The sequence below is a fragment of the Actinomadura alba genome (assembly GCF_014323705.1).
GTDB lineage: Bacteria > Actinomycetota > Actinomycetes > Streptosporangiales > Streptosporangiaceae > Actinomadura_C > Actinomadura_C alba.
Map to the genome: position 1 here is coordinate 112,767 of NZ_JABVEC010000010.1, position 57,671 is coordinate 170,437.

At 67.9% G+C, this 57,671-nt stretch carries 49 protein-coding genes, 1 tRNA gene and 1 pseudogene (1 of these 51 only partly in view); 24 read left to right on the forward strand and 27 right to left on the reverse strand.

Features of this window, described 5'->3' with window-relative positions; translation table 11 throughout:
- Positions 1 to 48: 48 nt before the first annotated feature.
- Complete coding sequence (locus HKK74_RS40855; protein ID WP_187243901.1) at positions 49 to 744, reverse strand: C39 family peptidase; 696 nt, start codon at positions 742 to 744, stop codon at positions 49 to 51.
- A gap of 242 nt (positions 745 to 986) precedes the next feature.
- Positions 987 to 1,700 (reverse strand): TetR/AcrR family transcriptional regulator, encoded by a 714-nt coding sequence (locus tag HKK74_RS15430; RefSeq protein WP_187243902.1) that lies wholly within the window; start codon positions 1,698 to 1,700, stop codon positions 987 to 989.
- A 104-nt stretch (positions 1,701 to 1,804) separates the two neighbouring features.
- Here HKK74_RS15430 and HKK74_RS15435 point away from each other — a divergent pair, with 104 nt between their 5' ends.
- Positions 1,805 to 3,301, forward strand: coding sequence for an MFS transporter (locus HKK74_RS15435; protein WP_187243903.1), 1,497 nt, complete (start codon positions 1,805 to 1,807; stop codon positions 3,299 to 3,301).
- Between the two features lie 153 nt (positions 3,302 to 3,454).
- Here the strand turns inward: HKK74_RS15435 and HKK74_RS15440 are convergent, their stop codons facing one another.
- The 3 genes from HKK74_RS15440 to HKK74_RS15450 all read right to left on the reverse strand — a co-directional run bounded on the left by HKK74_RS15440 (position 3,455) and on the right by HKK74_RS15450 (position 5,991).
- Positions 3,455 to 4,996 carry a penicillin-binding transpeptidase domain-containing protein gene (locus HKK74_RS15440; RefSeq protein WP_187243904.1) on the reverse strand — a complete coding sequence of 514 codons (1,542 nt, stop codon included), beginning with the start codon at positions 4,994 to 4,996 and terminating at the stop codon, positions 3,455 to 3,457.
- 282 nt (positions 4,997 to 5,278) lie between these two features.
- Positions 5,279 to 5,602, reverse strand: coding sequence for a type II toxin-antitoxin system RelB family anti-toxin (gene relB, locus HKK74_RS15445; RefSeq protein ID WP_187243905.1), 324 nt, complete (start codon positions 5,600 to 5,602; stop codon positions 5,279 to 5,281).
- Entirely contained in the window at positions 5,599 to 5,991 is a 393-nt protein-coding gene (locus tag HKK74_RS15450) for a type II toxin-antitoxin system RelE/ParE family toxin (RefSeq protein ID WP_187243906.1), read from the reverse strand. Before HKK74_RS15450 ends, relB (HKK74_RS15445) begins: the two co-directional genes overlap by 4 nt.
- A gap of 520 nt (positions 5,992 to 6,511) precedes the next feature.
- Here HKK74_RS15450 and HKK74_RS15455 point away from each other — a divergent pair.
- The gene (locus tag HKK74_RS15455; RefSeq protein ID WP_187243907.1) at positions 6,512 to 7,117 is read left to right on the forward strand and encodes an RNA polymerase sigma factor; all 606 of its coding nucleotides are present in this window, start codon (positions 6,512 to 6,514) and stop codon (positions 7,115 to 7,117) included.
- Entirely contained in the window at positions 7,114 to 8,292 is a 1,179-nt protein-coding gene (locus HKK74_RS15460; RefSeq protein WP_187243908.1) for a CU044_5270 family protein, read from the forward strand. Before HKK74_RS15455 ends, HKK74_RS15460 begins: the two co-directional genes overlap by 4 nt.
- 119 nt (positions 8,293 to 8,411) lie before the next feature.
- Here HKK74_RS15460 and HKK74_RS15465 read toward each other — a convergent pair whose 3' ends face one another.
- Positions 8,412 to 8,675: a hypothetical protein gene (locus tag HKK74_RS15465; RefSeq protein ID WP_187243909.1), complete on the reverse strand. Its 264-nt coding sequence runs from the start codon at positions 8,673 to 8,675 to the stop codon at positions 8,412 to 8,414.
- Positions 8,676 to 8,959: 284 nt separating this feature from the next.
- Here HKK74_RS15465 and HKK74_RS15470 point away from each other — a divergent pair, with 284 nt between their 5' ends.
- Positions 8,960 to 11,107: a (Fe-S)-binding protein gene (locus HKK74_RS15470; protein WP_187243910.1), complete on the forward strand. Its 2,148-nt coding sequence runs from the start codon at positions 8,960 to 8,962 to the stop codon at positions 11,105 to 11,107.
- 84 nt (positions 11,108 to 11,191) lie between these two features.
- Here HKK74_RS15470 and HKK74_RS15475 read toward each other — a convergent pair whose 3' ends face one another.
- The 5 genes and pseudogenes from HKK74_RS15475 to dcd all read right to left on the reverse strand — a co-directional run bounded on the left by HKK74_RS15475 (position 11,192) and on the right by dcd (position 15,874).
- Positions 11,192 to 12,112 carry a glycine betaine ABC transporter substrate-binding protein gene (locus HKK74_RS15475; protein WP_312881502.1) on the reverse strand — a complete coding sequence of 307 codons (921 nt, stop codon included), beginning with the start codon at positions 12,110 to 12,112 and terminating at the stop codon, positions 11,192 to 11,194.
- 62 nt (positions 12,113 to 12,174) lie between these two features.
- A pseudogene (locus HKK74_RS15480) lies at positions 12,175 to 12,897 on the reverse strand (ABC transporter permease); the annotation flags it as partial.
- A 127-nt stretch (positions 12,898 to 13,024) separates the two neighbouring features.
- Positions 13,025 to 14,293 carry a quaternary amine ABC transporter ATP-binding protein gene (locus tag HKK74_RS15485; RefSeq protein WP_187243912.1) on the reverse strand — a complete coding sequence of 423 codons (1,269 nt, stop codon included), beginning with the start codon at positions 14,291 to 14,293 and terminating at the stop codon, positions 13,025 to 13,027.
- 300 nt (positions 14,294 to 14,593) lie between these two features.
- Positions 14,594 to 15,280, reverse strand: coding sequence for a hypothetical protein (locus HKK74_RS15490; protein WP_187243913.1), 687 nt, complete (start codon positions 15,278 to 15,280; stop codon positions 14,594 to 14,596).
- Positions 15,281 to 15,295: 15 nt separating this feature from the next.
- Positions 15,296 to 15,874, reverse strand: coding sequence for a dCTP deaminase (dcd, locus tag HKK74_RS15495; RefSeq protein WP_187243914.1), 579 nt, complete (start codon positions 15,872 to 15,874; stop codon positions 15,296 to 15,298).
- A 111-nt stretch (positions 15,875 to 15,985) separates the two neighbouring features.
- Between dcd and HKK74_RS15500 the strand changes: the two genes are divergently transcribed.
- The 4 genes from HKK74_RS15500 (at position 15,986) to HKK74_RS15515 (ending at position 18,244) form a co-directional block, all read left to right on the forward strand.
- A tRNA-Gly gene (locus tag HKK74_RS15500) sits at positions 15,986 to 16,056 on the forward strand.
- A gap of 204 nt (positions 16,057 to 16,260) precedes the next feature.
- The gene (locus HKK74_RS15505) at positions 16,261 to 16,623 is read left to right on the forward strand and encodes a type II toxin-antitoxin system RelE/ParE family toxin (RefSeq protein WP_187243915.1); all 363 of its coding nucleotides are present in this window, start codon (positions 16,261 to 16,263) and stop codon (positions 16,621 to 16,623) included.
- Positions 16,624 to 16,625: 2 nt separating this feature from the next.
- Positions 16,626 to 16,919: a type II toxin-antitoxin system RelB family anti-toxin gene (gene relB, locus HKK74_RS15510; protein ID WP_187243916.1), complete on the forward strand. Its 294-nt coding sequence runs from the start codon at positions 16,626 to 16,628 to the stop codon at positions 16,917 to 16,919.
- 293 nt (positions 16,920 to 17,212) lie between these two features.
- Positions 17,213 to 18,244, forward strand: coding sequence for an AAA family ATPase (locus HKK74_RS15515; RefSeq protein WP_246491618.1), 1,032 nt, complete (start codon positions 17,213 to 17,215; stop codon positions 18,242 to 18,244).
- Between the two features lie 5 nt (positions 18,245 to 18,249).
- Here HKK74_RS15515 and HKK74_RS15520 read toward each other — a convergent pair whose 3' ends face one another.
- The 4 genes from HKK74_RS15520 to HKK74_RS15530 form a co-directional block, all read right to left on the reverse strand.
- Positions 18,250 to 19,710: a DUF2357 domain-containing protein gene (locus tag HKK74_RS15520; protein ID WP_187243918.1), complete on the reverse strand. Its 1,461-nt coding sequence runs from the start codon at positions 19,708 to 19,710 to the stop codon at positions 18,250 to 18,252.
- A gap of 179 nt (positions 19,711 to 19,889) precedes the next feature.
- Positions 19,890 to 20,675: a DDE-type integrase/transposase/recombinase gene (locus tag HKK74_RS15525; RefSeq protein ID WP_222722291.1), complete on the reverse strand. Its 786-nt coding sequence runs from the start codon at positions 20,673 to 20,675 to the stop codon at positions 19,890 to 19,892.
- A 162-nt stretch (positions 20,676 to 20,837) separates the two neighbouring features.
- Positions 20,838 to 20,993: a transposase gene (locus HKK74_RS42125; RefSeq protein WP_425544368.1), complete on the reverse strand. Its 156-nt coding sequence runs from the start codon at positions 20,991 to 20,993 to the stop codon at positions 20,838 to 20,840.
- Positions 20,994 to 21,967: 974 nt separating this feature from the next.
- Entirely contained in the window at positions 21,968 to 23,230 is a 1,263-nt protein-coding gene (locus tag HKK74_RS15530) for an IS110 family RNA-guided transposase (protein ID WP_222722292.1), read from the reverse strand.
- Between the two features lie 1,238 nt (positions 23,231 to 24,468).
- On the opposite strand from HKK74_RS15530, the gene HKK74_RS15535 reads away from it, so the two are divergent.
- A complete protein-coding gene (locus HKK74_RS15535) occupies positions 24,469 to 25,155 on the forward strand; it encodes a DUF8175 domain-containg protein (protein ID WP_187243919.1) in 687 nt (228 codons plus the stop codon).
- 451 nt (positions 25,156 to 25,606) lie between these two features.
- On the opposite strand, the gene HKK74_RS15540 is transcribed toward HKK74_RS15535, so the two are convergent.
- A complete protein-coding gene (locus HKK74_RS15540; protein ID WP_222722293.1) occupies positions 25,607 to 26,041 on the reverse strand; it encodes a hypothetical protein in 435 nt (144 codons plus the stop codon).
- A 381-nt stretch (positions 26,042 to 26,422) separates the two neighbouring features.
- Here HKK74_RS15540 and HKK74_RS15545 point away from each other — a divergent pair, with 381 nt between their 5' ends.
- The 3 genes from HKK74_RS15545 to HKK74_RS15555 all read left to right on the forward strand — a co-directional run bounded on the left by HKK74_RS15545 (position 26,423) and on the right by HKK74_RS15555 (position 28,782).
- A complete protein-coding gene (locus HKK74_RS15545; RefSeq protein ID WP_187243921.1) occupies positions 26,423 to 26,857 on the forward strand; it encodes a DUF6228 family protein in 435 nt (144 codons plus the stop codon).
- A 768-nt stretch (positions 26,858 to 27,625) separates the two neighbouring features.
- On the forward strand, positions 27,626 to 28,051 hold the full coding sequence (locus HKK74_RS15550; RefSeq protein WP_187243922.1) for a hypothetical protein: 426 nt from the start codon (positions 27,626 to 27,628) through the stop codon (positions 28,049 to 28,051).
- A gap of 89 nt (positions 28,052 to 28,140) precedes the next feature.
- Positions 28,141 to 28,782: a class I SAM-dependent methyltransferase gene (locus HKK74_RS15555; protein WP_187243923.1), complete on the forward strand. Its 642-nt coding sequence runs from the start codon at positions 28,141 to 28,143 to the stop codon at positions 28,780 to 28,782.
- A 115-nt stretch (positions 28,783 to 28,897) separates the two neighbouring features.
- On the opposite strand, the gene HKK74_RS15560 is transcribed toward HKK74_RS15555, so the two are convergent.
- Both HKK74_RS15560 and HKK74_RS15565 read right to left on the reverse strand, forming a co-directional pair.
- Positions 28,898 to 30,016 (reverse strand): IS630 family transposase, encoded by a 1,119-nt coding sequence (locus HKK74_RS15560; protein WP_187244008.1) that lies wholly within the window; start codon positions 30,014 to 30,016, stop codon positions 28,898 to 28,900.
- Positions 30,017 to 30,367: 351 nt separating this feature from the next.
- The gene (locus HKK74_RS15565) at positions 30,368 to 31,018 is read right to left on the reverse strand and encodes a hypothetical protein (RefSeq protein ID WP_187243924.1); all 651 of its coding nucleotides are present in this window, start codon (positions 31,016 to 31,018) and stop codon (positions 30,368 to 30,370) included.
- Positions 31,019 to 31,978: 960 nt separating this feature from the next.
- Between HKK74_RS15565 and HKK74_RS15570 the strand changes: the two genes are divergently transcribed.
- Positions 31,979 to 32,344: a redoxin domain-containing protein gene (locus tag HKK74_RS15570; protein ID WP_312881504.1), complete on the forward strand. Its 366-nt coding sequence runs from the start codon at positions 31,979 to 31,981 to the stop codon at positions 32,342 to 32,344.
- Between the two features lie 271 nt (positions 32,345 to 32,615).
- Here the strand turns inward: HKK74_RS15570 and HKK74_RS15575 are convergent, their stop codons facing one another.
- The 4 genes from HKK74_RS15575 to HKK74_RS15590 all read right to left on the reverse strand — a co-directional run bounded on the left by HKK74_RS15575 (position 32,616) and on the right by HKK74_RS15590 (position 40,822).
- The gene (locus HKK74_RS15575) at positions 32,616 to 33,200 is read right to left on the reverse strand and encodes a hypothetical protein (RefSeq protein WP_187243925.1); all 585 of its coding nucleotides are present in this window, start codon (positions 33,198 to 33,200) and stop codon (positions 32,616 to 32,618) included.
- On the reverse strand, positions 33,197 to 39,043 hold the full coding sequence (locus HKK74_RS15580; protein ID WP_222722294.1) for a ThuA domain-containing protein: 5,847 nt from the start codon (positions 39,041 to 39,043) through the stop codon (positions 33,197 to 33,199). The genes HKK74_RS15575 and HKK74_RS15580 overlap by 4 nt, the downstream gene beginning before the upstream one ends.
- Before the next feature lie 148 nt (positions 39,044 to 39,191).
- Positions 39,192 to 39,485, reverse strand: a complete 294-nt coding sequence (locus tag HKK74_RS15585; RefSeq protein ID WP_187243926.1) for a hypothetical protein — start codon at positions 39,483 to 39,485, stop codon at positions 39,192 to 39,194.
- Between the two features lie 56 nt (positions 39,486 to 39,541).
- Positions 39,542 to 40,822, reverse strand: coding sequence for an ROK family transcriptional regulator (locus tag HKK74_RS15590; RefSeq protein ID WP_246491600.1), 1,281 nt, complete (start codon positions 40,820 to 40,822; stop codon positions 39,542 to 39,544).
- Between the two features lie 236 nt (positions 40,823 to 41,058).
- Here HKK74_RS15590 and HKK74_RS15595 point away from each other — a divergent pair, with 236 nt between their 5' ends.
- The 5 genes from HKK74_RS15595 to HKK74_RS15615 all read left to right on the forward strand — a co-directional run bounded on the left by HKK74_RS15595 (position 41,059) and on the right by HKK74_RS15615 (position 45,708).
- A complete protein-coding gene (locus HKK74_RS15595) occupies positions 41,059 to 42,375 on the forward strand; it encodes an ROK family transcriptional regulator (protein ID WP_187243927.1) in 1,317 nt (438 codons plus the stop codon).
- Between the two features lie 52 nt (positions 42,376 to 42,427).
- Positions 42,428 to 42,973: a DUF3159 domain-containing protein gene (locus HKK74_RS15600; protein ID WP_222722295.1), complete on the forward strand. Its 546-nt coding sequence runs from the start codon at positions 42,428 to 42,430 to the stop codon at positions 42,971 to 42,973.
- An 830-nt stretch (positions 42,974 to 43,803) separates the two neighbouring features.
- Positions 43,804 to 44,427, forward strand: a complete 624-nt coding sequence (locus HKK74_RS15605; RefSeq protein ID WP_187243929.1) for a hypothetical protein — start codon at positions 43,804 to 43,806, stop codon at positions 44,425 to 44,427.
- 598 nt (positions 44,428 to 45,025) lie between these two features.
- Complete coding sequence (locus HKK74_RS15610; RefSeq protein ID WP_187243930.1) at positions 45,026 to 45,322, forward strand: ArsR/SmtB family transcription factor; 297 nt, start codon at positions 45,026 to 45,028, stop codon at positions 45,320 to 45,322.
- A complete protein-coding gene (locus HKK74_RS15615; RefSeq protein ID WP_187244011.1) occupies positions 45,322 to 45,708 on the forward strand; it encodes a VOC family protein in 387 nt (128 codons plus the stop codon). The genes HKK74_RS15610 and HKK74_RS15615 overlap by 1 nt, the downstream gene beginning before the upstream one ends.
- A gap of 1,103 nt (positions 45,709 to 46,811) precedes the next feature.
- Here the strand turns inward: HKK74_RS15615 and HKK74_RS15620 are convergent.
- Positions 46,812 to 47,972 carry a Fic family protein gene (locus tag HKK74_RS15620; RefSeq protein WP_187243931.1) on the reverse strand — a complete coding sequence of 387 codons (1,161 nt, stop codon included), beginning with the start codon at positions 47,970 to 47,972 and terminating at the stop codon, positions 46,812 to 46,814.
- A gap of 335 nt (positions 47,973 to 48,307) precedes the next feature.
- Here HKK74_RS15620 and HKK74_RS15625 point away from each other — a divergent pair, with 335 nt between their 5' ends.
- Positions 48,308 to 48,775, forward strand: a complete 468-nt coding sequence (locus HKK74_RS15625; RefSeq protein WP_187243932.1) for a hypothetical protein — start codon at positions 48,308 to 48,310, stop codon at positions 48,773 to 48,775.
- 132 nt (positions 48,776 to 48,907) lie between these two features.
- Here HKK74_RS15625 and HKK74_RS15630 read toward each other — a convergent pair whose 3' ends face one another.
- Positions 48,908 to 49,672 (reverse strand): tetratricopeptide repeat protein, encoded by a 765-nt coding sequence (locus tag HKK74_RS15630; protein WP_187243933.1) that lies wholly within the window; start codon positions 49,670 to 49,672, stop codon positions 48,908 to 48,910.
- 50 nt (positions 49,673 to 49,722) lie between these two features.
- On the opposite strand from HKK74_RS15630, the gene HKK74_RS15635 reads away from it, so the two are divergent.
- The 3 genes from HKK74_RS15635 to HKK74_RS15645 all read left to right on the forward strand — a co-directional run bounded on the left by HKK74_RS15635 (position 49,723) and on the right by HKK74_RS15645 (position 53,194).
- Complete coding sequence (locus tag HKK74_RS15635; RefSeq protein WP_376771532.1) at positions 49,723 to 50,181, forward strand: helix-turn-helix transcriptional regulator; 459 nt, start codon at positions 49,723 to 49,725, stop codon at positions 50,179 to 50,181.
- A 5-nt stretch (positions 50,182 to 50,186) separates the two neighbouring features.
- Positions 50,187 to 50,597, forward strand: coding sequence for a VOC family protein (locus HKK74_RS15640; protein ID WP_222722297.1), 411 nt, complete (start codon positions 50,187 to 50,189; stop codon positions 50,595 to 50,597).
- Positions 50,598 to 50,803: 206 nt separating this feature from the next.
- On the forward strand, positions 50,804 to 53,194 hold the full coding sequence (locus HKK74_RS15645; protein WP_187243936.1) for an ATP-binding cassette domain-containing protein: 2,391 nt from the start codon (positions 50,804 to 50,806) through the stop codon (positions 53,192 to 53,194).
- A gap of 140 nt (positions 53,195 to 53,334) precedes the next feature.
- On the opposite strand, the gene HKK74_RS15650 is transcribed toward HKK74_RS15645, so the two are convergent.
- Positions 53,335 to 54,276 carry an aldo/keto reductase gene (locus HKK74_RS15650; RefSeq protein ID WP_312881506.1) on the reverse strand — a complete coding sequence of 314 codons (942 nt, stop codon included), beginning with the start codon at positions 54,274 to 54,276 and terminating at the stop codon, positions 53,335 to 53,337.
- A gap of 46 nt (positions 54,277 to 54,322) precedes the next feature.
- On the opposite strand from HKK74_RS15650, the gene pdxR reads away from it, so the two are divergent.
- Positions 54,323 to 55,759 carry a MocR-like pyridoxine biosynthesis transcription factor PdxR gene (gene pdxR, locus HKK74_RS15655; RefSeq protein WP_222722298.1) on the forward strand — a complete coding sequence of 479 codons (1,437 nt, stop codon included), beginning with the start codon at positions 54,323 to 54,325 and terminating at the stop codon, positions 55,757 to 55,759.
- A gap of 28 nt (positions 55,760 to 55,787) precedes the next feature.
- Here the strand turns inward: pdxR and HKK74_RS15660 are convergent, their stop codons facing one another.
- The gene (locus tag HKK74_RS15660) at positions 55,788 to 56,684 is read right to left on the reverse strand and encodes a sulfotransferase family protein (RefSeq protein WP_187243939.1); all 897 of its coding nucleotides are present in this window, start codon (positions 56,682 to 56,684) and stop codon (positions 55,788 to 55,790) included.
- 166 nt (positions 56,685 to 56,850) lie between these two features.
- On the opposite strand from HKK74_RS15660, the gene HKK74_RS15665 reads away from it, so the two are divergent.
- A complete protein-coding gene (locus HKK74_RS15665) occupies positions 56,851 to 57,393 on the forward strand; it encodes an SMI1/KNR4 family protein (protein WP_187243940.1) in 543 nt (180 codons plus the stop codon).
- Between the two features lie 116 nt (positions 57,394 to 57,509).
- Here the strand turns inward: HKK74_RS15665 and HKK74_RS15670 are convergent, their stop codons facing one another.
- Positions 57,510 to 57,671, reverse strand: partial view of an HIT family protein gene (locus HKK74_RS15670; RefSeq protein ID WP_187243941.1) — the end only. Its footprint extends 312 nt past the window's final position; only the last 162 of its 474 coding nucleotides appear in the window; its start codon lies beyond the right edge, outside the window — the gene reads right to left on this strand; its stop codon occupies positions 57,510 to 57,512.

The following is a 57,671-nucleotide window of genomic DNA, read 5'->3' on the forward strand; positions in this document are numbered from 1 at the left end:
GGCGCGGGTACGGGGCGGCTGCCGTGCGGGGCCGCGCGAGCGGTGCGATCAGGCGCGGGTGATGTAGTGGAGGCTGCCGTCGTACTGGAGCGTGTTCGCGAGAGCCTTGGCGGACAGGGTGTGGGTCCCCCCGGTCGGCTTCCACGGGTCGAAGACGGTGATGGTGCGCTTCGTCTTGTCGTACCCGTAGACGACCATGATGTGGCCGATCCTGGTGCCGCTGATCTTGCCTCTGTTCCAGGGCAGCTTCTCCACCCACACGTCGATGTTCGGTGCCCGGCGCAGGACCCCGACGTCATAGGCGACGTGCTTCATCAGGGCGTTGGGGCGACCGGTGAGGCCGGAGACGATGGTGTACTTGTAGCCGAGCGGCTTGACGTAGGAATTGAGCACGGGGATCGCGTCGCGGTCCCAGGTGCCGCTCGTCGTGGTGTTCATCGCCCTGGCCAGCTTGCCCTGCTTCACCGTCACCCCGAAGGTCGACAGGCTCATCGAGGCGGAGGCGGGCATGCAGTAGTAGTCGGTCCGCTGGTACTTCCCTTTGAGCTTGAGCGTGTACGACGACGGTGGGACGGGTGCCGTCGCCCCGCGCGTGGCCGGTGCGGACGCGGGCCGTACGGGTGCCGTGGAGGGGGCAGGGGTGACGCCGGCGGTCGCGGACCGTGGCGTGGCCGCCTGCACGGTGCCGGCGGCCCCGGCCGCCAGGGCGAGGGCCACGGCGGCGCGCGAGGTCCATCTCTTCACTTGGGGTCCTCCGGGGGGGCGTGTCGCGGCCGCCACCGAGAGGAGCCGCATGGGGAGATTTCGCCTATAAAACCCCTAAATAGTGCTGAATGTCCAGATCGGCGGGTCAAGTTGCGCCCGGCAGGAGTCCTGGACGCGATGGGTACGGCTCGTCCGGCGGAACGCCCGCGCACGCTTCGTGGGGTGCGCAGGCGCGGTCGGCGGCGGGTTCAGACGCGCGAGATGAAGCGCATGCCGCCGCCCTAGGCTCGGGGCAGCCGGCTCGCCAGGCCGTCGAGCACCGCGTCGAGGCCGAAGGTGAAGCGCTCCTCCAGAACGTCGCGCTCGTTCTGAGCCCAGATCTCCTGGACGTGCGCCGCCAGGCGGGGGTGGTCGCCGCCGATCCGCTCCAGATAGGGGCCCATCGAGGCCATCCAGTCGACCGCGCCGACGCCCGGCTGGTGACGGTGCCAGCTCGTCTCGCCGGTGGCCGTCCCGATGACGTGGTCGATGACCGCCGAGTGGGCGTACTCCAGTTCGAAGCCGGTGAAGCCGGCGTGCTGGAAAACGCCGAGGACCTCGTCGAGCTGCCGTGCGGCGTTGGGTCCGAGCATGGGCCGGCTGCCGAACAGCGGCAGCGTCCACGGATGCCGCAGGATCATCGCGCGAAGCTCGCGGGCGAAGCCGGTCGCGGCAACCCGCCAGTCGGACGGCGCCGGGTCGGGAACCGTCACCTCTGCCATGACGTGGTCGAGGGCCAGCTCGAGCAGTTCGTCCTTGGTGGCGATGTGCCAGTACAGGGACGTGGCGCCGGAGCCCAGCCGGGTACCGAGCCGCCGCATGCTCAGGCGCTCGAGCCCGTCGGCGTCGAGGAGTTCGACGGCCGCCGTGACGATCTGGCCCTGGCTGAGGGTGGGCTGCTCCTTGCGCGCTCTGGGCGGCCGGGTCCACACCGACGTGGGCTGCCTCGCCGTCATCGGCACCTCCTTCTCGCACACAGTACCGGAACTTGAATGCTGTACGAGGATGCTCGTACAGTGTGCGAGTCAACTCGTACACCGTTCGAGAACAGGAGTCCTCCATGGATCCGGATACGGGTCATCCGCGGCGCTGGGCGATCCTCGCGGTGCTGTGCCTCAGCCTGTTCGTGGTCGTCCTCGACAACACGATCCTCAACGTCGCGGTGCCGTCACTGCTCGGTGACCTCGACGCGACCACCTCGGACGTGCAGTGGATCATCGATTCCTACTCGCTGGTGTTCGCCGGACTGCTCCTGACCGCCGGCAGCTTGGGCGACCGGTTCGGGCGCCGCCGTGGGTTGCTCGTCGGCTTCGCCCTCTTCGGCCTCGGGTCGCTGCTGGCGGCGTTCGCCGAGACCTCCGGCCAGCTCATCGCCATGCGTGCCCTGATGGGCGTCGGCGGCGCGTTCTTGATGCCGGGCACCATGTCGATCCTGGTCAACGTCTTCGCCGAGGGCGAGCGCGCCAAGGCGTTCGCCGTCTGGGGCGCCACCTCGGTGCTCGGCGTCGCCTGCGGCCCGGCGGTCGGCGGCCTGCTGCTGGAGCACTTCTGGTGGGGATCGGTGTTCCTGGTCAACGTCCCGGTCGCCGTCGTCGCCGTCATCGGCATCGTCGCCCTCGTACCGGAGTCGCACGGGCCGCGTCGGCGCCCGGACGTGCCCGGTGCCCTGCTGTCGACGGCGGGCATGTCGGCGCTGGTCTGGGCGATCATCTCCGCGCCCGAACACGGCTGGGGCGACGCCGTCACCCTCGGCGGGCTCGCGGTCGCGCTGCTTGCGCTGACCGGTTTCGCCGTCCGGCAGCACATGGCGGCCGAGCCGATGCTGGACCTGCGGCTGTTGCGGGAGCGCGACTTCAGTGGAGCGGCCATCATGATCACGCTCATGGCCTTCGCGCTCGCGGGCACGTTGTTCGCGCTCACGCAGTATCTGCAGATGGTCCTCGGCTACGGCCCGCTCAAGGCCGGGGCCGCGCTGCTCCCGGTGGCCCTGTCCGCCGCCGTGTGCAACGGGATCGGCGCCTCGCTCGACTCCCGGCTCGGCGGCCGGGCGACGCTCGCCGCCGGATTCGTCGTGATCACTGCCGGCTTCGCGGGCATCGCCCTCGTCGGCCCGGGGGACGGCTACGGGACGCTCGTCATCGGGCTGGTCGTGCTCGGCGCGGGAGCGGGTGTCGGCACGCCGGCGGCGTACAACACCCTCATGGCGGCCGTGCCAACTCGGGAGGCGGGCGTCGGTTCCGCCGTCAGCGATGCGACCCAGGAGGTCGGCAACGCGCTGGGCGTCGCCGTCCTCGGCAGCGTCATGGCCGCCGCCTACGCCGGCGCGCTGCCGGCCGGGACCCCCGCCCCGGCCCGCCGGTCTCTCGGTGCGGCCCTCTCCACCGGAGATCCCGGGCTCGCCGACGCCGCGCGTGACGCCTTCGTCCACGCCATGTCGGCCGCCGCACTGGCCGGTGCGGCGAGCACGCTCGCGGCCGCCGTCCTCGCCGTCGTGGTCGTCCGCCCCCGCCCGGCCGCCCGCGTGCGGTCAGAGGCGAAAGAGCCCGCCTCCCGCTGACCGTACGTTCAGACATGAACACCGAGCGCCGATCGCCAGGGGGAGCAGCCCTGGGTGGACACCCTCCGGGTGGCGGTGCGCCCTTTCCGCACGACGAGGGCGAGTTCGCGGGATGGTGAGGGCGAAGCCGGTGCCGTACAGCCGTCGATTCGCTCACCGGTGGGCGCGCAGGAAGCGGGCGGCGAGCGGCGCGGCGACCGTGGGGCCGGAATCGCCGCCCGCGACGAACACGGCGAACGCCAGATCGCCCCGGTAGCCGATGAACCACGCGTGCGAGGCGCCGCCCCCGATCTCGGCGGAGCCGGTCTTTCCCGCCGTACCGCCGGGCAGCCCCGCCCGCGCGGCCGTGCCCTCGGTGACCACCGCTCGCATCATCGTGCGGAGTGCGGCCGCCCCCGGCACCGGATGGGCCTTCTGGACCGGATCGCCCACTTCGCGGATCAGGGCCGCGTCGACCATGCGCGGTGACCGCCAGGTGCCGTCCGCGACCGCCGCCGCGACGACCGCCATCATGAGCGGACTGGCCTCGACCCGGCCCTGGCCGAAGGCGGCCTCGGCGAGTTCCGCGTCGCCGCCCGGCTGCGGAAAGCCGCCCCTGGCGGCTCCCACACCGGGGGTGATCGGCCCGTTGAACCCGAAACTGTGTGCGGCGGCCGTCATCTTGGCCGCGTGCAGCCGCTCGACGGCCAGCCTCGCGAACGTGGTGTTGCAGGACTGGGCGAATGCGCCGCGCAACGCGGTCCGGCCGAGGGAGCTCCCGTCGTGGTTGCGCACCGTGCGCTGTGCCGTGACGACGGTCGCCGGACAGTCGACGCCGCTGCTCGGAGACATCCCGTCGGACAGCAGGCCGGCGGCGGTGACGACCTTGAACGTGGAGCCGGGCGGGTACCGGCCCAGGAAGGCGTTCCGGCCGCCGAGACGGTCGGCCACGGCGAGGATCTCCCCGGTGGAGGGCCGGATGGCCACGACGGCGGCGGGCGTCGACGCCGCGCCGACCGCGTGCTCGGCCGCCTTCTGCCATCGTGCGTCCACGGTGGTACGGATCTTCTTGCCCGCGCGGCCGCCGAAAACCTTCACCCGCTGTGCCGGCTCGCCGGGGTACTGCAACTCCACCGCCCAGCCGGGATCGTCATCTTCGTCCCCGCCGAACCGCTCGGCGAGTTCGGCGACGTACGGCTCGAGCGTGCCGCCTTCCACCAACGGCTTGCCGGCACGATCGACGAACGCCGTCGCCGGTGCCTTCGCCTCGGTCAGCCGCCACGTCGCGGCGCCACGCAGACCGGGGTACAGCGCGTCCGGCGTCCACAGGACCTTCCACCGGCGGTCGACCACCCCGAGCCGCAGCGTCGACCGGTAGCTCCAAACACCTCGTCCGGACAGGTTCCTCCGCACCTCGTAGCCGAGGTGCGCGCGGTCCTTCCCGTCGGCCACCACCGGTCCGGGCGTGAGGCTGATCGAGGTCACCGACAGGCCTCGGGACAGTGCCCGATGCTGCCCGGCGAAGTCGAGCGGAGGGTCGGCGGCGAGCTTGGCCATCCGGTCGAGCGAACCCAGCCGCCACGCGCGGAAGTAGTCACGGGAGACCTCCTCGGGGCTGCCCTTCACGCCGCGCGACTGCGCGTACCAGAGACCGCCCGCGGCGAGGAGCGCGACGGCCAGCAACCCGGCCAGGATCATCAGTCCACGCGATCGCATGCGCGCTCCTCGGGGTGGGTGCATCGCACCATCGGGTTCCAGACACTGATCGCCGCAGTCGTGACGATCCCACGGCATCCTCCCGGAATCCAGGGTGATCGCCGGATCGTGAAAGCGATCCGGGACTGTGACGAAGTACGGGTGACCGATGGCCGCCTGAGGAGCGCAAGACCGTGGTCCTGGGTGGCCCTCGCCTAAAAGCCCGCGAATCACGTCGACCGTCAGAGCGACCTCGACGAATAGGCCGCACACCAGCGGTATGAGGTGGCGCCGCGCGTGTCGCTATGCGATGCGCAGGCGCTCGTCGCCGAAGTTGGCGATGACCTCCAGCTCACCGCCCAGGACGCCGATGTAGCGGGCGAGCGTGTCCACCTCGGAGCGGGTGACCTTGCCGCGTTCGATCTCGCTGACCCGTGCCTGAGAGATGCCGAGCCGCTCGGCCACCTGCGTCTGGGTCAGCCCCTGCCGTTGGCGGACCTCGGAGAGCCGGTAGGCACGGACCTCGGCGAGGAGCTGCTCCGCTCCTTCCTCAACGCGAACTCGCTGCTCGGGAGGGAGCTCGGCCATCAGCTCGTCGAAGTTGACGTACCTGCCCTTTCCCTTCATGGGAACCTCCGATCAGTCTCGGCGTCGCCGATGTTCTCGAGGTACGCCTGGTAACGGGCTTCGGCCGCGCGGATCGCGGTTCGATACCAGCGATTCCACTGGCCGGACTTGTCGCCGGCGACCAGGAGCACCGCCTGCCGGCGTGGGTCGAAGAGGAACAGAATCCGGATCTCGGTCCGCCCTCGCGAACCTGGTCGTAACTCCTTCAGGTTGTTCAGCGTGCAATTCGCGAGCGTGTCGACGAGGGGTCGACCGAGAGCCGGCCCTTCGACGGTGAGTACCCGAATCGCCTGCAGGACCTGCTCGTACGATCCGGGATCGGTGTCGTTCAGCGTCATCAGCCACTCGTGGACCTCGGGGACCGCGATGACCGTCCAACTGCCCGTCATGGATGTGACACCTCCACGGTACGTGGCAAACCTTGTACAAGGCAAGCCTTGTCCTTGGCTCGCCCGCTATCGATTCTTGGAACATGTGTTCGATTATTTCGTGGACGTGTGACATCTCCGGGGTAAGCCCTCAGCGGCGTGTCTTCGCGGCGAGAGACGTGGGTGCCGGGTGACGCGGCCGAGCCGACCTGGCTGGTCTCTCAGCAACTGGGCATGCGTCCGGCCACGCCGGCGGACGCGGAGGCGTGGCGCCGGGACGGGTCGCCGACGAGCTTCGCAGCGCCGGGCGCCAAGTGCGTCATCAAGCGTTTCTCGTGCGAGATTCCGAGGATGATGGCGCCCAAAGCGACGAAGATGCCCGAGTCGTATTGAGAGCGGGATCGAGCGGGACTGACGACGCGTTGCCGGGCGGGGACGCCGGCCACGACACACGGGCCGGTGTCCCCGCCCTCGGTGCGTGAAGGGTCATCGGCGGTTCGGTTGAGAACAGGTTGACCCGTCCCCCACACAAGGACCTCACATGGACGAGAGCCACGCACCCGATGCCGCGGCGGGACTGCCCGGCGAAGCGGTGATCGTCAAGTCGTGGCATGAGCCTGAAATGTTCGCTGAGATCTTCCACCGGCACTTCGACGAGATTCACCGCTATGTGCACCGACGGCTCGGGTCCGAGGCCGCCGACGAGATCGCCGCGGAGACGTTCCTCGCGGCGTTCCGGCGACGGCAGCGGTTCGATCCGGATCGCGGGGCCGTACGACCCTGGCTGTACGGCATCGCGACCAACCTCATCGGGTCGCACCGGCGTGCGGAGCGGCGCTTCTACAAGGCGCTCGCGCGGGTCCCGGCCGATGACGTCGTCCACGGTCACGACGACCGGGTCGCCGCACAGGTGAGCGCCGGAGGAGTGAGCAAGGAGCTGGCGGCCGCGCTCGCCCGGTTGTCGTCCGGCGACCGGGACGTGCTGCTGCTCGTGGCGCTCGCCGATCTCACCTATGAAGAGGTGGCGTTGGCGCTCGGTGTGAAGTACGGCACCGTCGCGTCACGGCTGAACCGGGCTCGACGGAAACTCCGCGAGGCGCTGGGCGGGGTCAATCCCACACTGATGATCGAGGAGTCACCCGCATGAACGAGATGCAGATGGTCCGTGACCTGCTCACGGAACCGCCGTCCCCGCCGAGCCACGTCTCGGCCGAGGCGCTGCGCAGCCTGCAGGACGGCATCGCCGGCCGCCGGTCGCCGGCCTCGCGCCTGGGACGGTTCCGCCGGCCGGCGTGGGGGCTCGGCCTGGCCGGGGCCGTGACGGCCGCCGCTCTGGTGGCCACCACCGTGGTCACCGGGCCGAGCGACCAGCGGGCCGAAGGGGTCGCCCAGCAGGAGGTCCCCGGCTCGCAGACCCCTGCGGTCAAGCTGGACGCCCGTACGGTCCTGCTCGCCGCGGCGGATCGGTCGGCCGGGCAGCCGGACCAGGCCGGCGCGTACTGGCATTCCGCACAGGTGAGCCGTCACTACCACCGGACCGGTTCCGCCACGGACCGATACACCGTCTACACCGAGACCCGTGACGAGGGCTGGACGCCGAGTACGCCAGGGCGGGACAGATGGGGTCGCCAGAAGGATCTCGGTACTCGGCCGGCGAGCCCCGCCGACGAGGCCACGTGGCGGCGGGCGGGCTCCCCCACGAAGTTCGCCATCGAGGTTCCCGTACCCGCGAAGCACGGCGAGAGGCCGGGTGGCCAAGCGAAGAGATTCGTCGCCATGGCCGAGCCGAGAGGAGGCGGGGAGCTCAGCCACTCCCCGCTGACCGATGGGGACAAGGTGTACTGGCTCGGCCGCAACGTCACGATGAAGGACCTGCGTGGCCTGCCGACCGACCCGGCGCGGCTGAAGGCCTGGCTGCTCCGGTCCTACGCCGGACACGGCACCGAGTCCACGAGCGACAAGATGTCCTCCGACCAGTGGCTGTTCGTGGTGGCCGGTGGGCTGATCATTGACATGCCGGTGACCCCGCAGGTCCGCGCGGCGGCGTTCAGGATGCTGGCGGCGCTGAAGTCGGTCAAGGCCGTGGGCCCGGTCAAGGACTCCCAGGGACGAGCGGGCACTGCCGTCACCATCGTCGAGAGGACTAAGGGCAACGGTGTCCTGGAGCACCGGCTGCTCATCGACGAGGTGGGCGGACGGGCACTGGGCAAGGACATCGTGATCAGGGAGCCGGCCGGCGCGAACGCGAACCTGCCCGCCGGATCGCTGATGACCTCGTCCGTCGTGGTGGCCGACGAGTGGGTCGACTCGCCGCCCCGCTGATCCACTGTGACGAGCGAGACGTTCGCCATCGCCTGGCGGCGGCTCGGATGAAGGAGGCACGGTGACGCCGGCCCGAGGTGGTGGCCGGCGTCGCCGCTTCCGCGCTTTTCAAGGCCGGATCACCGCTCGTCGCAGAAGACCTCGTCGGTCAGGGCCTCGGAGGCGAGGAACTCCGGCATGCCGTTCGGCGTCGTCGGGCCGCTCACGATCGTCAGCTGACGGGTGCCGTCCTCGGAGTGCACCGAGGTCGTCTTGTGCGGCCGCCGTGTCCCCACACCGTGACTCACGGGTGCCGCCGCCGTCACGACGACGACGACGGCGGCTGCAAGCAGCGCCCCGATCAGCGGCCTCGCACGCCGGTCGGCACGGAATGTAGGTCGCACTATGTCCTCCTCGATGACCCTGTGATCGAGGAGGACGCTACGGAGCGCCGTTCGTCCAGTCATCGGACCGGAAGCCGACCCGGCGTCGGTCCCACGGAGGACACCGAGGCAGACTCAGGGATGATCGGTCGCGGAAGGCCCGTACACAGGAGGGTGTTACCGACGGTACTACTCACCATGGCAGCACATAGCTACTACCGAGTAGTATTCGGGGGTCGTATGCGCAGCAGTCTGTCGCGAGCCCTACGCTGACAGCCAACGCCGTACCTCAGGAGGACGGAACAGTGGTTCTCAGGTTGATCATTGGGCTCGCCGGAACGGCGATCGCCTTGGCCTTCGTCGGCCGGCGGGTGTCGTTCCTGTACCGGCTCATCCGCAGCGGTCAGCCCGACCCGGCGCGGGTCGCGTACGTCAAGGAGAACATCGGCGACGACGTCAAGGGCCAGCTCGTCGAGGTCTTCGGGCAGCGCAAGCTGCTCAAGTGGACCGGCCCCGGCCTCGCGCACCTCTTCGTGATGTGGGCGTTCTTCATCCTCGCGACCGTCTATCTCGAGGCGTACGGCGCGCTGATCTTCGGGCTGGACTTCCACATTCCGCTGGTCGGGAAGTGGGATGCGCTCGGCTTCGCACAGGACTTCATCGCCGTCGCGGCGCTGCTCAGCCTGATCGCCTTCGCGGCCATCCGGATCAAGAACTCGCCGAAGAAGCTGGACCGCAAGTCCCGGTTCAAGGGCTCGCACCTCGGCGGCGCCTGGCTCATCCTGTTCATGATCTTCAATGTGATCTGGACGATGTTCCTGTTCCGCGGCTCCGGTGCCGCCACCGGCAACCTCCCGTACGGCGACGGCGCCTTCGCCTCACAGGCCGTCGGCGCCCTGCTGGACGGGCTCGGTCACGACACCAACGAGATCCTGGAGTCGGTCGGGCTGCTGCTGCACATCGGCGTCATGCTGGTGTTCCTGATCATCGTGGTGCACTCCAAGCACCTGCACATCTTCCTGGCCCCGCTCAATGTCATGTTCAAGCGCCGCCCGGACGGTCTCGGCGCCGCGCAGCCGATGATGAGCAAGGGCAAGCTCCTCGACTTCGAGGAGGCCGACCCGGACGAGGACACCTTCGGCCGCGGCAAGATCGAGGACTTCACGTTCAAGGGCTTCCTCGACTTCGCCACCTGCACCGAGTGCGGCCGCTGCCAGTCGCAGTGCCCTGCCTGGAACACCGGCAAGCCGCTGTCGCCCAAGATGCTGATCACCGACCTGCGCGACCACGCCTTCGCCAAGGCCCCGTTCTTCCTGGCCACCGACGCCGAGCGCGAGAACCTGCCCGAGGACGTCCTGGCCGAGGCCGGTCGGCCGCTGGTCGGCGACGAAGAGGCGAACGGCGTCATCCACCCCGACGTGCTGTGGTCCTGCACCAACTGCGGGGCCTGCGTCGAGCAGTGCCCGGTCGACATCGAGCACGTCGATCACATCCTCGACATGCGGCGCTACCAGGTGATGATCGAGTCGAGCTTCCCGTCCGAGGCCGGAGTGATGCTCAAGAACCTGGAGAACAAGGGCAACCCTTGGGGCATGTCCGAGACCAAGCGTCTCGACTGGATCGAGGATCTCGACTTCGAGGTCGAGGTCATCGACGACAAGATCTCCGAAGACACCGAGTGGCTCTTCTGGGTCGGCTGCGCGGGCGCCCTCGAGGACCGCGCCAAGAAGACCACCAAGGCGGTCGCGGAACTGCTGCACATCGCGGGCGTGAAGTTCGGGGTGCTCGGCCCGATGGAGGCCTGCACGGGCGACCCGGCACGCCGACTGGGCATGGAGTTCGTCTTCCAGATGCTCGCCCAGCAGAACGTCGAGACGCTCAATGAGGCGGGCGTCAAGAAGATCGTGGCGACCTGTCCGCACTGCTTCAACACGCTCGCCAACGAGTACCCGCAGCTCGGCGGACAGTACGAGGTCGTCCACCACACCCAGCTGCTGGCCAAGCTGGTCGAAGAGGGCAGGCTCACCCCGGTCACCCCGATCGAGGAGAACATCACCTACCACGACCCCTGCTTCCTGGGCCGGCACAACAAGGTCTACGCGCAGCCGCGCGACATCATGGCCAAGGTGCCGGGCGTCCAGACGAAGGAGATGCACCGCTGCAAGGACCGCGGCTTCTGCTGCGGCGCCGGCGGCGCCCGGATGTGGATGGAAGAGCGGATCGGCAAGCGCATCAACACCGAGCGCGTGGACGAGGCGCTGGAGACCGACCCCGACACCGTCTCGACCGCCTGCCCGTTCTGCCTCGTGATGCTCGGCGACGCGATCAACGAGAAGAAGAACGCCGGGGCGGCCAAGGAGTCGCTCGAGGTCGTCGACGTCTCGCAGCTGCTGATCAGGTCCATCAAGGGCGAGGGCACCGCGCCGGAGAAGGAGTCCGTCGCCGCCGAGTAGTCCCGCGGGACGTGGAAGCCGTACACGAAAGGGCCGCCCGGTCAGCCGGGCGGCCCTTTCCGTGTGATCTTCAGGTCGTACGGGTCAGCCCGTGATGCTCTTGACGAAGTCCGGGTTGGCCTTCAGCCATTCGTCGACGGCCTTGTCCTCCTGGCCCTTGTACTTGTTGATCGCGAGGTCCTCGAGCGAGCCGAGCTGCTTGTCGTCCATCCGGAACTTCTTCAGCCAGCCCGCGACCTCGGCGAAGTCCTTGCCGAAGTCCTTGCGGCCGACGATGTTGATCTGCTCGGCCTGGCCCATGGTCCCCTTCGGGTCCGCGAGGTCCCGGATGGGGTACGAGGCGTAGGCCCAGTGCGGGCGCCACAGGGTGACGACGATCGGCTTCTGGGCGTCCGTGGCCTTCTTCAGCTCGGCCAGCATCGCCGCCGTCGACGACGGCACGACCTTGAACTCCTTGTCGATCCCGTACCCGGGCAGCATCTTGGTCGAGGAGACCCGCTGCAGGCCGGAGCTTGCCTCGATGCCGAAGATCTTCCCCTCGTACTGGCCGCCCTTGCCCTTGAGGTCCTCGAGCGACTTCAGATCCGAGTAGTTCGGCACCGCGATCGTCAGCTTGGCGCTGTCGTACCAGACACCGAGCTTCTCGAGCTTGTCGCCGTAGCGCTTCCAGTAATCCTCGTGCGTGACGGGCAGCCAGGTGTCGAGGAACACGTCGACGTCGCCCTTCGCCATGCCGGCGTAGAGCGGGGCGGTGTCGAGGTTCTTCAGCTCGACCTTGTACCCCCTGTCCTGGAGGATTCGCTTCCACAGGTAGGTGGCCACGAGGTCCTCGTCCCAGCCGGACACCCAGCCGATCGTGATCTCCTTGTTCGCCGACCCCGACCCCGACCCCGACCCGCCCGTGTCGCCACCGCTGTCACCGCCGCACGAGGTGACCGTCGCGGCGAGCGTGAGCGACAGGGCGATTGCCGCTGCTTTCCTGAGGCTGTTCAGCCTGAAACGCACAAGATGTCCTTCCAATCGACTACAGGACACTGAGCGCCCGAAGGCGCCCAGGACGGTGACCGTCAGGCGCGCGCCGACGCCTTCTCGGCACGCGCGACGGCCGATCGGTCACCGAGTGAGGAGGTGATCCGATCAAGGAAGATCGCCAGGATGACGACCGCCAGGCCGCCTTCGAAGCCGGTGGCGATCTCCAGGCGCTGGATGCCGTCGAGGACGACATTGCCCAGGCCTCCGGCACCGACCATGCCGGCGATGACCACCATCGACAGCGCAAGCATGATCACCTGGTTGACGCCGGCCATGACCGTCGGCATGGCGAGCGGGAGCTGGATCCGGGTGAGGATCCGCCGTGGTGGGGAGCCGAACGCCTCACCGGCCTCGACCACCTCGCGGTCGACGCCGCGGATGCCGAGTTCGGTGAGGCGTACGCCCGGGGGAAGCGCGAACACGACGGTCGCGACCACGCCGGGCACAGGCCCGATGCTGAAGAAGAACACGGCCGGGATCAGGTAGACGAACGCCGGCATCGTCTGCATGAGGTCGAGCGCCGGGCGCAGCACGCGGCTCAGCGAGTCACTGCGGGCGGCCGCGATGCCGAGCGGGATGGCGAGTACGACGGAGATGACGCTCGCGACGAGCACCAGGGCCAGCGTCTCCATCGCCGGTTCCCACTGCCGCATGCTGTCGATCAGTGCGAGGCCGAGCAGCGTGAACAGCGCGAAACGCCATCCGCGCAGCCACAGGGCGGCGACGGCGAGCGCGGCGATCAGTCCGAGGGCGGGCGGCCACAGCAACAGGTCGGCCAGGCCGTTCACGGTGCCCTCGACCGCGGAGCCGATCGCGTCGAACAGCCAGGAGAGATTGTCCGTCAGCCAGTTGACGAGGTTCTCGAACCACGTCCCGACATTGATCCTAGGCATCGACACCGGTGGCCTCCTCTCGCCGCTGCTGTCCGTCGGCGGGTGCTCCGCCCTCGCCGGGCGGTTCCGGTTCGCGGGCGTGGCCGTTGATGGCGCCCAGGGCCGCCAGCAGGGTGACGCGAGGGATCACGCCGAGCAGAGTGCCGGATTCGTCGGTCACGGGGACGGGCAGCGGGCTCTCAGCGGACTGGGCGAAGAGGTCGGCCACGGCGGTGTCCGGGGCCACCGGATCCACGTCCTCGTCGATGAGCCCGTCGAGCTCGGTCTCGTTATTGCTCACCGCGTCGGCGACCGCCTGCGCGTTCACCGTTCCGAGCAGCTTGCGATCGCGGCACACCACGAACGCGGCGGAGGTCTGGTTCTCCCGCATGGTCCGCAGCGCCGTCCGGGGGCCGCCCGTCGAGACCACGGTGGCGAGCGGGCGCTCCATGACGGAGGCCGCGGTCAGCACCCGGGTCCGGTCCACGTCGGCCACGAACTGGGCGACGTAGTCGTTGGCGGGGTCGGTCAGGATCTGCTCGGCCGTCCCGATCTGTACGATCCGGCCCTCGCGCATCACCGCGATGTTGTCGCCGATGCGCATGGCCTCGTTGAGATCGTGGGTGATGAACACGATCGTCTTGCCGAGGTCGGCCTGGAGGTCGATGAGCAGGTCCTGCATCTCCCGGCGGATCAGCGGGTCGAGGGCGCTGAACGCCTCGTCCATCAGCAGGATGTCGGTCTCGGCGGCGAGCGCGCGGGCCAGCCCGACCCGCTGCCGCATCCCGCCCGACAACTGGCCGGGGAGTCTGTCCTCCCAGCCGTCGAGGCCGACGAGGCGCAGGAACTCCTTGGCCTTCTTCTCCCGTTCGGCCTTCGGTACGCCCTGGACCTCCAGGCCGTACGCCGCGTTCGTCAGCACGGAGCAGTGCGGGAACAGGGCGAAGTGCTGGAAGACCATGCTCACCTTGGCCTGCCGGACGGCGCGGAGCTCGTTGCCCCGCAGGCCACTGATATCGACACCGTCGATCTCGACATGCCCGGATGTGGGCGGCAGGAGGCCGTTCAGCATGCGGATCAGCGTGGACTTCCCGGACCCGGAAAGGCCCATCACCACGAAGATCTCGCCCTCGTTCACCTCGAAGGACGCGTCGACCACCGCGGGCGTCACGCCCAGTTTGCGGATCTCGTCGAGAGCGGCGCCCCCGGCCAGGCGGCGGGCACCCTCGTCAGCCTTGCGGCCGAACAGCTTGGTCACGTTTTGTGCGCGGAGTCGGGACACGATCCCCTTTCGGTTGGACCGCGCCAAACCCTGGCGGAAGATCCGCCCCCGGCCGGGAGCGCGCGGTCAGGCTTCACCACGGCGCGCGTACCCCCGCACGCCGCCGAGGTGCTTCGTCCTCAAAAAGAGTGCGAAATCAGCACGACCACGAGCTTTTGTGACTCAGCTCACCAAATCACGTGTCAACTGGACAACTTGGCCATGCGTCTACTGAAAATTATCGGTAACTGGTGAAAATTTCATCTTGTGTGGTTTGAGTCACACTTGTGGCCATACGGGTTTGAGCAGCTCAGGGCGTTGTCAGCCCCGCTCGGGGGACATGAGGTCGGCGCCACTGGTGACGCGGAAGCCGTATCGGTCGATCGCAACCGAGCCCATTTCCGCGAATGCCTCCGCGATCCGCCAGGCCTGTTCCGCCGTCCGCTCGGTGGGCCCGTGCACGTCGTCGATCCCGCACTCGTACAGGGCGTTGGACTGCGCCAGCGGCCCGAGCGCGGCGGCGAGTGATCCCCGATCGGCCGCGTGCACCTCCCGGGCCGAGACGGTCAGTTCGCTGTTCTCGTCGATGAACCAGAAGAGCCCCAGCGCGGCGTCCTCCCGGATCGCCACACTCGGCAGGAAGGGACGCAGCAGCGTGGCCGGCTCAACGGGCAGCAGCGTGCGCGGGACGTAGACCCGCAGCATGTCCTCGATCGGCTCGTCGTGCTCTCCGGGCGCGGGCGGCTCCACCGACCAGGTGCCGCCGAGGTGGTGGTGCAGGGCCCGGGCCAGCCGGTACGCCCCGCTCGGCTGATGTGCCCTGTTCCTCACCTTCAGCGTCTCACCGTCGCAGACGACCGAGATCTGCCCGGCCACCGTGATCCTGCGGCGCCTGCGCCGGGCGTACGGGTCGTACCGCCGCAGAAGCCGTTCGACCTCGTCGATACCGACGCCCTCAGGCAGGCTCAGGGTCGGAACGGCCGCACGGCGGCGCGTCGACAGTCGCATGGCCGGCCCCTCGGGTCAGACCTTCGTACGGTGGAAGTTGAGGTAGGAGCGAGACGGCGTCGGGCCGCGCTGGTCCTGGTAGCGCGAGCCGTACTGGGAGGAGCCGTACGGGTGCTCGGCGGGCGAGCTGGTACGGAACAGGCACATCTGGCCGATCTTCATGCCCGGCCACAGCTTGATCGGCAGCGTGGCGACGTTGGACAGCTCCAGCGTGACGTGGCCGGTGAAGCCCGGATCGATCCAGCCCGCGGTGGAGTGGGTCAGCAGCCCGAGGCGCCCGAGCGAGCTCTTGCCCTCCAGCCGGGCCGCGATGTTGTCGGGCAGCGCGAAGATCTCGTACGTCGACGCGAGGACGAACTCCCCGGGGTGCAGGATGAACGCGTCGTTGTTCCCCTCGACCTCGACGAGCCGGGTCAGGTCGGACTGCTCCTCGGCCGGATCGATGTGCGGGTACTTGTGGTTCTCGAACACCCGGAAGTAGCGGTCAAGGCGCACGTCCACACTGGACGGCTGGACCATGCCGGGATCGTACGGGTCGATCTTGACCCGTCCGGACTCCAGCTCAGCTCGGATGTCGCGATCGGAGAGCAGCACGTCAGAAAACTACCGGGTCCGACGGACCACTCGTGGCGGTACGCGCGGTCTCGCGGTACGGTCGGCTTCCGGTAGCATGTGCGGACGGTCGCCTTCCAGCGGGCGGCCAACGCGGGTGTAGTTCAATGGCAGAACATTAGCTTCCCAAGCTAATAGCGCGGGTTCGATTCCCGTCACCCGCTCAACAGCGAAGGCCCAGGCCAGGGACATGATCCCCAACCTGGGCCTTGATCGTTCCTGTGATCTCGCGAGCAAGACGCCACCAACAGACCGCGGCGATGTACGGCTCCTGTTAGCCGGCGTTGCTTGGCGCATCACCTCGTAGTCGGCAGTCTCGGTTGTCACCCGCTGGCCTCATAGCACAGGATGCATATACCATTAGATGCATGGGGCTCTTGTATGTCATCGAGATCGAGCCTGAGGTCGAGGCTTGGCTGGACTCCCTCACTGATCGGGAGTATGGCCGTGTGATGGCGTACGCCGAGATGCTGGCAGAGGAAGCTCAGACGCTGAGTGAACCGTATGCGCGGCATCTCGGCGACGGCGTGCGGGAGTTGCGTATCCCGTTGCACCCGTTAGACATGCGCGTCTCGTACTGGCTCGGGCCGGGCCGACGGGTCATCTTGCTCACGGTCTTCCGGAAGACCAGGGGCAGGGAGACCGCTGAGGTGGAGCGAGCCAAGCGTGCCCAGAAGGAGTGCGAGGCCGAGCACGGCCACGCCGGACGTGTCTACGACAGGGAGGTCTGATCATGAGTGAGCACGCCCAGTGGGACCTTGGCCGCCGTGGTCGCGACAGCGCGGAAGTTCGGGCTGGGTACGACGAGGCCAAGCGCGCCATCGCGATCGGTAAGGCGGTACGGGAGCGCAGGCTTGCGCTCGGCCTCTCCCAGACCGAGCTGGCCAAGCGGGCAGGGATGACACAGCCCGCATTGTCCCGTCTAGAAGCCGGCGGTACGGTGCCGACCATCCCGGTCTTGGAGCGGCTTGCCGGGGCGATGGACGCTGAACTCGTGGTGGGGATCACTCCGCACGCTGCGGCGTGACCCGTCAAGCGCCGGGCTCGTGCAACTAGCGTGCAATTAGCGAGGGTGAACAGGGGCCAAGAACGGATACTCGTGGTCACGCCCAAGACCAGGTCAGCGCCCATGACGGGCAGGATCGGTCTGATTCCCAAGCTAATGTTCAAGACGGCAGCCGTGAGTGGTTGAGCGCCGTTCTGGCTAGGGGCTCCCGCTTCCGTTCCTCGGGCTTTGGCCTGGTCAGAAGCTGAGGCTGATCGCCGCGGAATGCCCTTCCTGTCCCGGCTGTCAGTACGACGATGTCGCGTTGGCCAGAGATGCGTTGCAGGCGGTCGTATGCGTCCTCCCACCTCGAGCGCGCATCGACACTGAGAGCACCGCCACCGGAACAAGCCAGGCTGGTCGTGCTCGTGGGCCAGCCCGGGACGGGAAAGACCCTGTTCGCCACCCTCCTGGGAAGTGCGATGGAGCAGGAGTTCGATCTGGACGCACCGCTGCTAATCCCTGTGCGAGCCGACTTCGACGAGGCCGAGCTGATCGGCTACGAGCGGCTCGACGGGACTGTCCATCTGCAGGACTTCGCCCGCGAGATCCTCCTCGACGACGCACCGCTTGAAGCCCGCGTCGTGATCTTCGAGGAGTTCAATCTGGCCTCGGTCGAGACCTATCTGTCGGCGGTCCTCGTTGCCACCCAGGAGCGCGAGAGGCTCGTCCGACTACCGAACGGAGAGGTCGCCAACCTGCCGATCGACACTTTCGTCCTCGCGACCTGCAACTCTTTCCGCGACGAGCCTGAGACCCGCACCCGGGTGAGCTCGCCGACCAAACGCAGATCGACCACGATCACTATGCCCAACGTTCTCGGCGACCGCTACGAGGACGACCCGGACACCGCCGTCGCAGGCGTCATTGAGGCGCTGATCACCAACGAACGAAATCGCGTCGAGGATCGCAAGAGCGCAGGACGGGCGTCGCAGTTCGACTCGCTCAGACTCACGGCGCTCCGCTCAGTGTCCGGCAGCGCGGACTTCAGCGCGGAGGCCCAGCAGGCACTTGTGAGTGTCGCCAACGCTGTCCTCGAGACCGCGAGCGGTCGGTCATGGTTCACGCTCGGAATCCTTCGGGACATCGTGATGGCGCTCGTGATGGCGGAGCGGGACGCAGTAGCCGAGCTGACCGCCCTGGGCAACGCCGTTGCCGACAAGCTAGTGCATCAGCTTCGGGGAACACACTCCGACGTGCAACCTCTCCTCGCAGCGTCAGCGACGCTACCCAACGCCGAGGAGATCGGTCGCCTGATCGACCAGACGATGGCCGGACCTTCTGACGAGCTCCTGCCGCTTCTCTGAGGCATCTACACGTACGGGGGCGACTCCAGCCGGTCCAGGACGTGGACAATCGCCTCCTCCAGCCCGTCGTCCGGGCCGACGACGGGAATCTCGACGACGCTCTTGTCATGGTCCGTGATCACCCTTGCCTCCCGGTCCACACCCGGGTAGAGGATCGTGACTGCCGAGAGCCCATAGAGGCTCTGGTACGCGGCGACCTCCTTCCGGCTATCTTCCGAGGCGTGGCCGTCCTTTCCGACCCTGTACTTGGCGTCGAGCACAGCGACCTTGCTCGTCGCCTTCTCGTGGAGCAGCAGATCGGGCTTCGACGTGTCAGGGACCGGAGTCCGGGCTCGCCACGAGGCGATAACCTCAGCAGGCGGAACCGTGTCGTAGTACAGGTCGAAGTCAGGACCTGTGAATGCGAGCGGGTTAGACCCGAATGCGCCGAACGTCTGGGTGAGTCCGAGCACCGACGCGACGCGGTGTGCGGCGTAAGCCTGATAGATCCGGTCGGCACTCTCGATGTAGCTGTACCGGCGGGCCGGGTCCACGCTAGCCGACCATCCGAACTCACCGACCGTCCTCGTGAGGTCGAAGACTTTGATATAGCTGCGATCGGTGTATTCGGGGCCGTGGCGCGGCGCTGCCAGGGCACTCGGCTTCAGCCGGAGCTTGACCGCGAGCGGCTGGGTGGAGAGCCGCCCGACGCGCTCCCGCCACAGACGGCACCGAGCTCGAGGTCTGGAGGGGAGCTCCGTGCGCATCACCTCGGACAGCAGGCGGTGGATGAGACCGAGCAGGTGCACAGCGCGGCGGTTGGCCACGGTGTCAACCGTGCGCTGGCGTCGACGCGCGACCACTCGGGTCGGCGTGTATGTCTTACCCGCAGCGGTCAGCAAGCCGTCTTCCTGCTCGATCACGTTCTTCCGAGGGTCGGATCTGAGGAACCGCATCGTCGGGACAGCGAGGACCGAACTCCCCCCACGGCGGCTCAACACCCGGACCGAGACCTCTTCGGTACGCGGTGCGGCGAGCACGGTCTCGATGGCGTCCAGCGCCTCGTCCGCGTTGGCGTCGAACCACCCGTAGACGACGTGGGGGTCCAGGTAGCCGCTGCCGTCGGAGAACAGGGCCTGACCAGTCCATCCGGTCCCAAGGCTCTGGAGATGGCTCAACATCCGTGTGATGCCCTGGAGACGCAGCTTGTGGTCCTCGGTAGCGAACCAAAATGCCTGACCGTCGACCTCGACTCTGTGGAAGCCCGTCGAGCGCGTGTAGTCGAGCGCGAGGACGCCCGTCGTTCCGCCCGAGAGCCGACGGTCCGTGCCATCGACGCGGATCCTTCGGCTGGCGTGGCCGACGACGCTCAGGACGATCGGCCCAGGGGCCACCTTGACTGCCCGGCCCTTCAGCTCGACCTCACCGGACCGAGCAACGACAGACACGCGCAGGCGCGTCTTCGTGAGGTCGGGGCTCGAGGTCACGTTGAGAGGCTACGTGGTTCCTGACGCGATTCTCCCCGTGGTCGAGCGAGCGCGCCTCTGGGGGCTTCGCCGCCCCCAGACCCCCGCGGGCCGGTGCACTCGTCCGCGCGGGAAGCTCTGTCACACCGTCCCATCGCTCGCGCGGACGAGCACTCCGGAGCGAGACGGGCAACCTCCCCTTAGAACACCGTCTGTAGTCGCCTACGACCAGGCGGAGTTGAGTGGGCGAACGCCCGCTCACGCACCCCGTTCTGGCCGGGTGACCTGCGCCGGGTGCGGATGTGGACGAACTCGGTGCGGGCGGCGATGAAGCGGGCGAACGCTGCTCCTTTAAACGCTGATCCGTTGTCGGTCACCAGCTTGATCTTGCGGACCTCGCCGGTGACGGGATCGGCCAGGGCCTTCTGGAGCCGACACCCGGCAAGGGCCTCGGCCTGGTCGATCGCGAGCACGACCGCAGCGATCGCATCCGCCCCGGTGCAGGTCGGGGCGATGTGCCACCCGTGCTCGTACTTTGTGAAGTAGTCGGTGACCCCGGCCAGCCGCCAGATGCCGCCGGTGGTGGTCTCGTACTCGGAGAAGTCCAGCTGCCACACCTGGTTCGGCCCGGTGGGCGGATCGGCGAACGCCGCCTTGCGGGCCTGGGCGAGCTGCCGTCGTTCGCCCTGGTAGTCGATCGGCCGGAGCAGGCCACAGCGGCGCATCGCCCGCTCCACGCTCGAGGCCGACACCTCGATCCCATCAGCGGCCATCAGCCAGTGGATCTTGCGGTGGCCCCTGGACGGCCAATCAGCCGCGTACTCGGCCGCCACGGGCTCGATCTCCTCGACCACCGGTGCCGGCCAGGGCCCCTTCCCGGCGGCACCACGGCGGGCCTTGGCACGCCAGCGGGTGTAGGTGCGGCGCGGGATGCCTACCAGCTCACAAAACCTCGAGACCGGCATCGCCGCGTCTTGGCGGATCATCTCGAGGTCCTCGAAGGGGCCAGGCGTCCCTCGGCCGACTTCTTCCACACCCACAGCTGCGCATGCGCCTCACCCAGGGCGGTATGCAGCTCGGCGATTTCGGCCTCCAGTTGCTCCTCACGGCTGGATGGCCCGCCAGCACCACCGGCGGCCAGGCCCTGCTTACCGGCCTCCAGGAACTGGGCCTTCCCACTTGCCAATCGAGGTCTCGGAGATCTTGTTCCGCCGAGCAACCTCGGCAATGGTCATCTCACCCACCAGCACGGACAACACAATCCGCAGCTTGTCCTCGACGGGAAACTGAGGGGGGCGACTCACGATGCGTCTCTCTTCCAGGCCCAGGAATCCCAACTAACTCCTGCGCCGCTAATTCTGACGCGCGACAAACCGACGTGATTGCTTTCGCTCGCGGTTGTGGAGCTGGTTAACGGCGGAGGAGGCCCGGGAGCCTCCGGCGCTCCGATCAAGGGGCGTTGGGATTCCCGTGTTCCGCAGATGCTGAGGACTCTCGAAGGCACAGTGGATCTCGGAAAGTCGGCGGTTCGCCCCTTGCCCTGCTCACCGTGCCCGTTAGAGCAAACAATCAGGGGAACGTACGGTCACTTACGGGGATGTCGTCGCATTGGCGCAGGTCAGCGATTCCACAGGTAAGCGGCGAGCGTTGGAAGTGACTTCCCAAGCTAATGTTCAAGACGATCGCCGTCGTGGGTGGCTGGGAGCAGTCAGGGGCGGGGGGTCTCGCTGCCGCCCCCGCTTCCGTTCCTCGGGCCGTGGCCAGCCCTGCGGTATGGGTCAGGATTGCCCTCGAAATACGAGGTCCTGCCGCAGGTTAGAGCCACTGCGGTACAGCACGGAAGTACAGCAACACCACCGCACACGGTCTGCCCTCACCGCAACCCAATGCACACCCCAACCAGCCCCGGGAGCGCCCGACGTTTGGGGCCGCCGATAGTTCGCATCGAGGGGATTACGGCCGGGGGCCACGAGCCGCAAACGTTCTGGGCGCCGTCTTCCTCGACGCGACCAGTCTCCGGCCTCCACGGACCGTATCAAGGGCGCCTACGGCGTCGCTTACGCATCGGCTACCCCGATCCTTGACCCACTCCACTCCGGCCTACGGTCAGGCAGCTACGAGGATGACGACTCAGGAGCATGGGCACGAGGCGGGCGGTGCCGGCCCGCGCACGGCTCCGAGCCTGCTAACGCGATTGCTGAATCGAAAATCGGAGCTCAGCTGGGCAGGCGGCAGCACCCGGCGGAGCGTTAGCGGAGCCGGGTTTGGGGCAGCGGTGTCAGGCGGCCTGTTGGAGGGTGACTTTCCGGCCGGATAGGCGTTCGAGTTCGCGGATCAGTTGGCGTTTGCGGCGTTCGGGGGTGAGCCGGTCGTGGTAGTCGGCGCCGAGGTCGGCGAAGTGGGCGTGGGGGTCGGACAGCAGGTGGTAGGTGATGGTGAGGATGGAGTTTCCGAGGGCGACCAGGGCGCGTTTCTTGCCTCGTCGTTTGGCGACCCTGCGGTAGCGCGATCCCAGGAACGTCTTGGTCCGTGAGGCTGCCATCGCGGCTTCACCGAGGGTGCCGCCGATCCAGGGGTTGCCCTTGCCGGTGGAGCTGGATTTGTTCCTGCCCGCGGACTGTTTGGCCTTGGGTGCGAACTTGGCCCAGGACACCAGGTGGCCGGCGGTGGGGAAGCGCTCCATATCCAGCCCGATCTCGGCGATGATCTCCTGGGCGCCGGTTCTGCCGACACCAGGGATCTCATCCAGCTGGGCCACCTGATGGGCGAAAGGGAGCAGCGCCTGGTCGATCCTGGCGTCGAGCTGGTGGATCTGGGCGCTCAACGCATCGATACGCTCCAGCATCATGCGCAGCAGATAGCCGTGGTGATCGCGGAAATGCCCGGTCAGCGCCTCCCGCAGGACACTGATCTTGGCGCGCATGGAGCCCCGCGCCATGTCGGCGAGCACCTTCGGGTCACGCTGCCCCGCGATGAGCGCCTCGAGCATCTGCCGGCCCGACACCCCGAACATGTCGGAGATCACGCTGGACAGCTTGATCTGGGTGTCTTCCATCAGCTTCTCGGCCCGCTGCTTCTCCCGGGTCCGTTCCCGAATCAGGGTGCGCCGGTACCGGCACAAGTCCCGTAGCTCCCGCTGCCAGGGCGGCGGGACGAACGACGGGCGGAGCATCCCGCGCTCGGCCAGTTTGCACAGCCAGACGGCATCCAATCTGTCGGTCTTCGGGCGGCCGGGCACGTTCTTGACGTCGCGGGCGTTGACGACCCAGCACTCGATGTCGTCTTCCAGCAGGTAAAACGGCGGCTTCCAGTACGTCGAGGTCGCCTCCATCACGCACCGGGTCACGCCCTGGCACACCAACCAGTCCCGCAACCCCAGCAGCGATGATGTGGTCGTGGCGAACGTGCGGGTCTCTTGCCGGCGCTTACCCGGGTTGGTGTCGTGCGGAACCCGCACGCACGCCACCAGCGACGCCTTGCCGATGTCGAGCGCAGCCACCCGCTGCACCAACTCGGCCGCCTCTTCGATGGACTCGTTCACCAGATCGTCCTCTCCGGCGCGGCCAACGACAGAGATTCCGGTGGTTGCCCGCAGGAGCCAACCGGGGACAGCAGAGGCGGAATCGCGTGCTCAAGGCAACAATGCAGGACCCCTGAGAGCGGCTCCCAGCGTCTGACTAACACACGGGCTCACAGCACCAAGCACGTACGACGTCAGCGAGCAACCACCACCGATTTTCACGCCCGCAGGGCGTCCCCCGCAGGGAAACCGACGACTAACAACGGCCCTGGACAACCGTGGACCTGTGAGGAACCGACGGCGCGTCTGGGACGGCCTTGAGCCGGGCATGACGTCGAACCCGTACGGCTGTGAACAGTCGTGATTCTTCTACGGATCAAGATGCCAGTGCGGGAACCAGTCGCACGGACTGATCGTCAAAGTAGTCGTCCCGTTCGTTGGGCTACGGGGCAGGAAGCCGGTTCGATGCCGGCCGAGGCTTCCTCTCTCGGATGTCTGGCTCTGATCGCACTCACAGTCCTCGGCAACCACCTGTTGGACATGATCAAGCGCAGGCAGGACGAAGGAGGTACCGAAGTGGATGAAGGCTCCGGCGTAATCCACATGGCCATAGGTAGCCTCGCGGGTGGCGCCCTCCTGCCCGTTGCCGAGCGTATGGGATGCGCAAAGGCAGTCAACGGCGACGGCAGTTGATCGTGCCCGATTCTGGGGGCTCCGCAGCCCCCAGCCCCCCGCGTCCCGGAGCACTCGTTCGCGCGCCGAGGTCTGTCACACCGTCTCGCCGTTCGCGCGAACGAGCACTCCGGCTCGGTGGCACGCGATGCTACGAACGCGCAGCCCAGCGCCCTTGGTGCCGTGCAATTAGCGTGCAATTAGCCAGGGTGAGGAGGGGGCAGTAGGGGTCACTCGCGAGTACGTTCCCGGGCAGCTCAACGGCCCTGGCGGTGAAGATCGGTCTGCTTCCCAAGCTAATAGCGCGGGTTCGATTCCCGTCACCCGCTCCACAGTGAAGGCCCAGGCCAGGGACATGATCCCCCAGACCTGAGCCTTGATCTTTTATCGCCGTCATCACCGACCGGCGATTAGCGGGCGATTACGCCACCGGGACCAGCGCTCCCGCCAGGCTGTCGTCATCGTCATCGTCATCGTTGTCGGCCAGCCCCTGCTCGCTCCGAAGAAGCGCGTCCAGGCCCTCACCGATGGAGGGCTTAGTATGTCGGCTTGTTCGTGTTAGATCCGCCGCGCGAAATGGGCCCCACTTGTTCAAGAGAGCCTGCCTTCCACTCGTTGTCGGCCTCGTGGTCCTGGCCGTCGCCGGTTGCACAGGGAAGGGCCACGAGGAGACCGCGGCGGTCACGACGAAGCCGGCGCCCCCGGCCACGAGTTCGGTGAGGGCGCGCGCGTGCACTCCCGACAACAGCCACCAGGACGTTCCCCGGACGGCGCCAAGGCAGGTGCATTGGGAGCGCTTCAAGGGCGTCGCGGTGCCGTTCTCGCCGTCGGTCGGGCCACTGATCGTCCAGGGCGACATCGCGCGCTGTTATGCGCATACGCCGCGAGGGGCACTGTTCGCCGCGGTGCAGATCAGCGTGCGGCTCGACCGATCGGCAGGATGGCAGAAGATCCTGGGGCAGCAGGTCGTGGACGGCGAGGGCAAGGCGGCCTACGCGCGAGTACGGGCGGCAGGCCAGGTCGTACCGGCTGGGGAGGCGGCGCAGATCACGGGCTTCCGAATCGTCTCCTACACGCCTCAGACCGCGGTGGTCGGGACGGTGTCGCGGGATCCGGCGCATGGCGGCCGCATGGCCAGGACCACGACTGTGAGGTGGGACGGCGACTGGAAACTCGCGCCGACCCCGCAAGGCTCCACGGGCTCGGCACCCCAGGCCGTTGACTCGCTCTCCGGGTATGTCTTCTGGGGCGGCTTCGGACCCTCCCAGCCCTAGACCCGTCTCCATCGCTTCGGAGTGCGATCGGCTTTGCATGCAAGTGACCACCCTTGGGTCCCCGGGGGGCGACGCGGGCACGTGCCGCATGCGGGCACCGGGGTGCAGCGTTCTATGCAGGCGGAGTGCTAGGGCTTGCTAACGGCGGGTATGGACGGGCTTGGACGACGGTGGACCGCGCGACGGTTGCGGGGCAGGTCAGCAGCCAACTGTGGACGATTGTGGACGTTGCTCGTTTGGCTCGTAATGAACAGGTCGCCACTGCCGAATTGGGCTCTTGTAGATCAAGAGCGGCGGCGCGTCGCGCCGCCGCCTCGGCCGCCCGGCGCCGTCGCTCCGGGCGTGCGGCGTGGGCGCCGGTCCCTACGCGCCGGACCGGACGGCCGCCCACCGCGCCGGCCGCCCTCCGTGCCACTCTGACCGCAGTCACCGGGTCCGCGCCGCCGCGCGATCAGTCACCGGTGATGCCAAAGAACGCGATCTCATCGGGAGCATCGTCGCGGTACAGAACCACGTAGCTACCGTATCCGTTACCGTATCCCCGGTCCCGGGCAACGATGTCCCACATCACATCAGACGCACGGTCATAATCGGCACGGGTAGGCCACTCAGACCCGAACACCTCGCGCGTGATCTCCGGGGTTAGCGGGGCGGCGTGCAGGACCTCCGGTTCCCAACCGATCCGTGAGAGACCGAACATGTCCAGGACCGAGTGAGTCAGGGTTTCCTGCACGACCTCGTCCTCCCAGAGGTCATCCTCAGAGTCGGGCCGAGGACGCTCGGGCAAACCAAAACGGCCGTCGTACGGCCAGTAGTAGTCGCCTTCACGGAACGCCTTCTCCTGCGCCATCTTCAGCGCCGCTGAAACATCTTCCTGGTAGGGCACCACGTAGTCCCAGTCAGACCCGCCCAAAAGCAAACGCCTCCCAGACACGATCACCGCACAACCTAAGCGAACTCAACCAAAGAGGTAAGACAAAGAGCCGCTCGGCCATCGGTACCGGTAATAGCCTCCGGCGGGGGCACTCGGGCTCTGGGATGGCCGGGCTAGGCGCGCCGGGCAAGGTCTGTCAGGGTTGAGGTGGAAGCCTGGTCATCCCGCCTGCCATCGCCCCAGGACAAGCCGAGCAGACCAGGGTCCAGGGGCGAAGGTCGTTCGTCCAGTGGGGCGCTCCACCTTCACCCCTGGACCCTGCCCCGCTCCCCGGAGGGTGGGCCGACGGCAGACGGGATGACCAGGCGGAGAGAGGCGCGGGAGGATGCTCCCATGAACTCCCCCGACAATGTACGTGAGGTCACGCTTCCCCGCGGGCCGACCGGCACTTACGTGCGGCTCAGTGCATTTCATCGGCCAGACGATGATGTGCTCGTACTGTTCGATGTTCAGGCCGAGGCACCAGGGCTTTCGGCGATGATCGGCATCGAGACACTCGGTGGCGACGGACTTTCGGCGTTCGTTCAGTCACTTGACGACGACTTCCGGGGATGGCCGGACGAGCGCGTTTGGACGTCGTTCAGGCAGGAACTCGAACTGCGAGCTGCTCACCTCGGTCATATCGTCCGCCTCTCGTGGACCTTGCGATCCCCCGAACCAGCCGAGCAGGACACAGACTGGGCGGTGACCGTGAACCTGTACGTCTCCCCCGGCGAGGAACTCAAGAACCTCGCATCTGACGTCGGACACTTCCTCGGCGACCGGTAGGTCGTGCCCGCTGCGTGCCCGTCAGGGTGGTGATCAAGGGGGACTCACGGTCGCTCACGGGCAGACGGCCGATGAACCCGCAGGTCAGCGAATCGCCAGGCCAGCGGTCAAGATCAGGCCGCCCTTTCAAGGCGGTGATAATTTCGGGAGCCACGGGGTGGGGCCACCTAGAGGCACGATCTCGGCGACGAGCCGAGACGGGTGGCCAGGTTGCGGGAGGCTGGTGGCCTGCACAAGACGGCCGAAGACCAGGTCAGCGCCCAGCGATCGTGCAATTAGCGTGCAATTAGCCAGGGTGAACAGGGGGCAAGAGCGGGTACTCGCGGTCACATCGGAGCGCAGGTCAGGGCCCTCAACGCCCATGTTCGGTTTGCTTCCCAAGCTAATAGCGCGGGTTCGATTCCCGTCACCCGCTCCACAGCGAAGGCTCAAGCCAGGGACATGATCCCCAATCTGGGTCTTGATCGTTTAAGGGCTCGGTGCCCTGACGTGCAATTGGGCCACGGGGACCTGATGACGCGCGGTCCCACCGTCGTGATCGTCCTTGCGCTGCTGGGCCTTGAGGAGTGCATTGAGTGAGCCCGTCGGTGATCGCGCGGTCAGCGCTTAGTCGCGGAGCGGCCAGCAGGCAGCAACAAGAGTGGCGTTGTCAACGCTGTGGCTTCATGAGCGCGATGACGCCGATCTATCGAAAGGTCGATGCCGCGTAGGCGGCCGGGCGCGGTCCGTGCCGAACGACGCTTTGAGGAACATCGGCCGCCTGAGTGGGTGCATGAGCTTGGATCCATCGATCGGCTGTCGATCGAGATGAGCACCGCAGTTCACCTCATTGAGCATGGCAAGTGCGACTTCGGGCATTGGCACGAGATCCGGCCCGGCAGCACTGCCCAGTTCCTGCGCAGCTACCGGGAGTTCCTCCGCCGTCGGCCGGGTCAGAAGCTGAGGCTGATCGCCGCGGAATGCCCTTCCTGTCCCGGCTGTCAGTACGACGATGTCGCGTTGGCCAAAGATGCGTTGCAGGCGGTCGTATGCGTCCTCCCACCTCGAGCGCGCATCGAGCTGCGACAGTTGCTCACCGGTCTCGACGCCGAGTTCCGCCGCCGCACGTTTCCGAATCCAGATCCGAACCGTTGGACAGGCTGGGACGGGAAGCCGAATCCATGGTGGTGTCGGCGACTGTATGAGGGTGACTAGTGCGGTGACCACCAACCTTCGCCGAGTCACGCCGCAGATCAACAGCCCCTGCCAGCGCCGGAGTTGACGGATTGGCTACCGTGTCGCCCATGCCTGACACCTGGCTGTCCGATACCCGCTCCTCGTACGACACCGACGCCTCCGGATATGCCGAGAAGGTGCGTGGACTGCTCGGTGAGAGGCCTTACCTACGCGCGAGCCTGGCGTTGTTCGCCGAGTTGGTGCACGGTGCCGGAGGCGGGCCAGTCGCCGATGTCGGCTGCGGGCCGGGCTACGTCACCGGCCACCTCCACGACCTCGGAGTGGACGCGTTCGGCATCGACATCTCGCCCGAGATGATCGCCATCGCGCGGCGTGACTACCCCGACCTACGCTTCGAGGTCGGGACGATGACCGACCTCAACCTGGTCGACGATTCAGTCGCTGGCGTACTCGCGTTCTGGTCCGTGATCCACGTGCCCGACCACGCCATGCCCGGCGTGTTCGAGCAGTTCCGCCGAGTGTTGCGCCCAGGGGGTCCGCTACTGGTCGGCTTTCATGTCGGTGACGAGACACGACATACGTCCGAGGGCTACACGGGTCGCCCGATCAACGTTGACAGTCACCACCGCCGGCCGAGCAAGATCGCGGGCTGGCTTCGTGAGGCGGGGTTCACGATCGAGGCCGAACTGGTCATCGGGCCGGACGAGGACGGCCCGGGAGCCGTCATCTTCGCGCGCAGCCACGCCTGACCGCGCCCTGATGTCACCGTCTACTACTTTTTGCGGCTCATGACGTTGGTGACACAGGACGGCACCTGTGAAACCTAGGTGCCTAGTGCGGTGACCACGACGTTCACCGGATCGGTTATGCGGCCTTGGGGCGTGGGCGGCCCCAGCGTTGCTGGCGTTGGCTGCGCACCCGGGCTCGTTCGCGGCGTTGGGCGGCCAGCATGTCGGGGTGCCGGGTGTTGGCGTTACGCCAGCGCAGGTAGGCCTGGATTTCGCGGGCCAGGACGGTGTGGTTGGGATGGTTGGAGTTGCCCATCACGAACGTGCGCAGGGGGCCGAAGTGGGCCTCGATCGGGTTGGCCCAGGAGGCGTAGGTCGGGGTCAAGCACAATTCGACGTTGTTCTTACCGGCCCAGGATCGGATCGCCGGGGTCTTGTTGGCCGACAGGTTGCCCAAGATCACGTAGATCGGGGCGCCGTCGGGGCGTTCGGCCCGGATGGTCTTGAGCGCGGCCAGGGTGTTGGCGCCGCCCTTGCGGTGCCGGGTCACCCCCCACAGCGTGTCGTCGCCCAGCGAGTAGCAGCCGTGGAAGTAGCGGACGCCGTGGGTGCGGGTGTAGGTGGCCGGTGGCCGGTCAGGCTTGCCCTGGTGGCCCCAGCCGGTGCCGTGGCAGGGCCGGATCGGCAGCGGTCCGAACTGGTCGAAGGCGAAACATCGGTCCGCGAAACGGCTGGTGACATGCTCGATCCGGTCGAGTTTGGCGTCGAAGTCGGGATCGTTGGAGGTCTTCCAGGTACGGGTGCGCTGGAAGGTGATGCCATGCTCGTGCAGGATCTGCCGCAGCCGTTCCCGTCCGATGCCCACGGTGCGGTCGGCGTGGCGGGCCAGGTGGTCGGCGAGCTTGCGCAGGCTCCACCGGGTGAAGGGACGGCCCAGCGTGGCCGGGCGGGTCCGGGCCGTCGCGACGATGTAGGCCTCGTCGTCTGCGGTGATGCGGCGGGGACGGCCTCCCGCCCAGCTAGGGTCCAACGCGGCCAGCCCCCGGGTGTTGAAGTCGTGGATCAAATCACGCACCGTGTCCTCGTGCGCTTGGACGAGCCGAGCGATCGCCGGAACCGGTGTCCCGGACGCCGACGCCATGATGATCATGGCCCGGCGCATCCGGATCGACTCGTGCTTGCCCCGCCACACGATCTGCTGCAGCCTGCGGCCTTCATCCTCGGTCAGCCTGCGTGCCCGCACCGGCTCAGCCACCCACACCACCTCACCCTCAACAGCGATCTCGTCGCCATCGAGGGTGAGGCCCAGCAATGGCCACACCGTGGACCTCGACCGGCGTGTCCCGACCCGGTGCACGTTCGTGGTCACCGCACTAGAGGAACTGAAAGCACCGCCACCGGAACAAGCCAAGGACTGGGACTGTCCGGATTTGGGCTCTGCCGCGACTGGACAGTCCCCGGCTCTGTGAGCCGGGCATGCGGCCTGTTCCGTCCGATCCCGTCTCGCAGCCCGGCCACGGCCGCCCCAGCGAGCGAGCCCGGAAGGCCGATCGACGTTCACCACCAGGCCGACGAGCACAGCGACCGTTTCGAGGTCAACGGAAGTCTAATGGGCCAGGACGACGCGACCTGCCTGCAGCGCTTCGACGTAGCTCCGCGCCTGTTCGATACTCAGATCGGTGTCCTTGCGCGCTTGGACCACCGCTTCTCTGCTCTTGCCGTCTGCGATTAGGCGCAGCACCTGGGGTGAGGGCGGCGCGATGACGGTCTGCCGGGTTGCCAGCCCGCCCTCGTCGAGAAAGGTCGGTTCAAGGTAGGGGTCTTCGTAGAAGCGCCAGTAGACGTCGAGGTCGAATTGCGGCTCGGACACCCGACGTTGCAGCCACCTAACACACGCGGTCGTCGCTTCGAACTCATCGGGGTGTATTTCCTGGCGACACGTCAGAGCCCAGCCGGGGCGCGGTTTGCTGTGCTCGCGCCGCTCCAACGCGGCGAAGAGCACCCCGCCGATCCGCCAGGCCGGCCCGCGCCGCGCCAGCGCCGGGACCTTCACTTCCACCCAGGAACCGGCCGCGCCAGGTGCGTAGTCTGTGGGATCGTCGTCCTCGTCGACGAACTCCCCGGGAAACTCCGTCACGATGGTGCACTCAGGCGGCTCCGGTCCCAGTCCCAGGTGCCAGCGCAACTCGTTCACCTCGGCCTCCGAGAGGTCGTCGGGAAGGTCGGCGTTGATGAGCAGTTCATATGCGTCGGCCATGCCGCATATCCTCACACGGGCCGTTGTGGAGAGGCATCAAGCCGAGGGCCGATTGGCTCGAATGCAATTGGTGCGCGGCACGTGACAGGCGCGGGCCCGCGATCGCCGGGACAGTGCCTTGCGCGCGAGCAGAAACGGCACCAGAGCAGTTGCGGGACCTTAGCCCGTGACGGTCTACGTATTGACGGGTTGAACGTGCCCGAAGCGGGGTCGCGCGACCCCAGCCCCCCGCGGACCGGAACACTCATCCGCGCGATTCTGTCTGTCACGCCGTCTCGCCGTTCGCGCCCGGGGAAGCGCCCGCCGGAGCCATGTCCTTAGAAGTCGATCTTCAGCACCGCTGAATCATCCAGTTCCAACCTGAACTCTGGCCCGGGTTTCGACGGTTGCCATCCCCGGCCCATCGCCGCGGTGATCGCGGTGGTAACGGTCCGGGGGAGGACGACTCCAGCCGGGAGCCCCAAATAGTTGCTCGGGTGAGCACACGGCAGGGAGACCACCAAGCGAGCGCCGGGCCCGTGGACCTGCTGTACGGCGAAGGTCAGCGGAGACCAGCCCATCGCCTGGCAGTACGTTGGCCGACCGCGTACCGTCCAACGAAACTCGGCATCGCCGACGGTTATCCGTCGTGATCCCTTCCTTGCCAGTGCCACAGAACCTCCGCCACATCACCGACTCTTGAGGACTCTAGAGCGGCTCGATCGGACACCTCCATTGATTAAGGGCTCGTCAACAGAGTGACTTCGTAAGAGCCACACGACCGGGGTCGGTTAGTGGGTGGCTCGGGTGGAAGCCTGCCACCGCACCCAGCCCGACTAGGCTGGCCGGTGTTCGGTTCCGTACGAATCGAGGAGACCACGCTCATGGCGCCCAACGTCGGCACCGAGGCCCCGGACTTCACCCTGAAGGACCAGAACAACTCAGGACATCACGCTCTCGTCCTTCCGGGGCGAACGCAACGTGCTCGTCGTCTTCTACCCGTTCGCCTTCTCCGGTATCTGTACCGGCGAGCTGTGCGCCGTCCGGGACGACATCGGCAGCTTCCAGAATGGCGACGTCCAGATCCTCGGCGTTTCGGCCGACCACGTGTTCGCCCTCAAGGCCTGGTCCAACGAAGAGGGCTATCAGTTCCCGCTGCTCTCGGACTTCTGGCCGCACGGCGAGGTCGCCATCCTCTACGGAGTCTTCAATCGCGACCGCGGTATGGCCGTGCGCGGCACGTTCCTCGTCGACAAGGGCGGGATCTTGCGGTTCGCGGAGGTGAACGCGCCCGGCGAGGCCCGTGACCAGGAGTCGTGGAAAAGGGCGCTGGCCGCCCTTGATTGATCGTCGTCGCCGGGCCGTCAGCAGTCGAAGATCGCTGGAAGTGATTTCCCAAGCTAATAGCGCGGGTTCGATTCCCGTCATCCGCTCAACGGCGAAGGCCCAGGTCAGGGACATGATCCCTAACCTGGGCCTTGATCGTTTCAGGGCTCCATCGCCCGTCGTGCCATTAGGCCACCGGAACCAGACGCCCGAGCGGCGGTCGCTACTGCACTGACAGCGAGTCGGTAGGGGACAGGCCGGGCAATGGGCGGAGTAGGTGGCGGCGCCTCCATCACCCGTGCCGCCGGCGCTGTGCCCAGCCGATGAACAGCGCGCCCGTGATCGCGATAACGGCGATCAGCCCGGCGACGGGTACGAAAACGGAGGCGCCACGGTCGCCGGTGTCCGCTTGCGCGCTGTGGTGATGCTTCATCGAGTGCGACATCGGGCCGTTCATCGTGATGGTCTTGGTCATGCTGGCCTTGGACGGTGCCGTCGCGGTCACGGTGACTCGCCAGGCTCCCTTCGTCAGCGGGCGCTCCGCGATGTAGAACGACTGGCCCTCGGGGGAGGACGTCATCCGTATCGGGCCGACCTGCGGGCCGCCGGAGGCGGGCGCGGCGACGAGGGTGAGCTCCACCGGGTCCGACACCGGGTGCCCGTCCTTCTTCCAGGTGACGGTTGTGATCACCCGGTCCATGCCGTCGCCGCTTACCTCCAGACGGATCGGCCCGCCGTGCGCATGAGCCGGCGTCGCCGTCCCGAGCACCGCCACGGCCACCGCGGCGAGCACCGCCGCGGTGAGCCGGGCGGCCCGGCCCGGACGGCGGGGCGTGCGCCCCGCCGCCGGGCCGGTGGTCGCCGGGATCATCCTCACCCGGTCCTCCTCTGGGTCGGGTCACCGGATCGGGTGCCGTCACCGGACAGCGCCTTCGCCTGCTTGGCGGTCAGCCCGCTTGGCCTACCGCCCAGCCGGACGATCATGGCGTTGGTGTCACGGATCAGGGTGTCCTTGACCTCGGTGTCCCCGACGATCGTATTGACGAGCTGCTTGAACTTCTCCAGCTCCTTGATCGCCTTGCTGTCATCACCCTTGGCCTCGAGCTTCCGGGCCTTGGTGAGCTGGTTCTGCAGCGCGGTGGCGTTCGCCTGTGTGAGGCGGCCGGTCGCGCGGAACCGGTCGATCAGGTTCGCGATGTCCCGCAGGGACGTGGCGGTGAAGAACTCGACCCCGATTTGGGTCGTGTTGCCCGCCTTGTCCGTCGCGGTCACCGCGAGCCGGTGCCGTCCGAGCGGCAGCTCGTACAGCGCCTGCAGCGTGCCGGACAGGATCGCCTTGTCATCCAGCGTGCCGCCGACCGAGGCGATCCCGGAGGTGGCGTCGGTGGCCTGCCAGGTGATCCGCACGTCCTGGCTGTCGCCGTAGAGCTGGCCGTCGGCCACCCCGGAGACCAGCACGGTCGGCTTGGTGGCGTCGACCGTGATGGTCGCCGCCTTCTCCGTCTCGACGTTGCCCGCCTTGTCCGTCGACCGGTAGAGCAGGGTGTGCTCGCCGTCGCCGGTCACGTCGACCGAACCGGTGTATGCCGTCCAGCCGCCGCCGTCGAGCTTGTACTGCGTGGCGTCGATTCCGGAGGTGGCGTCGGTCGCGCTCAGCGTGACCGGCACCGCCCCGGCGTGCCATCCCGCGTCGTTGGCGGGTGCGAACGCCGCCGTGGTGAGCGGCGCGATGGCGTCGATCTTGATGGCCAGCGTCCTGGCCGTCTCGACGTTGCCCGCCTTGTCGGCCGAGCGGTACGCCACCGTGTGCGAGCCGTCACCGGAGACGGTCACCGGTTCGGTGTACGCCGTCCACGCCCCGCCGTCGAGCTGGTACTCGGTGCGGGCCACGCCGGTGCCGTCGTCGGTCGCCGCCAGCGAGACGGTGACCGGGCCGGTGTACCAGCCGTTCGCGCCGTTCGGGTTGGCCGGATCGGCGGTCGCGGTGGTCGTCGGCGCGGTGTTGTCCTGGACCAGGTGGAAGTAGTCGAACTTCGCGGTCACCGACTGGGTCTGGTTGACGCCGAACGCGAAGAGACCGATCTTCGCGTCGGCGGCGACCGCCGAGTTCGTCACCCCGGTCCCGACCTCGGTCCAGCTCTGCCCATCGGCGGACATGAACCCGTGGTAGGTGTTGCCCTGCTTGACCAGCCGCAGGTGCCAGACGCCCTGGGTGAGGTTGCCCGTGCTCGGCTGCGGGTCCTGCACCACGTCGCCGGACTCGCTGCGCAGCTCGATCCGGCGCACGACCGGCGAGCCGACGGTGTTGTCGGTGATGTAGTCGAATTTGACGTAGTTGCCGTCATCGACGTACACCAGCAGGCCGCCCTGCTGGTACTGCTGGTTGAACGCGCTGCCGTCGACCTTCGTCTCCATCGTCCAGTCGCCGGACGGCGCCTTCTGCAGGATGAAGTTCTTCGGCCCGCTGTTGGGTGAGCTGTAGATGTCGCCGGTCGAAGTGTCGATCTCCAGGTTGCCGCCGGTCACCCGCTGTGCCGACGGGTCCGGACGGACGATCGAGTCCCACCGGCAGCCGTCCAGCTTCGTGCCGTTGAACTCGTCGCTCGGCGCGGGCTTTTCGGCAGTGTCGTCCGGGGCGATCTGGAACCAGTCGAACGCCGCGTCCACCACCGGGCGGGCACCGTGGCCGGACAGCGAGATCAGGCCGATCTGCGGGTTGGTGATGCCGGCGAGCGCCTTCGTCTCCGGCATCTTGGTGAAGTTCGCCCCATCCGCGGAGTACCACGCGGTCAGGTTCGTGCCGTCGCTGACGAACCGCACGTAGACGGTGTCGGGGTACGCCGTGCCGAGGTTCGCGGTGTTGCTGGCCGCGACTTCGTTCGGGTTCCCGGCTTCCTCGCGAATGAACTGGAAGACCCGCGCGTTGGCGTCGTTCGTCCCGCGGGCCTGGAACACCATCTTCGCGTAGTTGTCGTCGTCGCCGTACAGCACGAGCCCGGCCTGCTGGAACGAGTCGCGCGCCACCAGGTTGGCCTTCGCGGTCGCCGTCCACGCCCCGGCCGGGGCCGGCTGCACCACGATGTTCGGCGTGTCACCGGCCTGGGTGCCGTAGATGTCGGTGTTGGAGGTCGGGATGACCAGGTTGCCGCCTGAGACCCGGAGGTCCTGGTTCTCCCGGATCACCGACCAGCGGTCACGGTCGAGCGAGTCGCCGAGGAAGTCGTCGGAGCGCCCGCTCAGGCACGCCACGTTCGGCGCGTTCACCTTGATGCTCACGGACTCCTTCGTCGCCGCTCCCTTGGCGTCGGTCACGGTCACCGATGCGGTGTACGTGCCCGGCGTGGTGTAGGTGTGGCTCGCCTCCGGCGTCGTCGGCTCCGGCGCCCCGGCCACCCCGAAGTCCCACTTGTAGGTGAGCGGGGTGTCACCGTCGGGGTCGGTCGCGGTCGCGGAGAAGCTGACCGGCAGCGGCGCTGTGCCCTGGTTCGGGTTCGCCGCCACGGTCACGTTCGGCCGCTGGTTGTCGGTCACGCCCCTGCCGAGGAAGTCGACCCAGTTGACGTTGAACACGCCGCCGGTGTTGGTGCTGCCTGCGGGGCGTCGCGCCACGAAGTACAGCGAGCCGCTGCCCCCTGGTGCGCTGGTCAGGTTGACCGTGACGTCCTGGTACGTCTGCCAGGCACCGGTGACCGGGATGGTCGCGGTGGCGACCACCGGACCGGTCGGGCTGCCCTCACGTACCTCGACCGTGCCGCCGCTGGAGCCGGACGCGGCGCGGAACCGGATCGCGTCGATGCTGGACAGGCTCGCCGGGTCGAACGACCACCAGTCGCCGTCCTCGATGAAGCCGATGTTCTGGCCGCCGCCCTGCGAGTCGCCCGTGGTCTCCCTGGTCACTCCCGGATCGCCGGTGCCCTGGGCGTCGGCCACCCGGCCGGTCTGGCTGTAGAACTCGGCCTGCATGTGCTTCGGCTGCAGGATCACCTCGGCACGGCCGGTGAGTGGTCTGGACCCGCCGGCGCCGCCGTGGTCGGTGTAGGTCGCCTCCAGCACGTAGAAGAGGTTGTCGCCCTCGTTGTGCCCGCTGGACAGCGTGGTCTGCACGGTGCCCGAGCAGCCCTGGTACTGGTCGAGCGGGTGGCCGTGGCTGTCGTGGCCGAGGATCGCCTGCACCTGCACCTGGTCGCAGTCGATCGTCCCGTCCTCGGGATCGGTGACGGTGACCTTGTACTTCACCTGGTCACCCCAGTCGAAGAAGCCACCGTTCGGCGGCAGATCGACCGTGATCGTGGGCTTGTTGTTCCCGGCCGTGATGGCCACGCTCGCGGTGGCCGACTCGCCGGTCGCGTCGGTCACCTTCAGCACGGCCGTGTGGTTTCCGGCCGCGTAGGTGTGCGACGGGTCGGCCTCGGTCGAGTCGGTGTCCCCGTCGCCGTCGAAGTCCCATGCGTACGTCACCGGCGTGCCGTCCGGGTCACGCGAGCCCTCGCTGGAGAACTGCACGGCCAGCGGCGCGGGACCGTCGGTCTTGTCCGCGGTCACCCGGGCGATCGGCGGACGGTTGCCCTGCACATAGTCGATCCGGTAGATGCCGGAGTCGGCGTTGTCGCCGCCGAAGCCGGATCCCCACTCGATCATGTACAGCGCGCCGTCCGGACCGAACTTCATGTCCATCGGCTTCTTGAAGTCGAAGGACTTGAAGATCTGGTTGATCTTGACGAGCTGGCTGCCGTCCTCGTTCAGCTGGAACGAGAAGAGGTCGCTGTTGTTCCACTCGCCGAAGATGGCCTTGCCGTCCCAGTACGCGGGCCACTTGCGGGCGGAGCTCACGTTCTCGTTGAAGCGGTAGACCGGGCCGGCCATCGGCGCGCCGCCCTGCAGTTCGGGGAAGTGTGCCGGGTCGGTGTTGTAGTGGTAGTAGACGTCGGCGGGGATGGCCGGCGGCAGATTGGTCAGTCCGGTGTTGTTCGGCGAGTTGTTGACCGGGTTGGCGCAGTTGAAGGGCGCCCCCGACTGGCCGGTCGCGAAGTTGTAGTCGATGTACGGCGTGTTGTTGCCGACGCAGTACGGCCAGCCGTAGTTGCCGGGCTTGTTGAGGATCTCCCACTCGACGGTGTTCTGCGGGCCGCGGGTGGCGCTGGGCGACCCCGCGTCCGGACCGTAGTTGGCGACCATCAGCTTGTGCGTCTTCGGGTCGATGCCGACGCGGAATGGGTTGCGGAAGCCCATCGCGTAGATCTCCGGGCGCGTCTGCGCCGTCCCGGGCGGGAACAGGTTGCCGTTCGGGATCGTGTACGTGCCGTCCGGCTCCGGATGGATGCGCAGGACCTTGCCGGTCAGGCTGTTGGTGTTGCCGGACGAGCGCTGCGCGTCCCACGCCGCCCTGCCGGACCGCTCGTCGATCGGCGTGTAGCCGTCGGAGGCGAACGGGTTGGTGTTGTCGCCGGTGGCGATCCACAGGTCGCCGGTCTGCTTGTCGAAGACCATGCCGCCGCCGTGGTGGCAGCATTCGGCCCGCTGCACCGGCACGTCCATGACCGTCTTCTCGCTCGCCAGGTCGATCGTGTCGCCGTTCACGGTGAACCGGCTGAGCCGGTCCACGTTCTCCGACCCGGTCGGCGAGTGGAACAGGTAGACGAAGTGGTTGGTGGCGAACGCCGGGTCGAGGGCGATGCCGAGCAGCCCGCTCTCGTTCGCGGTGAAGACGTTCAGGTGCCCGGCGAGGACGGTGCCGCCGGACGGACGGACGACCTTCACGTCGCCGAGCCGGTCGATGTAGAAGACCCGGCCGTCAGCGGCGATGTCGAGCATCATCGGGTTGGACGTGCTGTCGTCCAGCGTCACCTTGTCGAAGCTGCCGTCCTGGCTGGCGGAGCAGTCGGCCGAGATGACGTCGGCTGCGGTCTGGATGCCGCCCAGAAGGTGGTGAAGGAACTCCGGCTCGGTGAAGCTCTCCTTGGTGTGGGCGAGCGCCGTGTACCACGAACGGCCGCCGTCGTAGTCCTGGCACCAGGCGACGGGGTGGTCGGCGCCCATCGTCCCGCCGCTGTAGCTGGTCTCATCCAGCGACGCCAGCACGTGCACCTTGCCGCGGGGGTTGGTCTGGAAGTCGTACCACTCGTCGGTGCGCGTCCACTTCGTCGGCAGGCCGTTCGTCGCCGGGTGAGCCGAGTCCTCGACCTTGACCGTGGCCTGCTGGGTCGCCGGGTGCGACTTGAAGTACGCGCCGACCAGGTTGCCGTACCAGGGCCAGCTGTACCCGCCGTCCGAGGCCGCGTGGATGCCCGCGAACCCGCCGCCGCGCTGGATGTAGCGCTGGAACGCGTCCTTCGCGGCCTGGGTGCTCAGCGGGTCGCCGGTCGTGGACAGGAAGATCACGACCTGGTACTGCGCGAGGTTCTCGTCCGTGAACTTGGTGTCGTCCTCGGTCGCGTCGACGGTGAAGTTGTTCTCCTGGCCCAGCTTCTGGATCGCGGCGATGCCGTCCGGGATCGAGTCGTGCCGGAAGCCAGCGGTCTTGGAGAACACCAGCGCCTTGAACGGCGCCGCGGCGGCGGCCTTTGGCAACGCCTTGGCGGGTGCCCGTGCGGGGGCGGCGGCCTGCGGCAACGCCTTGACTGGTGCCCGTGCGGGGGCAGCGGCGGGTGCCTGTGCGTGGGCGGGCGCCGCGACCAAGGCGATCGCCGTCATCGGCGGAAGGACGAGGACGGCCAACGCCATCGCGAGGCATCGGAGGAATCTGACGGAGGGGTGTAGCACTGCTGCTCCTGGGGGATGGGAGGCGAAGCGGAGCGCCGATCGGCGTGCTGGGCGGGGACGTTCGCGGCAGGGACTGTGGGTTGCGGGGTGGGGGTAGGTGTGGAGCGCGCTAGCCGCGCGCTCCCGGCAAGTGGTCTAGCGCGAGTTGGTCGAGTCGTTCGTAGGGGAAGCCGCGACGCGCGGTGACCGCGACGTCGAGCTCCTCGGCCATCAGGTCGGTCACGGACTCGGCGGGGGCGAGCGTGGGGATGCGGAGCTGGTCGACGCGGGAGGCGGCCATCGCCTCCTGGACCTGGTGATGGACCCGCCAGGCCGCCGCCTTCTCCTTCAGAATCAGATAGTTACGCATGCAGCCGGCGGCGGACGTCCACATGCCGGATGGGTCCTCGGGGGTGTAGCTCACGGCGCCTCCTCCTCCGGAGTCCGGGCGCTTCGGGCCCGGAGGCCGCGGGGCGATCGTCATGTCCACCCCCGCGATCCGGACGAGAACACGTGGTCGCTGATGAGCCGTGCCCCGCCGATAACTCCCGCGGCATCGCCCAGCTCGGAAAGGACGATCGGCAGGTTCGCCGTCGCCGGCGCCGGCGACCGCCGGTGCACCACGCCGCGGATCTCCGCGAGCAGGGTGTGGCCGAGGCCCGCGACACCGCCCGCGATGACCACCAGGCCCGGGTTGAAGAAGATCACCAGATCGGCCAGCACGCGCCCGACATGGCGGCCGCCCTCGCGCACCATGCGCACCGCCGTCGCGTCCCCCGCCGCCACGGCGTCGGTCACGTCGGCCGCGGTCAGTTCGCCGTTCGCCGCCAGCCGCTCGGCGAGGAACCGGGAGCGATCGGCGCGCGCCGCCGCAGTCGCGTCCCGGGCCAGCGCGGCGCCGCCGAAGTACGCCTCCAGGCAACCGGTGTGACCGCAGGCGCACAGAGGGCCGGAGTCGTCGACGCGGATGTGCCCGATGTCGCCCGCGCACCCGGACCTGCCACGGTAGACCGACCCGCCGACCACGATGCCGCACCCGATCCCGGTGCCGATCTTGACGAACAGGAAGTCGTTCGATCGGGCCAGGCCCGCGGTCAGCTCGCCGAGCGCCATCACGTTGACGTCGTTGTCCACCAGGACCGGGCAGCCCAGCTCCTGGCTCATCGTCTCGCGGATCGGGAAGCCGCACCAGCCGGGCATGATCGGCGGAGCCACCGCCTTGCCGTCGCAGAAGCTGACCGGTCCGGGCACTCCGATGCCCGCGCCGTGGATCTCCGACGCCACGCCCTCGGAGCGCAGCTTGCCCAGCATCTCCAGCGCCGTTTCGAGCACGGCGCGCGGGCCGTGGCGCACGTCGTACGGCAGTGCCCGGTGTCCGAGTATCTCCAGGTCGCCGCTGGTCACCGCCACGTCAATCGACGTGGCGCCGATGTCGATCCCGACGAACCGCAGGCTGGGCGACAACCGTACGATCCGGCGTCCGCCGCGGGCGGCAGCCGGTTCCACCAGGCCCAGCGCGATGAGCCGGTCGATATCGGCGGCCAGCTCGGATCGAGACATCCGGAGGACGTCGCCGAGCTCGGCCCGCGATCGGGGCCCATCGTCGCGCAGCAACCGCAGCAACTGGGACTGATGAGCGTTCTTCGGGCGAGCCGCCGTCCGCCATGCGCCCGCCATCCGAGGGGCGTCTTCGTCGGGACGCGCGGCACCGACCATATCGACCTCGGTGGACTGCGTGTCCACGCCCGCGACCAAAGCCATCGCGACGTCTCCGATCCCGTGTCCGATTTGACGGACCCCCGAGGTGGACTTAGTTTGACGATCCAACCAACCATTGTCAACGGCTCCCGCTCAGCGTTCGCAGCCACCAGAAAGTGGCGCGTTATGGTCCTGGCCCGGCGGCGGACGGGACGGTCGGCCCGCCGAGCGCGGAGCGCGGACGCGGCCGCGAACCGGCAGGCACCGCGGTCGTGGCGCACGGAGGCGGAGGCGCCCCGATGAGGAACGACGGCAGCAACGCGGCGGGCGAGGTCTCCGCGGCTCGTGGCGTGCGGAGCCCGGCCCCGCCTCCCCGAACCGCCCGGGCGACGCCCGGGTCGCGCGGCGCCCTCGACTTCACCGACGTACGCGAGACCAACCTCGCCGTGGTGCTGCGTTTCGTCCGCCATCACACGCCCTGCTCCCGCGCGGAGGTCGCAGCCCAGACCGGCCTGAACAAGGCGACCGTCTCCAGCATCGTCACCGAGCTGATCGAGCGAGGCATCGTCGAAGAGATCGGCGCGAGCGAGGAACGGCGTATCGGCCGCCCAGCGGTGATGCTGACGCTGGACGGCCGCCGGTTCGTGGCGCTCGGCCTGGAGGTCAACGTCGACTACCTGTCGGCGGTCGCCGTCGACCTGGGCGAGCGTGAGGTTCTGTCCGTGCACGAGCCGTTCCCCGCGGCCTCGGCCGGCCCGGTCGCGTGCGTGCGCCGGCTGGCCGAGCTGGCCCGCAGCATGATGGCCCAGCTCGCCGACCAGAGCCGTCGCGTCATCGGCATGGCCGTCGCGGTGCCGGGCCTGGTCGACCTGCACGGCCTGGCCGTCACGGAGGCACCGAACCTCGGCTGGCGTGACTTCCCGGTCGTCGACCAGCTGCGCGCGGAGCTGGGCGATGCCGACTTCCCCGTCTCGGTCGAGAACGACGCGAACCTCGCCGCCGTGGGCGAGTACCGCGCCGGGTCGCTCTCGCACACGCCGAACCTCGTCTACATCACCGGCGAGGTCGGCATCGGCGGCGGGTTCATCGTGGACGGCAGCCTGTTGCGCGGCTCCAACGGCTACGGCGGCGAGATCGGCCACATGCCGATGCTGCTCGGCGGGCCACGGTGCGGCTGTGGTCGGCACGGCTGCTTCGAGGCGCTCGTCGGCACGAACGCCATCATCCGGGCGGCAGTGCCCGACCTGGCCGGCGACTCCGACGAGCTGATCACGGACCTGGCCCCGAAGGTCGCGGAGGTCGCCCGGCGTGCCGCCTGCGGCGACCGGCACGTGGTCGACACCCTGGACCGGGTCGGCAACTGGCTCGGTCGCAGTGCGGCCGTGCTGATCAACATCTTCAACCCCGACGCGGTCATCCTCGGCGGCTACTTCGTGCCGCTGGCGACCTGGATCCTGCCGAGGACGCACCGCACGCTGGCCGCCCACGTGATCGCGCCGAAGCAGGGTGGCTGCAAGGTGGCCCTGTCGACACTCGGCTTCACCGCAGCCGCCCGCGGCGGAGCCGCCTCCATCATCGACGCCATCGACACCGCCCGCCTGCCGCTCCCCGGCTGAGCGGTCCACCCGTCGCAGCTCCGCCAGGAATCGCCTGGCTGGGCGACCAATCGTGCTCGCCAATGGCCTGTGGGGCGTGCGCCCGGCCATCGCGACCGCGCTCGGGGTCGCCGTGCTTGTGGCCGTGGTCCGCCTCGCCCGGCGCCAGCCGATCCGACCGGCGATCGGCGGGTTCGTCGGCGTCGCCGTCTCCGGGTTCATCGCCTCCCGCACCGGCGAGGCCCGCGACTTCTTCCTCGCCGACATCTGGTTGTACCTCACGGCATGTATCGCCCTGACCGCCTCCATCCTCCTGCGCCGGCCACTGGTCGGGGTCGTGTGGAACGCGCTGCGCGGGGTCGGCGGGGCGTGGCGGCGCGACCCGGGGTCGCGACGCGCCTACGACGTCGCAACGGCAGTCGTCGCGGCCGTGTTCGCCGCGCGGTTCGCTGTGCAGCAATGGCTGTACGTCCACAACGAGGCCGGCTGGATGGCGGTCGCCAAGATTGCCATGAACTATCCACTGTGGGCGGTAGCGCTGCTGGTGGTCGTCTGGGCGGCCCGCCGGTCCGACACCCGCCTCGCCTACTGCCGCGACGGCCACGCCGGGGTGGCCTAGGTTCGTCCCGCCTTTACAACGGCCCGGATCGGTCTGATTCCCGAGCTAATAGCGCGGGCTCGATTCCCGTCACCAGCTCCACAGCGAAGGCCCAGGTCAGAAAGATTATCCCGACCTCTGCCTTGATCGTTTCAGGGCTCATGTGCCGTCCGGGGCCTGGTCCATTTCACTCGCTTGAGTGGGTTGGCAGGCAGGATTGAAACGGGACTAAGGTTTTCGGGTTGCTCTCCGCCTTTCTGGAGACGCTCACTGTATGCCCTGCCTCTGAGGGCTAGGCGGTCTCCTCGCGGGACGGCGCGGCCTTCTGAGACGTGAGGAGAACCTGCGTTGCGTCCGTGAGAGTTGGCGTGTGGTAGCGGCTCCGCGACGACCTGCTGGATGTCTACCTCGACCGGGTCCACGACCGCGGCATCATGCCCGCCATCGCCCGTTCCTGCCGACGCACATCTGAGTGGCAGAGCACGATTGGGTCGTGGGGATGCCATTTGGCTATGTCCACGAGAACCGACGGCGTATGGTCGACGTCGAAAGTTGCTGTGGTGACAATTCGAGGGACGTCGATGAGTGCTGGACAAGGCCCGTGGGGACCGTACCGCGGTGGACCGCAGCCGCCCAGGTGGCCGCCGCAACCGCAGGGCCCGGGTCGGCCGCCGCCGGGCTGGCCGCCCGGACCACCGCGGCCGCCGTCGCGGATGCGGCGGGTGTTCCGGCTGCTCAACCCGATCGTGGTCGGACGCCAGGTGTGCAAGCCGTCGCGGCCGGACCGGGTCGATGATCCGGCGGTGCGGAAGATCCAGGTCCTGCGTGCGGTAGTCGGTCTCGTCGCGGTGGTGTGGATCCTGGTGTCGTACCAGGTCGCCTCGGACGCCAAGTCCCTGGCCTACCAGCGGCTCGACCAGGTCGTGATGTCGGCGACCCTGCTACCGGCTACGTTCCCGATCGTCGTCGGCGCATTCATCGTCGGAAGCCGTCCGCACAACCGGCGCCTGTATCTGCGACGGGCACTGAAGCCGCTCGGGGCGCTGCTGGCTCTGGCCGGCACGGTTTTGTTCTTCGTCCTGCTCGCTTCCGGCATACTGACCGGCGGTCCCGTCGGGGAGCCGCCCGAGAATCCGACCACGGCTGATTACGCGAAGATCATGTACCAGTTCCTCCTCGTCCTCCTGGCGCTGTGGGCAATCGTGTTCGTGACCTATGGTGCCGCCCTGACGCTGGTGCACGTTGCCCGCACCGCCGACATTCACGAGGTCCTGCCCCCGGTCATCGCGATCGTCCTGGCCTTGGAACTCGCAATCGTGGACCTGTTCTCGAACGCTTACGACGGCGTCCCCGTATCGATGCGGGTCGTGGTGATCATCGGCGGTCCGCTGTCGGTCACAGCGGTGAGCCTCTGGGAACTGCGGCGCCTCAAAACCCGCCACGGCCTCACACTGCGGCAAGCGCTCGGCCGCTGACCTGCCCCCATGCGCGTTAGTTCCACTCCAAGGTCACCATCTCGCGCGGCCGCGCTGACCTTCGGAGGAGTGCTGATCTTGTCCGGTCTCATGCGCTGGCACTGGTCGGGAGCGGTATGGAGAAGTGGAACCCGTTGGCTTCTTGGGTGGGTCGGGGGGCGGCTCGTGGAGGGACGGGGCTGCGCTGGGCACCCACCTTCGAGGGGTACGCGGCCGTGCTAGGAGCCGCTTGTCTGCGCATGTGTCACCGCCGTGTGGATCTTGCAGCTGCGGGCCCTTCACCGTGGAGCTGGTCGCCGCGTTGTCGGACGCAGCCGAACTCGACCTTGATGCGAACGCGCAGGAGGTCATCACGGCTGGCGAACGCTCCGGGGTCCACTTACCCCCGAGCCGCCGGGTGCATCGCCGCTTTGGCGCAGGTCAGGGATGCCACAGGTGATCGCCTATCACTGGGCCTCGGAGTGCATTGAGCCCGTCGGCGATCGCGCGGTCAGCGCTTAGACCTGGTCTCAGAACTCGGTAGCGGCACGACGAGCGAAGGCGCATGTGGCCATCCTTCACTTGACAGGCAAGTGACGACTTGCCTATAACTGTGCCCGTGGACGCAGACCCCGATCTGTTCAAGGCTATCGGCGACGCGACGCGACGCACCATCCTGGACGAGCTGACCGACAAGGACGGTCAGACGCTGTTCGAGATCTGCGGCCGACTGACCATGAAGCACGGCCTGGCCTCCTCGCGCCAGGCCATCTCGCAGCACCTCGCGGTGCTCGAACAGGCCGGCCTGGTGCACACCCGGCGGCAGGGCCGGTACAAGTTCCACCACATCGACACGAGCCCGCTGCGCTCGATCGTCGAGCGGTGGCCCATCGACCGAGAGGAACCGGACCCGTGATCCGCATCAACATCACCAGCGTGCTCGTCGACGACCAGGCCAAGGCGCTTGCCTTCTACACCGAGAAGCTGGGGTTCATCAAGAAGACCGACGTGCCCGCCGGCGGGGCCCGCTGGCTCACCGTGGTCTCCCCCGCCAACCCGGACGGCGTCGAACTGCTGCTGGAGCCGGACGGCCACCCGGCGGCGGGCCCGTTCAAGAAGGCCCTGGTCACCGACGGCATCCCGTTCACCCAGTTCGCCGTCGACGACGTGTACGCCGAGGTCGAGCGACTCAAGGGGCTCGGCGTCGAGTTCACCCAGGACGCGACCGACATGGGGCCGGTGGTCACCGCCGTCTTCGACGACACCTGCGGCAACCTGATCCAGATCGCCGCCATGAAGTAGTCGCACACCCCCGCCAGCAAACATTGAGGCCAGCTGATTCGCCGCCGCCTGCGCGTGTCGGTACGTGATCTTGGTGGCCGAGTCGTGATCCTTTTCGGCCGTGACGCCGCTGCAGCAGCGACTCATCGACGACCGGCTCTGGGACCTGATCCAGCCCCTGCCGCCCGCCCGGCCTCGACCGCGAGGGCCGGGTGGGCGGCCGCGGATCGACGATCGCGCCGCACTGGAACCAAGCACCAGGTATTCGAGCCGCTCCCCGTGTCTAGAGCACCTGTCATGCATTACCTGGGACAGAAACGTCAAGCATCGAAGAACATCAGTGTTCTTTCCTCGATGCGGACACGACTCAGGAGAAATGGGCACGACGGAGTCAGCGTCAGCGCTCGCAGACATGCTGATCTGCCAACGCAGTTGCTGACAACGGTCTCGGGCGGTCATGGATGGCCGTGGAAATGTAGGCGTGCCTGAACGCTGCTGAGCAGGCCCGGAGAATGAGGCTGGAAAGGTATGGACGGTCGTGATTCTTCTACGGATCACGAGGCCCGCGGTATGGTCGGAGCTGTGGATCAGGCGCAGGCGAGCGGTTACGTGTGGCGGGAGACGGACGATGCCGCGTAGACCCCCAAGCCGTCTACCCACGGCGCGCTACTCAAAGCACCTGGAGCCGTCTACGCCGATCGCCGGCCTGTCTTCGAAGGTCATCCGGCAGATCACCGAAGCGGAGCATCAGCGCCCGTACGGCACCACAGGAGACACGGCCCGAGCGATCACGACGCTGAAGGAATCGCTCCGCCAGCCCAGTCTCGCACTCCGCTACGGAATCGACTGTCCCTGCTGCGACCCGCGCGAGGCGTTGGAGGTACTCCACGCGATCATGCGGCTTCTACCTACTCCCGCCCGGCGCCAGATGATCGCAATCGTGGAACCGCTCAGCGAACTCTATGAGCGCCGGACCCTGCCCGACCCCTTCGCTCCAGCAGAACTCCCCTGGTGGCAACGTCGCATCCGTGAACGATGAGCCCTCAATTGTGTGCCCGTTTTGCGGACCGGTGTGGGCGCCGGTTCCTACGCGCCGGACCGGACAACCCTCGAAAGCCTGGGATTCATCGGGTGCCTCCCTCGAAGGGGTCGCTGTCGTCGCGCGGATCGCGCGATTCGACGATCGCGCGTCGCAGGCCGATCAGTTCGCCGGTGCCGACGTAGAAGCGGCCACGGTTGGCTCCCCTGGGTTCCAGGAGCCCAGCGTCGGAGAGCTGACGTAGGTCCTTGCTGGCCGTGATCTCGGCGATCGTCCCCTCTCCGGATCGTTTCAGGGCGGCCCTGTAGGTCGAGTTGCGCACCCGTAGTCCCATGACGGCGTCGAATAGGGCCGTGAGCATCCGCTCATGCAGCTTGTGGCGCGCGGCGAGGCGGTCCAACTCGATCCACAGCCTTCCGCTCTCATCGATCCGGCGGGCAAGGGTACGCGCCTGCCGTAGATGCGCGATGAGCATGAAACGGAGCCACGGGCGAGTGTCACCGTCCGGCTTCCATCGTCCCTGGCCGACCTTGGCCAGCACCTCGTAGTAGGCCGGGGTGTTGCGGCTCAGGTACTCCTCGACGTTCATAAAGATCGGCGACAGGATTCCGTCACGGGCGAGCACGAGCGATTGCAGACAGCGAGCCATCCGCCCGTTGCCGTCTCGGAACGGGTGGATCATGACCAGATTCAGATGTGCCATCGCGGCACGCACGACTACGAGGTCGGCGCAGCCGTTTTCTTGGCCCAGCCGGTCGCTCAGTTCCGCCATCAAGGCGGATAGCTTCTCGACTGGGGGCCCTTCGTAGACCACATCACCGGTGCGGTCGTCTCTGACGTAGATGTCGCCCCTGCGCCAGTCGCCGGGTCGGTTGTCCAGGCTGTAGGAGGTCATCATGAAATGGATGCCCTTGATCAACTGAGTCGAGTAGCTGAAATCATCATGGCGGGCAAGCTGGATCACGTAGGTCATCGCATCTGAGTAGCCCTTGATCGCCAGTCGGGTCTCCTCGTCCGCATCCAGTGGCTCAGCGCCTTCGGCGATCGCGGCAGCGTCGTCGAGTTTGGCCACGTAGCCCTCGATGGAGTTGGAGCCCTGCACAGCGCGGGCGAATGTCTGCCGCCGCAGCGGCCCAGACCAGCGTCGCGGCTCACGCAGATGGTGCCGCAGCTCATGCTTCAGGCCCTCGATCTGATTGAGAACCTCAAGTTCACGCTCGTCAAGATCCGGGGTGGCGTACAGCATATGGGATCTCCATTCCAATCTGTCTCTGTATAGATTCTAACCCATATCAGATAGATTTAATCCAACTATCTATCAGGCAGCTGCCCAGCCACAACACGCCGTCCGGAGGCCTTACGCGCGATGCACGCCCAGAGTGACGACGGTGCTGACGACGCCGCCTACCGTCACTGACGACCGAGGGCCCCCGGCGACCCTCGGCGCGCCAGTGACGGCAACGACGTCAGCCACCAGCAGCCGCAGGTAGTGCCGAGATCACCAGAGTCGTCGCTGCCTCGGCGAGGCGCTAGAGCACGCGGGCAGGCTACTTCAGAACGTGATCTGAGTATACTTCTCGTATGAACACCAGCGTGGACGCAGTGACGTTCTCTGATCTGTCCCGCAACCCCAAGTCTGTGGCAGAGCGCGCCTCTCGCCTGGGCCGGCTGCGCATCACCCACCGCGACGCGCCTGACTTCTACCTCACGGCCGCTGACCGTGAGGAGCAGCGCGATGAGACCCTGACCACCGCGTCGCGGCTCTTCTTGGCACTCATGAAGCACGATCCCAGCGCTCGTGCACTGCTGCTCGCCATGCCTGAGGTGTTCCCGTGGGTGCGTCACCTGAGCACTGAAGAGGTTCGTGCCTTCACGGTCGAGTTGGTCGCCGCGTTGTCGGACGCAGCCGAACTCGACCTTGACGCGAACGCACAGGAGGTCATCACCGGCTGGCGTGCCACCGCGCGGATCAAAGCGGATCGCGCCCAGTACGAGGAGGCTCTTCGACCGACATCCGGGGACTTCGGGCGGGTCGAGGTCGCGCCTTGAGTCCCAAACGAGGGGACAGAGTCACGGTCCCGCCACCGGACGAGCAGTGGGACGTGAGGTTCGGCACCGGCGAGGCGGTACGAGGGTGGGAAGAGCTGTGCCGTTGATAAGCGAAGTGGTCCTGGCATCAAGTCAATCGGAAGCAGCGCTTCGGGGAGCCTGCCCCTGCACGAAGAAATCTGCCTCCAGTAGCCGACCCGAGAGCCGGCCGGCCTCATAGATCTCGTCGACGGTCATCCTTGGCACAATCTCGTGCGCTTCATGAATGCCGTCACCGCTGCCGACATCAAGCATGGCCAGATACCACCGAAGTGCCTGCACGAGGTTGATCGGCCCGCCGAATCCGTCGCGGTACCAGCAGGCCGCCGCGAACATACTGCCCTTGTCACCGGCCTCGGCACCCCGCACGTACCACTGCAGAGCCTCCTCATCCATGTCACGCTCGCTGAGCCGGTCACCCAGCCGCGGATACGCCTCGGTGACCTGGGCCTCGGCGGCTACGCGGAGCCAACGCACTGCGTCGGGAGATCGACCGGACAGGACGCCAAGGTTGAATGCAGCGACGCCGTCGCCCGCCTCGGCCGCGGCCTGGTACAGCTCGGCCGCCCGGATATCGTCCTGTCCCGCTCCGATGCCGTGCTGGACGAGGTAACCGAGCGTGCGCTGCGCGACCGGATCGCCCTCCTGTACGGACACGGCCAGCAGCTCCGCACCACCAGCCGGATCATCGAGATGGAAAGCGAGGATCACGCCGAGCATCGTTCGGGCCTGGCTGTCGGTCCCAGTCAGGTCGCGTAGCTTCGGCGCGAGCAAATGCAGGAGAGCCCTGTCGTCGGAGTCGGCCAGCTCGAGCTGCTCACGAGCTTCGACGAACGCTCGCCGCTGCACAGCGAGCACCCCGCGGTCGTACGCCTGCAGTGTCACGCTGAGAAGTGTAGGGAGGCACGATTTCGCAGGTGATCAGCAGACCCGCCGCAGCGCAATACCTGCGCGACCTCGCGCGGCTGCGCCGCGTCCGCGACCGGATCGACCGGGAGTACGCGCAGCCGCTGGACGTCGAGGCGCTCGCTCGCGGAGTGCACATGTCGGCCGGGCACCTCAGCCGTGAGTTCCGGCGCGCCTACGGCGAGTCGCCGTACGGCTACCTGATGACACGGCGCATTGAACGCGCGATGGCGCTGCTGCGTCGTGGCGACCTCAGCGTCACCGAGGTCTGCTTCGCGGTCGGCTGCTCGTCGCTGGGCACCTTCAGCAGTCGTTTCACCGAGCTGGTCGGCGTGCCGCCCAGCGTCTATCGGCGCCACGCGACGCGCGCGACGGCGGGGATGCCGTCCTGCGTGGCGAAACAGGTGACCAGACCGATCAGGAATCGAGAAGCACCCATCCCCGAACCTCACCTAGCGTGACTGCCATGGACATCACCATTCACGCGAGCTTCCTCCCGCATGACGACCCGGACGCCTCTCTGGCCTTCTATCGCGACACCCTCGGCTTCGAGGTCCGCAACGACGTCGGATACGAGGGGATGCGCTGGATCACGGTCGGACCCAAAGATCAGCCCGGTACGTCCATCGTCCTGGAGCCGCCGGTCGCCGACCCCGGCGTCACCGACGATGAGCGCCGCACCATCGTCGAGATGATGGCCAAGGGCACCTACGCCGGCATCCTCCTGGCCACCGCCGACCTCGACGGCACCTTCGCGCGGCTGCAGGCCGGCGACGCCGAGGTGGTCCAGGAGCCGACCGAGCAGCCGTACGGCGTTCGCGACTGCGCCGTCCGCGATCCCGCAGGCAACATGATCCGCATCCAGGAGCTGCGCTGAGCCATCCGGCGACCCGACCGCGAGGTGATGCGCGACGGCCGCTGGTTGGTCTGACGCCTCGGCCGGGCGCGCGCGTGGCCGGAGTCCAGAGGTTCCACGGGCCGAAGCGAAGGAGAATCGGACATACTGCCCGAAACTAGTTAGATCGAGCCAGGCGACGCCGACCGAGACCGCGAAGGCGGCCCCGCGTAACAGATGGAGACACGATGAGCATTGCCACGAGGACGGACACGCAGTCGCCTGCGCTGCACGTTGCCGACAGCCACGATCTGATCCGCGTGCACGGCGCGCGCGTGAACAACCTCAAGGATGTCAGTGTCGAGATCCCGAAGCGCCGGCTGACGGTGTTCACCGGCGTCTCCGGCTCGGGCAAGAGCTCGCTGGTGTTCAGCACGATCGCCGCGGAGTCGCAGCGGATGATCAACGAGACCTACAGCGCCTTCGTGCAGGGGTTCATGCCGACGCTGGCCCGGCCCGAGGTCGACGTACTCGAAGGGCTGACGACGGCGATCATCGTCGGCCAGGAGCGGATGGGCTCCAACCCCCGCTCCACCGTCGGCACCGCCACCGACGCCAACGCGATGCTGCGCATCCTCTTCAGCCGGCTCGGGCAGCCGCACATCGGCTCGCCCAACGCGTACTCGTTCAACGTCCCCTCGGTGAAGGCCAGCGGTGCGATCACGGTCGAGCGCGGCGGCAAGGCGAAGGCCGAGAAGGCCACCTTCAACCGTCTCGGCGGCATGTGTCCGCGCTGTGAGGGCATGGGCTCGGTCACCGACTTCGACCTGTCGGCGCTGTACGACGACGGCAAGTCGCTCAACGAGGGCGCGCTCACGGTCCCCGGCTACAGCATGGACGGCTGGTACGGCCGCATCTACCGCGGCTGCGGCTACTTCGACCCGGACAAGCCGATCCGCAAGTACACCGAGAAGGAACTGCACGACCTGCTCTACAGGGAGCCGACCAAGATCAAGGTCGAGGGCATCAATCTGACGTACACAGGGTTGATCCCGCAGATCCAGAAGTCGTTCCTGTCCAAGGACGTCGACGCGATGCAGCCGCACATCCGCGCGTTCGTTGAGCGGGCGGTGACGTTCACCGCCTGCCCCGAGTGCGACGGCACCCGGCTCAGCAAGGAAGCCCGGTCGTCGAAGATCAAGGGGAAGAACATCGCCGACGTCTGCTCGATGCAGATCAGTGACCTGGCCGATTGGGTCCGGGGCCTCGAGGAGCCATCGGTGGCCCCGCTGCTCACCGGGCTGCAACACCTCCTCGACTCGTTCGCGGAGATCGGGTTGGGATACCTCTCGCTCGACCGGCCGTCGGGCACGCTCTCGGGCGGCGAGGCACAGCGCACCAAGATGATCCGCCACCTCGGCTCCTCGCTCACCGACGTCACCTACGTCTTCGACGAGCCCACCATCGGCCTGCACCCCCATGACATCCAGCGGATGAACGACCTGCTGCTGCAACTACGGAACAAGGGCAACACCGTGCTCGTCGTGGAGCACAAGCCCGAGGCGATCGCGATCGCCGACCACGTCGTCGACCTCGGCCCCGGCGCCGGCACGGGGGGCGGCACCGTCTGCTTCGAGGGCACCGTGGAAGAGCTGCGGGGGAGTGACACCACCACCGGCCGCCATCTCGACGACCGGGCGACCCTCAAGGAATCGGTGCGCTCGTCTTCCGGCACGCTGGAGATTCGCGGCGCGTCGACGCACAACCTCCAAGACGTGGACGTCGATGTCCCGCTCGGGGTGCTCTGCGTGGTCACGGGCGTCGCCGGCTCCGGCAAGAGCTCGCTGATCCACGGCTCGGTCGCCGGCCGCGACGGCGTGGTGGTGATCGACCAGGGCGCGATCCGCGGTTCACGAAGGAGCAACCCGGCGACGTACACCGGGCTGCTCGACCCGATCCGCAAGGCGTTCGCGAAGGCCAACGCGGTGAAGCCGGCGCTCTTCAGCGCCAACTCCGAGGGCGCCTGCCCGACCTGCAACGGTGCCGGCGTCATCTACACCGACCTGGGCGTCATGGCCACCGTCGAATCGACCTGCGAGGAGTGCGAGGGGAAGCGGTTCCAGGCGTCGGTGCTGGAGTACACGCTGGGCGGCCGGAACATCGCCGAAGTGCTCGCGATGCCGGTGACCGAGGCCGAGGAGTTCTTCGGCGCCGGCGAGGCGCGCACGCCGGCCGCGCACAAGATCCTCGACCGGCTCGCCGACGTCGGGCTCGGCTACCTCAGCCTCGGCCAGCCGCTCACCACGCTGTCCGGCGGCGAGCGGCAGCGCCTCAAGCTGGCCACCCGCATGGCCGACAACGGCGGCGTCTACGTCCTCGACGAGCCGACCACCGGCCTCCACCTCGCCGACGTCGAGCAGCTGCTCGGCCTGCTCGACCGGCTCGTCGACTCCGGCAAGTCGGTCATCGTCATCGAGCACCACCAGGCGGTCATGGCGCACGCCGACTGGATCATCGACCTCGGCCCCGGCGCCGGCCACGACGGCGGCCGGATCGTCTTCGAGGGCGCACCCGCCGACCTCGTCGCCGCCCGCTTCACCCTCACCGGCGAGCACCTCGCGGCCTACGTCGGCACCTGACCGAGGCCCATCGTGGAAGGGCACCGGCCATCGCTGCGACCACCACCGCGTCGCCCAAGGCCCATCAGACCACCGGCACCAGATGTCCCGCGGTCCTCGTCACGCCGGCGCCCGGACGCCGATGAGCGTGTCCCGATGGGTCACACCGCAGAGTCCAGGCGTCCGCGCTGCTCGGCGGTCAACTCCAGTGACACCCCAGCGACCGCCTCGTCCAGCTGCTCGACCGTGCTGACGCCGACGATCGGCGTGACGGCCGGGTTCCCTCCGGTCAGCCAGGCCAGCACCACCCGGTTACGGTTCGTGCCGGTCTCGGCGGCGATTTCGTCGAGTACCGCGAGGCGGCGGGCGGTGCCGGGGTGGTCGTACTCCGCCGGAAGCGGCTTGTCCGCGCGGGTGTAGCGGCCGCTCAGCAGCGAGCTGTACGCCCACAGCGCCATGTCCGGGTGGTGCTCCAGGTAGTGGAGCACCTCGTCGGTGACCGCACCGAACCGGTGCACCACGGTGGGCTGGGTCCCGGGGCGCGGTTGCAGGTACGTGTGGTGCTGCTGCACCGCGGTGAAGCCCGCACTGCCGTGGGCCTGCGCGATCTGCCGTGCCCGCTCGACCTGCCAGACGGGGTAGTTGGAACAGCCGAGGCGGCCGACCGTACCCGCGGACACCAGTTCGTCGAAGGCGGCGACCGTCTCTTCCAGCGGTGTGGCCGGATCGGGCTTGTGGGCCCAGTACAGCTCGACGTTATCCGTACCGAGCCGTCGGAGACTGCCCTCGATCCCGCTCTTGATGGCCCCGGCCGAGAGGCCCTCGACCCTCTCCGGGAATCCCCCGGGCACGGTCGGCTCGCAGCCCACCTTGGTGCTGATCTTGACGCGATCGCGGACGCCCGGGCGGCTTGCCAGCCAGCGCCCGAGCAACGCCTCGCCCTGTCCGCCGAAGCCGCTCGGGTCCACCCAGAACGAATAGCAGTTGGCGGTGTCGATCCAGACGCCTCCGGCGTCCACGAAACGGTCCAGAAGCTCGAACGACCGGCGCTCGTCGGTAAGCGTGCCGAAGAACATGGCACCCAGAGTCAGGTTGTCAATCATGTCCATCACGGTAGGCGGATTCGGATCGGCGGTACGCTCCAATCTTGTGGCCGTTTCCCAGACCAATCTCGCATGGGCGACGCTGCTGGACATCGGCCCTCCGGAGCGCGGCCGGCGCCTGCACGATCGACTGGCTCACGCGTTGCGCACCGCGATCCGGGACGGCCGGCTGGCGGAGGGCGCCGCCGTGCCACCGAGCCGAGCGCTCGCCGAGGAGCTCGGCTGCTCCCGTTGGGTCGTGACCGAGGCGTACGCGCAGCTCATCGCGGAGGGTTACCTCTCCGCCCGGGTGGGTTCCGCCACCCGTGTCTCGTGGTCATCGGACACCGCGCCGCCACGGCCTCGCGCGCGACGGGTACCGGCGCCGCCACCGATCCGGTACGACCTCGCGCCCGGCCTGCCCGACGTCCGGGCGTTTCCGCGCCGCCGCTGGGCGGACGCCGTCCGCGCGGTCACCGGCTCGGCCGTCCACTACGACCTCGGCCTGCCCGACCCCGCCGGGCACGCGGTGCTGCGTACCACCGTCGCGCAGTACCTGCGGCGCTCGCGCGGTGCGGATGCGCACGCCGCGTCCGTATCCGTGTGCGCGGGCGTCACCGAAGGTCTGGTCCGCACGTGCCGGGCGCTGCGCGCCGAGGGGATCACCGACCTGGCCGTGGAACACCCGGGCTGGGGGCGGCTTTGGGACGCCGCGACGAGCGCCGGCCTGCGCGTGCACCCGGTGCCCGTGGACCACGACGGCCTCCGCGTCGACGATCTCGCGCGTACGCCGGCCCGGGCCGTCATCGTCGGCGCAGCACACCAGTTTCCCACCGGCACGGTGCTGTCCCCGGCACGCCGGGCACAGCTGGTGCGCTGGGCCCGCGAGGTGGACGGCTTCGTCATCGAGGACGACTACGACGCCGAGTTCCGCTACGACCACCACCCGGTCGCCGTCATGCAGGGCATGGATCCGAGCCGGGTCTTCCTCCTCGGCTCGGTCAGCAAGACGCTGTCGCCGGCCCTCGGCCTCGGCTGGCTGGTCGCGCCTGCCGTGATGACCCCGGCGCTCCGGGCAGCGAACCTCGTCGCCGCCGCGCCACCGGTGCTGGACCAGCTCGCGCTCGCCACCTTCATCGACCGCGGGTGGTACGACGCCCACCTGCGCGCGGCGCGGCGGCGGTTCCGCTCCCGCCGCGACCTGCTGGTCCGGACGCTCGCCGCCCAGGTGCCGGAGGGCCGGGTCGCCGGTACCGCCGCCGGGCTGCACATCCTGCTACACCTACCGGACGGCGCCGACACCCGCGGGGCGGTCCGGGCCGCGGCCGCCGCCGGGCTGCGCCTGGCGGATCTCGACGACTACCGCGCGAAGCGGTCGGCGGAGCGTGCGCTCGTCCTCGGGTACGGCAACATCAGCGACACGGAGATCCCCCCTGCCGTCGCACTCCTCCGCGAAGCATTGCGTTCAGCCGTTCCGCGGCCACGGCCCGACGCTGACGGATGATGAGGCGGCGGGTAGACCCGGCTCGTCGTCAGTAGCCGAGCGAGCGCGCGAGGACCGTCATTCGCTCGCACATCTCATCGCCTAGACCCCAGGACGGGTCGAAGACGACCGGTCCGGGTGCCGGAATCGGACGGAGAGCGGGGGCGCGAAGAAACTTCGGGTCACCGCCGAGGAGGCGCCCCGAACCCCCGGTTCCGGCGAACCGCCAGTTCTCTGTGAGCAGCATCCGATCGATGATCTCTGGATTGCTGTCCAGTTCCAGCCAGGCCAGGATCCGCGGTAGCCAGACCCTCGGTTCCGTGAGCAGGTCCTCGGCCCGAACCCGCATCCACTGCTGGGAAGGCAACGGCGCCAGTGCCTTGATGATCCGCTGATGTGACAGATACCAGAAGGCTGCGGCCTCGGCGACGAGCGCCTTCTCGGAGCGGAAACGCCCGGCCGGGCGCCAGTGATCATGTATCGACCGCTGGGTCGTCACCGGATGACGCACGAGATGCAGGAAGCGCGCACGTGGATACGCCGCCATGCACCGGGCGAGCGTCGCATCGGCGCTGGAGGTGTCCGGCGACTTCTCCAGACTGATGCGGGGCCGGGCAAGGCCGATGAGGTGGTCCATCAAACGTGTGGTCGGCCACTCGGGGCGGTCGGCGAGCCATGCCTGTGCACGTGCCACCGCATCGTCGTCCTGGCTGCCCTCGTGCAAGTCGGCTACCGCGCGCCAGACGCCGCTCTTTCGCAGGGGACGCGCCCATCCCGCTTTCTCGCCGAGCAGCTCGCCGACGGTGTCGGCGGTGAAGATCAGCAGCTCCGGAAAGCCGTAAACGTCGGGATGACCGGACAGCAGGGCCAGGGTGACGGTCGAGTAGCTGCGGGACGGAGCGAGGAGGAACACCGGCTCGGCTCCCGCGCCGTCGGTTTCGCGCATTGGGCCGCTGATTTCCGGATCTCCTCGATCGACCGGTCCGTCATGCTGAGGATCCAACCAGACCTCCCGAGGACCTGAAATCGGGCATGCGTCAGTGATCCACACCGTACCCCGTTGCGTGCCCGTTAGGGCAGACGGTCACGATCGTGGTGGTTAGTCTTTCAGGGTGACGGAGACATCTGAAGATCTGGCCTTGCCCATCGCCTTGGCCGAGGTGGTAGAGGTTGGCTTTGAGTGGGAGTGGGACGAAGAAACCGACGAGCCCCGCGGTTGTGATTTCGAGCCATACGAACAGTTCGAGGCGCCCGAGAAGACCGCGTGGTGGTTTCGTCTGTGGACCGGTAACGAAGAGGTCGATGGCAGCGAATTCCGCTTTTTCGGCGCTACCGGGGCAGGCGACTATGCCGGTTTCTGGCTGGTCCGGCCCGGTACACAAATCACCGAGCAGCCTGTTATCTACATCGGTTCCGAGGGCCAGTGCGGCGTGATAGCTCGCGATCTGGGCGACCTTCTCTGGTTGTTCGCGGACGGTTCGGGCCCGCAGGAGGCATTTACCGACCCAGGTCGTGAGACGCAGCCGAATGAGGCGTTCCAGACGATCGCAGAGCGGCACGCACCGGGGAGACGCCGTTCCGCGGCGGAGATCGTGGCGGCGGCGCGAATGGAGTTCCCGGACTTCTCAGAGCTCATCGACGCGATGTGCCGGTGAGCAGGGGTCCGCGTTGCGGGTGTATGTAGATGCCGTTGCGTACCAAGCCGACAGCGAGAGCCCACACACCACGTCGCGATCATCATCCTTGCGCGGTCGGTCTCGGCTGCGAGAGATCAAGGAACCTGGCGGATCTGATCCGCCAGGTCGCGCAGTGATTCAAGCGGGAGCTCTACCTCAGTCCAAGGCTCTGTGAGATCAGTGGCCGTATAGCGCGGCACAACGTGAATATGGAAATGGAACACGCTTTGCCATGCAACCTCACCGCTTGCGTGCCA

Bases quoted from the DNA above. Each gene is read 5' to 3' on its own strand.
- HKK74_RS15455 (WP_187243907.1), top strand. From the start codon at position 6,512: ATGGACGAGAGCCACGCACCCGATGCCGCGGCGGGACTGCCCGGCGAA.
- HKK74_RS15435 (WP_187243903.1), top strand. From the start codon at position 1,805: ATGGATCCGGATACGGGTCATCCGCGGCGCTGGGCGATCCTCGCGGTG.
- HKK74_RS15555 (WP_187243923.1), top strand. From the start codon at position 28,141: ATGCCTGACACCTGGCTGTCCGATACCCGCTCCTCGTACGACACCGAC.
- HKK74_RS15660 (WP_187243939.1), bottom strand. From the start codon at position 56,684: ATGCGCGAAACCGACGGCGCGGGAGCCGAGCCGGTGTTCCTCCTCGCT.
- HKK74_RS15515 (WP_246491618.1), top strand. From the start codon at position 17,213: ATGCGTTGCAGGCGGTCGTATGCGTCCTCCCACCTCGAGCGCGCATCG.
- HKK74_RS15595 (WP_187243927.1), top strand. From the start codon at position 41,059: ATGAGGAACGACGGCAGCAACGCGGCGGGCGAGGTCTCCGCGGCTCGT.
- HKK74_RS15525 (WP_222722291.1), bottom strand. From the start codon at position 20,675: ATGATCCGCCAAGACGCGGCGATGCCGGTCTCGAGGTTTTGTGAGCTG.
- HKK74_RS15645 (WP_187243936.1), top strand. From the start codon at position 50,804: ATGAGCATTGCCACGAGGACGGACACGCAGTCGCCTGCGCTGCACGTT.
- HKK74_RS15620 (WP_187243931.1), bottom strand. From the start codon at position 47,972: ATGCTGTACGCCACCCCGGATCTTGACGAGCGTGAACTTGAGGTTCTC.
- HKK74_RS15505 (WP_187243915.1), top strand. From the start codon at position 16,261: ATGGGGCTCTTGTATGTCATCGAGATCGAGCCTGAGGTCGAGGCTTGG.
- HKK74_RS15640 (WP_222722297.1), top strand. From the start codon at position 50,187: ATGGACATCACCATTCACGCGAGCTTCCTCCCGCATGACGACCCGGAC.
- HKK74_RS15460 (WP_187243908.1), top strand. From the start codon at position 7,114: ATGAACGAGATGCAGATGGTCCGTGACCTGCTCACGGAACCGCCGTCC.
- HKK74_RS15430 (WP_187243902.1), bottom strand. From the start codon at position 1,700: ATGACGGCGAGGCAGCCCACGTCGGTGTGGACCCGGCCGCCCAGAGCG.
- HKK74_RS15590 (WP_246491600.1), bottom strand. From the start codon at position 40,822: ATGGCTTTGGTCGCGGGCGTGGACACGCAGTCCACCGAGGTCGATATG.
- relB (WP_187243905.1), bottom strand. From the start codon at position 5,602: ATGAAGGGAAAGGGCAGGTACGTCAACTTCGACGAGCTGATGGCCGAG.
- HKK74_RS15490 (WP_187243913.1), bottom strand. From the start codon at position 15,280: ATGCGACTGTCGACGCGCCGCCGTGCGGCCGTTCCGACCCTGAGCCTG.
- HKK74_RS15450 (WP_187243906.1), bottom strand. From the start codon at position 5,991: ATGACGGGCAGTTGGACGGTCATCGCGGTCCCCGAGGTCCACGAGTGG.
- HKK74_RS15650 (WP_312881506.1), bottom strand. From the start codon at position 54,276: ATGATTGACAACCTGACTCTGGGTGCCATGTTCTTCGGCACGCTTACC.
- HKK74_RS15625 (WP_187243932.1), top strand. From the start codon at position 48,308: ATGAACACCAGCGTGGACGCAGTGACGTTCTCTGATCTGTCCCGCAAC.
- HKK74_RS15565 (WP_187243924.1), bottom strand. From the start codon at position 31,018: ATGGCCGACGCATATGAACTGCTCATCAACGCCGACCTTCCCGACGAC.
- HKK74_RS15580 (WP_222722294.1), bottom strand. From the start codon at position 39,043: ATGGCGTTGGCCGTCCTCGTCCTTCCGCCGATGACGGCGATCGCCTTG.
- relB (WP_187243916.1), top strand. From the start codon at position 16,626: ATGAGTGAGCACGCCCAGTGGGACCTTGGCCGCCGTGGTCGCGACAGC.
- HKK74_RS15545 (WP_187243921.1), top strand. From the start codon at position 26,423: ATGAACTCCCCCGACAATGTACGTGAGGTCACGCTTCCCCGCGGGCCG.
- HKK74_RS15440 (WP_187243904.1), bottom strand. From the start codon at position 4,996: ATGCGATCGCGTGGACTGATGATCCTGGCCGGGTTGCTGGCCGTCGCG.